Below are 57671 nucleotides of genomic sequence, written 5' to 3'. Positions count from 1 at the left end.
TGGCGCTACGTGGAAGCACATCTGGCAGGATGATATTAATAGGACTTACACTGCCGATTTTGATGTGTACAACCTAAATGATAAAGGTTTTGAGCATACCGAGTTTAAGGTTTATGTAGCGGTGAATTAACCTAACTTTTTGCCATGCTGATTGCATGTGAAGCATCTAATCGCCTATATGCATTTGCGTATTGCATAGTTTAATAATAGATTCTTCGCTATCGCTCAAAAAGACAGAGGGGTGTAAAATATTAGCGGGTAAAGGTCATTCTTTGCCCGCTTTTTTCGTTAACGAGGCTGCCTTTATCATACACCAAATTGCCTGATACAATGGTGCTTACCACCTTAGCCTTAAACGTGCTCCCCTCAAATGGCGACCAGCCACATTTGTACAGAATGTTGCCTTTATTTACCTGCCACGGGTTGTTCAGGTTTACCAGTGCCAGGTCGGCCCAGTATCCTTCGCGGATAAAGCCACGTTTCTCTATTTGGAAGATGGTTGCTACGTTGTGCGCCATTTTCTCCGCGATCTGCTCTAAAGTTATTTTACCGTGATGATAAAGTTCCAGCATGGCGGGCAGTGCATGTTGTACTAATGGCCCACCGCTTGGTGCTTGCAGGTAGGGTTGTGCTTTTTCTTCGATGGTGTGTGGGGCGTGGTCTGAAGCGATGATATCTATGCGGCCGTCTAAAACAGCTTTCAGGATCTCGTTGCGGTCGGCTTCGGTTTTAACGGCTGGGTTCCATTTAATGAGGTTGCCTTTTTCGGCATAATCCGCATCGGTAAACCATAGGTGGTGGATGCAGGCCTCAGCGGTTATGCGCTTTTCAGCCAGCGGGATGTTGTTACTAAACAGGTTGGTTTCTTTAGCTGTGGAAATATGCAGGATATGCAGGCGCGTATTGTGCTTTTTAGCCAGCTCTACCGCCATGGACGATGACAGGTAACAAGCCTCGGCACTGCGAATTTTGGGGTGCAGCCTAACCGGGATATTCTCGCCAAGCAGTTGCTTGTAATGTTCCAGGTTGTTTTTTATGGTGGCCTCATCCTCGCAATGTGTGGCTATCAGCATGGGCGATTGTGCGAAGAGCTGTTCGAGCGTATTTGGGTTATCTACCAGCATATTCCCGGTTGATGATCCCATAAAAATTTTTAAACCACACACTTTTTTAGCATCGGTACGCAAAACCTCGTCGAGGTTATCGTTTGATGCACCCATAAAGAATGAATAATTGGCCGGCGATGATTTAGCCGCTATATCGTATTTATCCTGCAGTAATTGTTGGGTTAATACATTAGGCACCGTGTTTGGCATCTCCATAAAAGAAGTGATACCGCCGGCAACTGCCGCGCGCGATTCTGAACCAATATCGCCTTTATGAGTTAAGCCCGGCTCGCGGAAATGCACCTGGTCGTCAATACAACCCGGGAAAAGATGCAGGCCTTCAGCATTGATCTCTTTATTGGCAGCAAAGTTTATCTGCCCGTCAATCTTTTCAATAAAACCGTCTTTAATGAGCAGGTCGGCCTGGGTTTGCTTGCCTTCGTTTACTATCGTCGCGTTTTTAATAAGGATCGTTGCCATAAGGGCAAATATAGGCGTTTGGTAGAGAATCAAGAAGTCAAGAGTCAGGAAACAAGAGGGGAAGGAGTTAGGAGGTCAAAAAACGGGAAAGAAGAGAATCCTGATTTCTTGCCTCTCTAAATTATTTCCCTCCGAAGTAGTAATTCACCCCAAAGTTGAAATTGTTGTTAAGGCTGGCGTTTAAGAAACTGCCGTGGCTTAAGTAGTTGTATTGGTAGCTGATGTTACCAAAACCCATGTTTAACCCAACCTTTGAAGATGGGAAGAAAACAACATTTGGGCCGGCGTATGCGGCAAAGTGTCCGTTACTAAAATCGTTTGCCAGGTGTGATGTACTTACGCCCATTTGCGGGTAAAAGCCCAGTTTTTCATTAATCATGCAGTAATAACGCAGGTTAACGGCAAGGCCTAATATGTCGGTATGGTATTTATTGGTATAACTGTAGTTGCTTGCAGGTGTAGTGGCCGAGTAAAAGTTAGAGGTTTCGGTACCTGATACCCTTGAGTAACCTGGTTGGATGCCAATAGCCCATTTATCGTTAATAAAAAAGCCAAACTCGGGGCTGATGTTAAAGTTGGTGATCTTATAGTTGTAGTACCGGGTAACACCGCTATCAAAATTATAGTTCTGCGAGGTGCCGTCTTCATCGTAGCTAAAGTTAAAGCTGCCACCAATAAATTTGTGGCCTTTACCAATTTGCGCTTGCGCCGCGCCGATAATAAAAATGGAAGTAATTGCGGAAAGTAAGAGTTTTTTCATGTAATAAGTTAAATAGTGGGCCAAGATATACCTTTGGCAACTTATACGCAGCAAAAGGTGTGGTTGATACAGGCAAATGTGTTGATTAATGGTTTTGTGGAGAAAAGGTTCGATAATGTACTCGCAGTGGCTCTTGCATAAGACATTGTCTTACCCTGTACGCGTACACAGGGTATCGTTCCGAAGATCCTGCGTGGACGGGATTTTGTCATGGTGAGCCTTTCGAACCATTTGCTGGTAGAAAAAGACTTCGACAGGCTCAGACTGACAATTCTTCCCGACTTTTGGTCTTCAGACATTCCACTAAATAGAAAACCTTATCTTTGCGGCTATGGCTGTAACTTTTGAAGATCTAAAATTTAACCGGCAGATACTGAACGCTGTTGCCGATGCCGGTTATACCGAAGCTACGCCTATTCAGCAAAAAGCTATCCCGCCTATTATGAACGGGCAGGATGTTATGGGCATTGCGCAAACCGGTACGGGTAAAACCGCCGCTTATGTGCTGCCTATTTTAATGAAGCTAAAGTATGCCCAGGGCGAAAGCCCGCGTGCATTAATTGTATCGCCAACGCGCGAGCTGGCCATGCAGATAGAAGAGAACATCAAAGCGTTCGCCGTTAATACAGACTTACGCGTAGTGGTGCTTTACGGAGGCATCGGCCCCAAAACACAGATTGAGAACCTTAAAAAAGGGGTTGATATTATAGTTGCTACGCCCGGCCGTTTCTTGGATACTTATATTGCGGGGCACATCGTTACCAAAACTATTAATACTTTGGTGTTGGATGAGGCTGATAAAATGATGGATATGGGCTTTATGCCGCAGATAAACCGCATTTTAGAGGTGGTGCCGGTAAAACGACAAAATCTGCTTTTTTCGGCTACCATGTCCGAGAAGATCCAGGAGCTATCGCATAACTTTTTGGAATTCCCTACGGTGATAGAGGTTACCCCGCAGGCTACCACAGCCGAAACGGTAGACCAGCAGTTGTACCATGTACCCAATGTTAAAACCAAAATAAACCTGCTTAAAACCCTGTTGGATAAAGAGGGCGATATTAAAAAGCTGATGATATTTTGCAAAACCCGTGTAGCTGCCGAGGATGTTTTCAAATTTCTGCTGCGCAAGTTTGGCGAAAAGGAAGTGAAAGTGCTGCATGCCAACAAGGGGCAAAATACAAGGATAAACTCTATCAATTCATTCAAGAATGATGAGGTTAAGATACTGGTAGCTACGGATGTGGCATCGCGCGGGATTGATGTGAGCGATGTAAGCCACGTTATAAACTTTGATGTACCCGTGGTGATTGAAGATTATGTACACCGTATTGGCCGTACCGGCAGGGCTTATAATTCTGGTGTGGCCATAACGTTTGCCGTACCATCAGAGGAATACTACCTGGATAAAATTCAAAAACTTATCCGCCAAACCATCCCGGTGCATGCTATTCCCGATGGAGTTTTTATTGAAGAAACGCCGTACGAAGAGAGGCAGGCCCAGGCACGAGAAATAGATATGCAAAAGCGTAAGGATGACCCTGACTTTAAAGGGGCTTTCCACGAGAAAAAAACGCTGAACCAGCATAAGAAATTTGATGCCGAAAAAGCAAAAAGACAACCCAATAGTGCTAACAAGAAACCAGCAAAAACATATGGCGGAGTTCAACGATCTGCAAAAAAGAAACGATACTAACCGGGCAAAATTCAGGATCAGTCCGCTAAATTTTGCTACGGCCGCGCTTTTCATCCTTGCGGGATATATTTTTATTTACGGCGCGAAAATTACCGGCAGCACTTATGAGCACTGGAGCGGAACCATTGGGTTGATATTTGTCCTGTTTGGCATAGTTGTGTCATTGCTGGATATAATTTTCCGAAATTTCTTCTTCGAGACCAAAAAACTATGGATTATAGAGCTAAGCTTTATAACTTTGGTACTCATTATATTTTTCCTTGTTAAATAATTATTACAGATGTGCGGATTTCAGATGTGCAAATAACCAGATGAAAATCCTTAAGAGGGAAATCACTAAACCATTAATTAAAGATGAAGACTGCTGAAATAAAGCTAACCATCCAGCTCGACGATAATAACATCCCCGAAAACATCCTTTGGGAATCTACCGATTCTAAAAACAAAGAGGCACTACCTGTGCAGGCCATGATGCTTTCTTTATGGGATAAAAACTACCAAAATACGCTGAAGATAGACCTTTGGACAAAAGATATGCCTGTAGATGAGATGAAACGCTATTTCTACGAAACCCTGCAAACCATGGGCGATACTTTTTTACGCGCCACCGGCGAAAAGAACATTGTAGAAGACCTGCGTGATTATTGCGCCCACTTTGCCGATAAAATGGAGATCAAAAAACAGTAACCTAAATATGCGCCCCGCGTCACTTATTACTTTACTAGGGTTTATTACACTTATTGCGGCAACCTTTTGCCCAATGCTACGCCCGTTTCACCTGTTTAACATGAACGTGTATATGCTAAACCAGCCATACGGTATGGTAATTATGCTGGTAGGCGTAATAGGCATATTGTGTACGGTACTAAACCAAACCAAAGTAACCCGGATAGCAGCTTTTGCATCATTAATTTTAGTGGTATTGTTATACATTGCCGCGTTGTTAAAAGTGAAGGCCAGTTTTGGCTTTATCCCTTTCAAAGGCGTCGAGGGTTTCTTTACCAGGCAAATCGCTTTTAAATGGGGTTGGTATATTTTATTTGCCGGCCCGGTGCTATCAGTATTAGGTGTTTTGGCTTCTAAAAAACGTGTTTATTCCGAGGGGCAATAAACGCGTTACCACCTGTATGTTTATTAGTTAATAGTATTTTACGTACAAATATTTTTAAACATATTTGTATAACAAAAAATCTTTTCTCACGCTATGTTTAAGCTTTCTTTTCGCAGCCAGGTATTAGCAGGTTTCGGTGTTTCCATTGTGCTTGTGCTTATTGTAGGTATACTTTCTTATACAAGTATTAGCCATTTAGAGGATGACACCATAATGGTTGACCATACCCAAAAGGTTATAAAAACAAGCAGTAATATCTTGCAACTACTTATTGATGGTGAAACCGGGATGCGTGGTTATGGCGCAACCAATAACAAAGTTTTTCTTGACCCTTATAATGAGGCGGTGCCCCGTTTAGGAGAAAGTTTAATACAGTTAACAAATCTTGTAAGTGATAATTCCTTGCAGGTTAAACGGATAGATTCTTTAAAAGAACTGGTTAACCGCCAACTCTTCATCCTGAAAAGAAATATAGATACCCGCGAAAAAATGGGGCTTGAGTACATGGTTGCCAACCACATGTTTTTAGGTGGAAAAGGCAATATGGATAGTATCAGGGACATTAATTCCCGTGTTATTGATACAGAAAATAATTTACTTGCCGAACGTAAGGCCAGTTCGGCGAAAGCATCAAATGATGCTATTGTAATTATTGTGATAGGTTCTGGTGTGTTTTTCCTGATTATTGTAATCATGTTCTTTTACATTCAGGCTACGTTTAACCACCAGAAAAAGATAGAAGAAGAAGTACGCATTGCCAACCTCGAATTAGAGAAGGTACTGGTTAAGAACGAGGCTAAAAATTGGTTACTTACCGGTAGCGGTACCCTTAATGAGAAAATGCAGGGCCAGCAGAGCGAAAAGGAATTGTCAGAAAATATATTAACAGAACTCAGCAAATTTTCGAACGCGCTTACCGGAACGCTTTACTTGTTTGATGATAACGAGGAGAAGCTTGACCTGTATGCCTCATATGCATTCAGCGACCCATCGGCGTTAAAACCAAGTATCCGTATCTCCGAAGGTTGGATAGGGCAGGCCGCTAAGGATGGTAAATCGGCATTGGTAAAAGGTAAGCTGAATGATAAACTACAATTAGGCTCGTCTATTTTAGAGAATGACCTGATCGAAACCTTTATCGTTCCGTTCTTTTTCGATAAAAAGTTAAAAGGCGTGCTCGAGCTTGGTTTTCATGACCAGGTGCCAGAGCAGGTTCAAGAATACATTTTGCTTGTAGCTAATGATATTGGCATCGCTGTAAATACTTCGCAGGCACGCACCATTATGCACGATTTGTTCGAAGAAACTCAGCAACAGGCCGAAGAACTGGAAGCACAGCAGGAAGAAATGCGCGTTACCAACGAAGAACTGATGAGCAAAACAGGAATGTTGCAGGCATCAGAAGAAGAACTTCGCGTACAGCAGGAGGAGTTGCGCACCATCAACGCAGAACTGGAAGAGAAAGCCAGTTTGCTGGAAGAGAAGAACGAGGCCATTGAAGAGGCCCGACAGTCTATCACTATTAAAGCAAGCGAGCTGGAGACTACCGGCAGATATAAGTCTGAGTTTTTGGCGAACATGAGCCACGAATTGCGTACACCGCTGAACAGTATTTTAGTATTGGCGAGGATCTTGAAAGATAACAAACCGTTAAACCTTTCTGAAGACCAGATCAAATACGCCAGCGTTATTTTCAACGCCGGTAATGATCTGCTTACTCTGATCAACGATATCCTCGACCTTTCAAAAATTGAATCGGGCAAGCTGGATATGCAGAACGAGGATGTTAAGGTAGCCGATATTTTGAGCGATGTGCAATCGTTATTCGCTGAGTTTGCAAGCAATAAAAAGATAGGCTTTACCACTAATTTAGCAGGTGTACCGCCAACAATTTATACTGATAAGTTAAGAACAGAGCAGGTGATCAAAAATCTGTTATCAAATGCGTTTAAGTTTACGCCGGAGCATGGTACAATCAGCATCAACGCTGTTGCTGGCCCGCGCGAAAATACCATCGCCTTTAAAATTAAGGATTCGGGTATTGGTATCCCGGCCGAGAAACAGAAGATCATCTTCGAGGCGTTCCAGCAGGCCGATGGCTCAACCAGTCGTAAATATGGTGGCACAGGTTTAGGTCTTTCTATCAGCCGCGAACTGGCAAGCTTGTTAGGTGGTAACATCACCCTTATCAGTACACCGGGAGAGGGTAGCGAGTTTACGCTGATCCTTCCGTTTTTGGCCAAACATGTAGAGGTGCAGGATAGCGTGTCAACAGTAGAAAGCTACAGCCCAACCAAAAACTTCTTCGATACGGTAGTCACCAAATCTGCCGAGCCAGGCCACGAACCGTTTGTGGTAATTGTGGAAGATGATAAAAACTTCGCCATTATATTACAAGATTACGCCCGCGACCATGGCTTTAAATCGGTAATGGTGAGCGAGGGTACAAATGCCGTCGAGATTATTAAAGAACAACTGCCGGATGCCGTTATATTAGATATTATGCTGCCGGGTAAAGATGGCTGGCAGATTCTGAAAGAACTGAAACAAGACGAGGCGACGCTCCATATCCCCGTACACCTGATGAGTGCCGGCGAAGCAGCTGCCAACCGTGTGCGTAAAGAAGGTGCCATCAGCTTCCTTAAAAAACCTGTAAATACCGAAACTTTGGATAAACTGTTTGGCGATATTATGGCTAAAAGCGGCACCAAGTTTACACAGATCTTACTGGTGGAAGACCATAAGGCCCAAAGCCAGGCGCTGAAAGATATGATGGAAGCGCAGGGCATCACGGTAGACCAGGCCTTTGACGGCGAATCGGCCTTTAGGATGTTGCACGAGAACGAGTACCAATGTGTGATACTTGATCTTAACCTACCGGATATCTCGGGCCTCGATCTGTTAGATAAGATCAAAGAGGTTAATAAGTTTATTTCATTGCCGGTTATTATCAACACCGCTATGGAACTTGATAAGAACTCGGTAAACAGGCTGATGCAGTATGCTAACGCGATGGTGGTTAAAACCAGCAAATCAGCAGACAGGTTGATAGACGAAGTGAACCTGTTCCTGAACAAGGTTAGCGAAAGCGGTGCCGCGGCACCAAACCTAAGCATGGGCAAGGCAAAAACCACCACCACTAACGGTAAGGACAGCATAAAAGGCAAAAAAGTACTGGTGGTTGATGACGATATGCGAAATATTTTCGCACTAAGCAGTGCCCTGGAAAGCTACGAGCTTAACGTGGTTATTGCTAACGATGGGGAAGAAGCCATAGCCAAACTGGAAGAAGATGCTGACATCGACATTGTTTTGATGGACATCATGATGCCAAAAATGGATGGTTACGAAGCTACAAGGCATATCCGCAAGCAAAACAAATGGGCAAAACTCCCTGTTATAGCGTTAACCGCAAAAGCGATGAAAGATGACCGAGAAAAATGTATAGCGGCCGGTGCTAATGATTATATTACCAAACCGGTTGATATTGACAGGCTGATCGCATTGATGCAGATGTGGCTTGATAACTAATATGAAGGGACTGGTGACTAAAGACACGATAACGAGTGTACAGCTAAACGAATTGATAGATATTGTAAAAAAGATCCACGGGTTTGATTTTAGCGATTATACCGAGGCGTCTTTTAAACGCCGCCTGGGCCGTATCATGATGCTTAAAAAGCTTGATTTTTACGACCTGAAGCATGTTCTGATCAACGACCACGGGTTTTTCCAGGAATTTTTGGAAGAAATTACGGTTAACGTTACCGAAATGTTTCGCGACCCTACATTTTATAAGGCGCTTAAAAATGAGGTTGTCCCCTATCTTTCTACCTACCAGCATGTAAAGGTTTGGTGTGCGGGCTGTTCATCCGGTGAGGAGGTTTATTCGTTAGCCATTTTGCTAAACGAAGAAAAACTCGGTAAAAAATCATATATTTACGGAACGGATATTAATACCGAGGTTTTGAATGAGGCGCGTAAGGGAATATACAGCCTGCGTAAAATAAAAAGCTATTCAGAAAATTACCTGTTTACAGGCTTGCCCGGTTCATTAACAAATCACTTTACCATTATGTACGATGCCGGCGCTATCCGCAGCGAATTGAAGCAGAATACATTGTTTTCGGTACATAATTTAATATCAGATACCGGCTTTAACGAGTTCCAGATGATAACGTGCCGTAACGTGTTCATTTACTTTGAAACCGAACTGCAATACAAAATATTAGACTTGTTCTACAAAAGTCTTTGCCCGTTGGGATACCTTTGTTTAGGCAATAAAGAAACCATCCGCTCTGATGTTTTCCGAAAGAAATTTAAGGTGATCAACCAAAAAGAAAATATATACCAAAAAATTGGCTCTTGATAATCGTATAAAGCAACGCTGGGCGCAATCCAAAATACTGCTTTTGGGCGGTTCGGCGGGGTCGTTTAAACTATTGTTCAAACTGGTAAAACTACTGCCCGAAAATTTTGATAAAACGGTGATTATCATTATCCACCGGAAAAAGAATTTTTTTAGTGAGATAGAAAAACTATTCGCAGAAAATAGCCGTATGTGTCTGAGGGAAATTAGTGACAAAGAGCCAATTCAGGGGAATACGATTTACATCGCCCCGGCAAATTATCACTCTCTGGTAGAAAATGAAGGTTTTTTTAGCCTTGATGTGTCTGAAGCCGTATGGTACTCAAAACCATCTATCGATGTAACTTTTGAGAGCGTTGCTGAGGTTTATAAAGAGCGTGTTACCGCTGTTTTATTTTCGGGCGCTAACCAAGATGGGGCAGAAGGCCTGTTGAAATTACGCCAAAACGGTGCTTTAACAATAGCTCAAGACCCGCAGGATGCAGAAATGGCGGAAATGCCGCAGTCTGCAATTAATATACACGCCGCAGAATATATTTTACGCACAATAGAAATTTTTGAACTACTCGGAAATAAGAATTAACCTGATACTTATTAATAATTAGATGACCCCCATTAATATCCTTATTGTTGACGATAGGGAGGAAAATATTATAGCGCTTGAAGCACTGCTTACCCGTACCGATATACGGTTATTTAGCACTACTTCGCCTAATGATGCCCTCAAAATTGCCTGGGATAACAATATATCAATAGCACTTGTTGATGTTCAGATGCCCGAAATGGATGGCTTTGAACTGGTAGAGATGCTAAAATCAAATCCCCGTACAAAGGATATTATGGTGATCTTCGTTACCGCCATATCTAAAGAAGCCAAGTATGCTGTTAGAGGCTTTAGCGCCGGCGCGGTAGATTACCTTTTTAAACCACTCGACCCTTATATAACATCAGCAAAAGTTGATGCCTTTGTAACCCTCGCCCGCCAGCAGGAAGAGATCAAACAAAAGAACGACGAGCTGCAGAACTTTGCCATGGTGGTAAAAAACAGCGCAGACATTATTTGTTCTGTTGATGCCGATACGCTACGCATAAAAACTATTAATCCTGCAGTTGAAGCCATTTTAGGTTTTAAACAAACCGAGGTTTTTGGGACAAATATAGTTGACCTTGCCATTGAAGCCAACCGTGCCGATCTGCGCAAGAAATTTGGTGAGATCATTAAAGATAACCGGAATTTTTCGGTATTCGAATTTCAGTTTAAAACTTTCGACAAACGCGTTATCTGGGTGGAATGTCGTGCGTCCTTACGTGGTAAAACTATTTTTATTAATATCAGCGACAGTTCGCCGCAAAAGAGCTATCAACAGCAGCTCATCAAATCAAAAGAGCTTGCCGAATACGGTAAAAAAGTAAAAGAAACCTTTTTGGCTAATATGAGCCACGAATTGCGCACACCCGTTAACGGCATTATTGGCCTGAGTAACCTGTTGCGTAAATCGCCTATAAACGAGCAGCAGGGCAACCTGTTGGATATGCTGGAAACATCATCGCGCTCGTTATTGGGTGTGATAAACGATGTGTTGGATATCTCTAAAATAGAGGCTGGTAAATTTAGTATTGTACGGTCGGCCAATAACCTGCGTAGTATAGTAAATTCTGTATTTGGGCTGTTGAAGTTTAATGCTGATGAAAAAGACATCGAGTTTTTACTGGAGATAGATAATGATGTGCCCGAAAGTTTACAAATAGATTCGTTGCGATTAAACCAGATCCTGATGAATTTACTGAGTAATGCCATTAAATTTACCCATCGTGGCCGCGTAAAGCTTACCGTATCTGTACTTCAAAAGCTAAATGATAAAGTTAAGTTGAAATTTAGCGTGGAGGATACCGGTATAGGCATCCCTACAGACAGGCTGTCGAAAATATTTGAATCGTTTGAGCAAGCCGAAGATGACACGGCCAACAAATACGGTGGTACAGGCCTTGGCCTAACCATTGTAAAAAAACTGATAGAACTTAAAGGGGGCGACCTTGCCGTGAGTAGCAAAGTTGGGCAGGGTAGCGTGTTTAACTTTACCAACTGGTTTGGCGTAGCTAAACCAAAGCCCGAAAAGAAATTGCCTAAGCCTAATAAAAAATTGGCCCCGTTTGTGAACGTACGCGTTTTGGTGGCAGAAGATAACTTGATCAACCAGTTTATGGTATCGAAGATGTTAAAGGACTGGAATGTTACCGTGGAAACAGCCGATAGCGGCAACAAAGCCATTGACTTGCTTAAAGTGAACGAATACGATTTGGTACTAATGGATACCCACATGCCGGGCTTAAATGGTTACCAGGCTGCCCGCATGATCCGCACCGAGTTTGAGGAGCCGATGCGCAGTGTGCCTATTATTTCCCTTTCTGCATCGGCCTTTGAGCACGAACAGTTAGAGGCATTATCTGCAGGGATGAATGATGTATTGGCAAAACCATTTGAGGCGCACGAGCTGCACGCCAAAATGCTGAAGCTTTTAAAAGCTAAGCCCGAGGTTAAAAAGCCAGCTTAGTTTGGCCGGTGCCCATTACCCGGGCCTCGTGTTCTAAAAGCCATTGCTTTCGCCAAAGGCCACCTGCATAACCGGTAAGGCTGCCGTTGCTACCAATAACGCGATGGCATGGAACTACCACCCATAAATTATTTTTTCCGTTGGCTGCCGCAATTGCTCGGATAGCCAGCGGATTTTTCATTTTATGCGATTGCTGATGGTAAGTAATAGTTGTTCCGTAGGGGATGTTCAACAGCTCCTGCCATACCGTTTGCTGAAAATCTGAGCCCGGCTGGTTTAGCGGCAGGTCAAAGTCTTTCCTGTCCCCGGCAAAATACTCGTCCAGTTGTTTGATGGTTTCCAGCAGGATGGGGGAGTTAGTTGTCGTTTCTTCCACGCCCTCATCGCGGATGGAAACCTTCATCAAATGCGTATCATCTGCAACCAACAGGGCCACGCCAAGGGGTGTGCGGTGATATACTTCGTACATTATGACCCTTGCTGCGCTTTGTTAAGCGATTTTAAATATACCTTGCTCATTTTACCGCCAATAAATTTGCTTGGCAAAAAGTTCATGAACACGTTACCAAGGCGATTAAGCAGGCCCGGTACATAATTGTACTTGCGGGTAACCAGTGCGTGGATAGCTTCTTCTGATGCCACACTTACAGGCATCAGCCAGCCTTTAAGCTCGTTAAATTTGCTGTTGTCGGTCATTTCGGTAGCGATGCCGCCGGGTGCAAATACAGTTATGGAAAAATTAGGGTTGGTTAGTTCGTTATGCAAGGCGTTACCAAAAGCGGTAATAAACGCCTTAGTTGCAGAATATGCCGCCTGGTAGGGCACCGGGAAGAACCCTGCCATGCTGGATACCAGCATCAGGCCGCCTTGCATACCTGGTTGTTCAAAATATTTTACAAGGCTGTTGGTCATGCGTACTACACCAATTACGTTGGTTTTAAGGATGCTTTCAAAGTTGTCCCAAGCCAGTTCGGTATGGCGGCCAAAGTAGGTTACTCCGGCATTTAAGATGGCGGCATATAGGTTATTATCTGCAATGCTCTCGGCAATTACACGGTCGGCCTCTTCGGGGATGGAAAGGTCTGCAACAATTACTTTTACTTTGATACCTGCGGCTTGCTCCAGTTCGGCCTTTAACTCGTTCAGCTTATCGGCACGGCGGGCGGCTATGATCAGGTTGGCTTTGTGCACATTTGCCAGTTGGCGGGCCATTTCCTGCCCAAGGCCGCTGGATGCGCCGGTTACCAATACCCATTTATTACTAAGCTGCAGGTTTTTCATGGTGCTAAGGTAAGTTTTTAGACGGAAAAGTCGGGAAGTCCGAAAGTGAGAAAAGTCCGGGAAGTCCGAAGTGAAATGTTAGTCTGAGCTTGTCGAAGACCTGAGCGCCCGGCTAAGGGTTCGACAGGCTCACCATAACATGTTTTATACCTCCAACTTTCGACTTTTCCGACTTCCCGACTTTTTAGCTTACTTTGCAGTATGAAACTTGTGGGGCAAACTATTGAACTTTTAAAGAAGGAAATTATCCTGGAATGGCGCTCCAAATACGCCTTCAATGGCATCCTGCTTTATATCGTTTCTACCGTGTTTGTCTGCTACATATCCTTTAACCTTAACCCGGGTTTTAAAGAGAGCCAGGGTTACCCCATAGTTTGGAACATCCTGTTCTGGATCATTATGCTGTTTGCATCGGTAAACGCCATAGCCAAAAGCTTTTTGCAGGAGAGCAAAGCGCGCTTGCTTTATTATTATTCAATCGCGCATCCGCAGGCAATCATCCTGTCAAAAACCATTTACAATACTTTGTTGATGTCGCTTTTAAGCGTTTTGGCTTTACTGGTTTATAAACTATTTTTCCCTAATCCGGTAGGCGATGAGGTGTTCTATTTTGTAGCTGTGCTATTTGGCGCCATGAGTTTTTCTACCGTGTTCACCATGATCTCGGCCATCGCATCAAAGGCAGGCAATAACGGCACGTTAATGGCTATTCTAAGCTTTCCGGTTATAATCCCGGTAATACTTTTGCTGGTTAGGGTAAGCAAAGCCGCTATGGATGGGATAGACCGTAGCCTTAGCTTTGGTAACATTGGTGTGTTATTAGCAATAAATATCATCGTTATTGCGTCATCATTAATTCTTTTCCCATACTTGTGGCGCGACTAATGTTTTCAATCACAATACACCATTTTACAATGCGAAGCTGGTGCTTTTTATTTGTTTGCATAACCCTCAGTTTTACCGCGGCCGCCCAAAGCGTTATCAGCGGTAAAGTGCTTACAGGCTCAAATAACCCGGTAGCAAAAGCCAGTGTGTTTTTAAACAACGCCACATTTGGTACGGCCACTAATGATGATGGCACATTTACCCTGCGGGGTGTTAAGCCCGGTCAGTACGATCTAATTGTATCTGCCATTGGTTTTGAAGAGTACACCCAAAAGGTAATGGTAGGGTCAGCAACTACTAACTTAGCTATAACGCTTACGACAAAGGTGCTGATGATGCGCGAAGTGATCATCACCAGCAATGCCGACTGGAAGAAGAACTTTGAACTGTTTAAGAAAGATTTTATAGGGGTTACCGAAAACGCTAAATATTGTAAGATAGAGAACCCGAGAATACTGAGCCTGGCTTATAGCCGTAAAAAAATGGAGCTGGAGGCATCAACCGATGAATTTTTGGTGATGAAAAATGAGGCCCTTGGATATAGAGTTAAGTTTTTGCTGAAGGAGTTTTTAAGCAGCAGCCTTAATAACACTATAAGCTACGCCGGCCGTGCGCTGTTTGAAGAACTACCCGGTACCGAAGTGCAAAAAGCTAAATGGAAGTTAAAACGTGATGAAGCTTACTATGGTTCGGCAAGGCATTTTTATAGGTCATTGTATAAGAACAAGCTTAAGCAGGAAGGGTTCGAGATCTACGATTTTAACCGAACCATTGACCCTAACCGCGCGCCAGATCTGCTAATACAACGCAAGCTAAAGCAGTTCCAGATGTTTAACCGCGATTCCACGAGGCATTGGTTAGCACAGCAGGATATGCCCCGTTGGCATAAAGAGAAACTTACCAAACCTGCCTTAACCGCTTACCAGATCATTCGTAAACCACTGCAAGAAGGCTTATTTGTGATGACGTTCCCCAATTACCTGTATGTAGTTTACACCAAAAAGCACGAAACGCAGGACTTTAAAGACCTGTACCGCCCGCTGGATATGGAGAATTTTGAAACCAGTGTGATAACCTTGCTTAGCCCCGCCGTGTATTTTGACCTGAATGGTACGGTAGTGGCTGATAGTCCGCTGTATGAGGGGACGTGGAGTAAAGCCAAACTGGCCAACCTGCTGCCGGTTGATTATGAACCGTTGGAGCAGATGGTGAATTGATAAACACTTTCCCTTGTCATTTTGAACGGGGTACGAGGAAAAATCTTGTTAGATAAGTATGTCTCTGCCAAAGACGTGATACTTCGCGTTTCCTTGCTGCGCTGCCTCAAAATTAGCTCATCACACAAATGTAAACCCCTATCAATCTTTCAATTCAACCAACATCTTAAAATAACAATCATAATTGATATGCATGCATAATGAAACATTGCTAATAATAACGTGGAGTGCATAAATCAAATCATCTAATTAGTACATTTGCAGCATAATTTATATATGAAATTCATTTATCAAACCTGGTGGAAAGTATTAGCAGTTGTAATGATATTTTACACGCTTGTTGCCGGTTTCCTGCTTGGCGTGCCAAGGTTAGAGATACTCCACGAAACCATCCGCAACACTTACTTCCACGTACCTATGTGGATAGCCATGTTTACGGTGTTCACCATATCGGTAATTTACAGTATAAAATATTTACAAACGGGTAAAGAGGAGTACGACCTTATTGCTGTTGAGGCGGCTAATACAGGCATTTTCTTTTTTGTTTTAGGGCTGATAACCGGCATGCTGTGGGCCCGCTACACCTGGGGCGAGTACTGGAGCAACGACCCTAAACAAAACAGCGCGGCAATAGCTTTCCTGCTTTATTGCGCCTACCTGGTACTGCGTAACTCGATAGATGAGGAACAGAAACGTGCCAAGATCTCGGCCATATATAACATTTTCGCTTTCCCGGTGATGATTGTGCTGATCATGGTGTTACCACGCATGACAGATTCGCTGCACCCCGGCAACGGCGGTAACCCTGCATTTGGCAAATTAGATATGGATAACCGCATGCGTGTTGTATTGTACCCTGCTTTTATCGCCTGGGCTTTAATGGCGGTTTGGATAGCCACTATCCGCTACCGCATCCGTTTAATTGAATATAAAAAGAACGCAATCAACTAAGATGAAAAGAATTGTATCCCTGATATTAATGCTGCTGTGTTTTGTAGCTGTAAAAGCACAAAATGTTGAAATGGCCGACAAAATGCGCAGCGAAGGCAAAATTTACGTGGTGATTGGAACCATTGTAATTGTATTTGCCGGCCTGGCTGTTTACCTGTTCACTATTGACAGGAGATTAAAAAAAATAGAGAAAGAAAATTAAATCAAAAAATAGCGCTATGCTGTTTAAACCCATAATAGGGTAGGGTTTTATATGATGTGTAAGCGATACACTAACTTTTTAAATTTGCATTATTGATAAAAAATATACCAAATTTGTGCACTTTTTTAAGGAATTAATTATTTATCCAATTCTAAATTATGAATATCAATAATCCGACCGCAGATCAGGATACTCACTTTTTTGGTGATGTATGTAAAAACTTCGATCATGCGGCGCAGTTCACCCAGCACGATGCCGGTTTGTTAGATCAGATCAAATCATGCAACAGTGTTTACCGTTTCCGTTTCCCGATACGCAAAGGCAATAGCTTTGAAGTTATAGATGCCTGGCGTGTAGAGCACTCGCACCACCAATCGCCAACAAAAGGTGGTATCCGCTACAGCGAAATGGTGAACGAGGATGAGGTTATGGCCCTTGCTGCCCTAATGACCTACAAATGTGCCATCGTAAACGTGCCCTTTGGTGGTGCAAAAGGTGGTATCAAGATCAACCCCAAAAACTACACCGTTAGCGAGCTGGAGAACATTACCCGCCGTTACACGGTAGAGCTTATTAAGAAAAACTTTATAGGCCCCAGCATTGACGTGCCTGCACCTGACTACGGTTCGGGCGAGCGCGAAATGGGCTGGATAGCCGATACATACGCTACCATGAACCCGGGCCAGCTTGATGCTTTAGGCGCGGTTACAGGTAAACCAATTTCATTACACGGTATTGCAGGCCGCCGTGAGGCTACCGGCCGTGGTGTGGCAATTGCCGTACGCGAGTGTGTTAGTGTTGGCGAGGATATGCAGAAAATTGGTTTAACCACCGGCTTATCCGGCAAGAAAATAATTGTACAGGGTTTGGGTAACGTGGGTTACTACTCTGCAAAATTCTTATCAGAGTTTGGTGCTGTCATCGTTGGCCTTTGCGAATTTGAAGGCGCTATTTACAACGAGGATGGCCTTGATGTGGAAGCTGTGTTTCAGCACCGCAAAGCAACCGGTTCTATCTTAGGATATGCCGGCGCAAAAAAAGAATTTAAAAACACCATGGACGGCCTGGAGCAGCCATGTGATATTTTGGTACCTGCCGCGTTAGAGAACCAGATCACTATTCAAAACATCGGCAGCATTAAGGCAAAAATTATTGCCGAAGGTGCAAACGGCCCAACTTCACCAGAAGCTGAAGAAGCTTTTTACAAAGCAGGTGGTATGATCATCCCGGATATGTATGCTAACGCCGGTGGTGTTACCGTATCATACTTTGAGTGGTTGAAAAACCTGAGCCACGTAGCATTTGGCCGTATTAACCGCAGGTTCGAAGAAAACTCAAACCTAAACCTGGTTAACATGGTAGAAGGCATTACAGGTGTACCACTAACGCCGATACAACGCTCGACCATCGTTAAAGGTGCAACCGAGTTAGAGTTGGTAAACTCCGGTTTGGAAGATACCATGATCCGTTCATACCACGAGATCCGCGAGATTTACAAAAGCAACCCTGCCATTGGTACCCTGCGTAACTCGGCCATGGTGGGCGCTATCAACAAAATAGCCGTGTCATACCAAAACCTTGGTGTTTGGCCATGATGCATTGGGGATAGTATCTCCATTATAATATTAAAAGAGCGCCCGAAAGGCGCTCTTTTTTTGTTTACTAAAGTCCATTATGTCGTTGAACGAGGTGAACAGACCGCAGGAAACTCATCGCAGATAAATATTGTTAGATAAGAAAAGTTGCCGATTGGTTCTTAGTTAGGTGCGGAAGTGATTAACGCCAAGCTTGTGGAAGTTCATTTTCTTTGTCTTAGCCACAAAGAAAACGAACCAAAAGAAAAGGCCAAGTCAAAGCGATGCTTCCGCCTTCCCTGCCGGTTCTTAACGTTTTTCGCCGCATGCGCGGACTTCGAAGCTAAACCGACATTCCCGCCATACTCCCGGCCCGCCCGCTTTGACGTTTAGGCCCGCGCTTTTGAAAAAAGAAATATTTTTAAAATTCATTAATTCGGTAAATTCAGGTTCAGACAAATAGCAAATACATGTCGGCGATTAGATGCTTCGCTATCGCTCAGCATGACAAATTGGAATTTTTGCGTTAGGGATAGCAGTGGAAACCCCGGAATGTAAGGCTGCTTCTATCAGCAGCCTGGAATGAGGAGTTGCAACGCATAGCCCGGGCAGCAGGCAACGCCCGTGTTTAAGATTAGTGATTGATTAGTTTAAAACAAATCTCTGCAAGGAAACAGTTCACTCTAAACTCTAAACCATTTGTAACACAATAACACTCAACTACGTCTTAGCAACAATAAAACCCAAACCCTATCAATAACGATTCTAAATAATATATATCCCTCGTAATAAACTTATTTAGCTTTGCGTTTTGTATTTTTGTAATCTGTAATACAGGAAAATATCAATTAATGAAGAAAAGCTCAATTATAGGTATCGTTGTTATTGCTATCGCCATCGCGGTTATTATCAGCACCTATTCAAATACAAGTACATACGGTTCTTTTAACGATGCAAAATCCACCAAAAGTGAATTGCACGTAGTTGGCCGTTTAAACAAAACCAAAGAATTGTTTTACGATGCCACCAAGGATGCCAACTATTTCTCTTTTTACATGAAAGATAATAAAGGCGAGGAGTGCAAGGTGGTTTATAGTGGTACCAAGCCTGAGGATTTTGAGCGTTCGGAGCAGATAGTGCTTACCGGTAAAATGACCGGTGGAGAGTTCCATGCTTCTAAGATACTGATGAAATGCCCGTCGAAATACCAGGACGGCAAACTGAATGTTAGCGAAGTGAGCGCCAAAAAGAGCGCCAGTATATAATCAAATTTAATGGATACAGTTTTTAAAGGCGAACACCTGTTACCCGGGCAGTTAGGCCAGTTTTTTGTCGTACTTGCATTTGGTGCAGCCCTTTTTTCTTTTATCTGTTATTTCTTCGCTACGCAGGAAACTGTTGCCAAAAGCGATAACTCGTGGCTGCGCCTTGGCCGCATAGGCTACTGGTTAAACACCGTGGCCATCATAGGCATGGGTGTTTGTTTGTTCTACATCCTTTACAATCATTATTTCGAATACCATTACGCATGGTCGTACACCTCTAAAGAACTGCCTGTTTACTACCTCATCTCGGGTTTTTGGAACGGGCAAGAGGGCGGGTTTTTACTGTGGATGTTTTGGGAAGCGGTATTGGGTAATATCCTGATCTGGAAAGCAAAATCATGGGAGAAACCGGTGATGACAACGCTTGCCTTATCGCAGGTGGTGTTGGGCACCATGATATTAGGCCTGCAAATTGGCAGTGCGCACATTGGCAGTTCGCCTTTTATGTTGCTGCGCAGTTCAGGCATCGAAGGTCCTATTTTCCAAAATCCAAACTATCTCGATTTTATAAAAGACGGCAAAGGCATGAACCCTTCGCTGCAAAACTACTGGATGATCATCCACCCGCCAACGCTGTTCTTAGGGTCGGCATCATTGGTTGTGCCATTTGCTTTCGCGGTGGCCGGCTTATGGAAAAGGCGCTACAAGGAATGGGTGCAGCCTGCTATCCCATACGCTTTGTTCTCTAGTATGGTATTGGGCACGGGCGTTATCATGGGTTCGTTCTGGGCCTACGAGTCGTTAAACTTTGGTGGCTTTTGGGCTTGGGACCCTGTAGAGAACGCTTCTATTTTCCCGTGGCTGATACTGGTTGCCGCTTTACACGTGATGATCGTTTATAAAAACACCGGTCACTCGTACTTTACGGCTACATTTTTAACGCTTGTTGCATTTGTGCTGGTTTGGTATTCATCGTTCCTGGCCAGGAGTGGGGTACTGGGCGAATCTTCCGTACACGCCTTTACCGATCTTGGCCTGTTCTGGCAACTGGTTATTGGCATATTGGTGTTTTTTGCTATTACGGTTTATTTACTAATTAGCCGCTTTAAAGAAATGCCTATAACCAAACAGGATGAAGAGACCTATTCTCGCGAGTTCTGGATGTTTGTTGGTGCTATATTTCTTTGCTTGTCGTGTTTCCACTTGGTTCTGGTAACCTCTATACCGGTTTGGAACCTGGCGTTTGGTACTAAAATGGCGCCACCGACTGATCCTGTTAAACACTATAATTTTATCCAGGCATTGTTCGCGGTCATCATCGCCTTACTAAGCGGCTTTGCCCAGTTCCTGAAATATAAAAAGACCGGCACTACCCGTTTCTTCATCACCACGCTGGTATACTTTGGCTTTGCCGCGCTTATAACCGCATTAGTTGTTTACGCTACGGGCTTTTACAAGCTGCATTTTTTGTTCATCATTGTGATGCTTTGCTCTATCTACACTATTGTAAGCAACGGTAAAATTTTAGCAGATGCTGTAAAAGGCAAGTTTAAGTTGGCTGGTTCGGCAGTGGCGCACATTGGTTTCGGCTTGTTACTGGTTGGTGCATTGATATCCGCAGGTACAAAAAAGGTGGTTTCAGAAAACCTGACTGGTGAACAGTACAGCGCAGACTTTGTGAAAGACGAAAACCCTAAAGAGAATATTCTGCTTTACAAGAACGAGCCGCTTAAAATGGGAGATTATATGGTAACTTTTACCAGCGATACCATTGAGGGCGCAAGCCATTTCTTTAACATCAATTACAAACGCGTTAAAGACGGCAAAACAACCGAAAGTTTTGTATTAAGGCCGAATGTTATACAGGCGCAGGGCGGTATGTCGTCAACTCCGGATACCAAACATTATCCGTTCCATGACTTGTACACCCACATCACCATGACTAACGTGATCACCACCGGGCCAAAAGAAGAAGAGGGTCAGCATGGCGATAATACCGACGATAAGAAATACGATGCCCCTGTAACCCACGAAATTGCCGTTGGCGATACCATGGCCTACCGCGACGGGATCATCGTTTTAAAAGGCTTAAACAATAACGTAAAACTGCAAAATATCCCCATTACCAATAAAGACATAGCCGTAGGCGCGCAACTGGAAATTACCACACACGGTAAAAAATACCAAAGTGAACCTGTTTACATGATAAAAGGCCGCGCCGTGTTTGATTTTGGCAAGAAGATAGAAGATGCAGGTTTAAAACTACGCTTTACCAAAATAATCCCGGGCAAAACCCTGGCAGATGGTAAGGTGGAGATCACCGTTTACCAGCAGCCGGAAAGCAAAAAGAAATTCATTGTAATGAAAGCTATCGAGTTCCCATACATCAACTTGCTGTGGGCAGGTACCATCATTATGGTCATCGGTTTCTTTATGTCGATATTGAGGAGGAATAAAGAGGTGAAGATTGTTTAGACCCCCGGCCTCAGTTAGCTAACGGAGGAATAGGATATTAATAAGCCACAGAGATATTCTGTGGCTTATTTGTTTTTGCCAACTGTATTCAAGGGGGCGCGAAGTATCGCGCCTCCACATTATATTTTTCGTAGAGACGCGATACTTCGCGTCTTTTTTTTCCGCGCGTCGTTTGTAAGAGGCAATCTCTTTGCTATACAGGGTCGCTCTGCCTCTGTAGTGATTGCTTCGTACTTTGCAATGACGGTTTGGGTTTGATATTATAACTAAAATTTATTAATTTACACCAATGTGGATACCGAAAATTAAAGGAATAATCGACCGGCGCATGCTGGTTAACTTTACGGTTGACCCGGAGGTTGCGGAGAAAGTTATTCCCTGCCCGTTCAAGCCAAAGTTAGTTGCAGGTAAGGCCATTGCAGGGATCTGCCTCATTAGGTTAAAGGACGTACGGATCAAAGGACTGCCGGTTATATTTGGTATGGGGTCGGAGAATGGCGCCCACCGTTTTGCTGTGGAATGGATGGAAGACGGTGTGCTAAAGGAAGGCGTTTATATTCCCCGCAGGGATACTTCATCGCTTTTTAATACGATAACAGGGGGCAGGGTTTTCCCGGGTAAACATTACCGTGCTAAGTTTAATGTGCAGGAAAAGGATGGTAATTACCAAGTAGCTTTCAATAGTTCTGACGGTACAACCATCAGCGTAGATGCAAAATTGACCGACCAGTTGAACAGTACTTCGGTATTTAATGACATGGACGAGGTATCAGCATTCTTCAAAGGCGGGGCATTGGGCTATTCGCCAAATGGCAATAAGTTAGAGGGCTTGCTGTTGAATACCTATAAATGGGAAATGAGCCCGCTTGAAGTAAGCAATGTAAAGTCCAGCTTTTTTGAAGATGAAACGATATTTCCCAAAGGTTCTGTAACGTTCGACAATGCTTTACTGATGACCGATATTGAGCATGAATGGTCGTCGGTAGCGAATAAAGTTTGCTGTTAATTTTAAACTATTGTCATGGTGAGCCTGTCGAACCATTAGCAAAGTGCACAAGTCTTCGACAGGCTCATACAGACAATTGAGATTTTTGTATGCAAGGGGGCGTGCAGTATCCCGCCTCTAAATTATATTTTTCGTAGAGACGCGATACTTCACGTCTTTTTGAATCCAACTCACCTTCTTCTCTCCACATCCCTTTAACTTTTCCACAATTCCCTTATTCCGCGGGCAATGGATTAAATTAGCAGATTATTAAAACAGGACATACCCTTGGCTAAGACCGAAACCAAAGAAACCCCCTTAATGCAGCAATACAACGCCATAAAGGCTAAGTACCCCGGTGCTTTGCTGCTGTTCCGCGTGGGCGATTTTTACGAAACCTTTGGGGCCGATGCCATCAAAGCCTCGGGCATTTTAGGCATCACGCTCACCCGCAGGGCCAATGGTGCCGCAACGTATATCGAGCTGGCGGGGTTCCCGCATCATTCGCTGGATACCTACTTGTCAAAACTGGTGCGTGCAGGCCAGCGGGTTGCCATTTGCGATCAGCTGGAAGACCCTAAAACCACCAAGACCATCGTTAAACGCGGCGTTACCGAACTGGTTACCCCCGGCGTTGCCACCAGCGATAATATCCTGCATCAAAAAAGCAACAATTACCTTGCTTCGCTGTATTTTGAGAAGAACAGCATTGGTATAGCACTGATAGATATATCAACAGGCGAGTTCCTGACCGCGCAGGGCAGCACAAGTTACATTGATAAGCTGCTGCAAAGCTATGCACCCAGCGAGATCATTTTCCCAAAAAGCCGTCAGCAGGATTTTAAAGACGCCTATGGCGACCGCTTTTACACTTACACCCTCGACGATTGGCCCTACAGCGGCGATTACGCGCAGGAAACTTTGCTAAAGCATTTCGGTGTAAAGTCACTAAAAGGTTTTGGTATTGAAAAACTGAGCCTGGGCATTGTAGCTGCGGGTGTAGCGCTGCATTATTTGAATGAGACCGAACACCGCAACCTACAGCATATTTCGGCCATTGGCCGGATAGAAGAAGACCGGTACCTATGGTTGGACAGGTTCAGTATCCGCAACCTGGAGTTGGTGGGCTCGAGCAACGAGAACGCGCTAACTTTGGTTGATGTATTAGACCATACCTGCTCGCCCATGGGCGCAAGGATGCTGCGCCGCTGGATTGTGATGCCGCTTAAAGAAATTAAGCCTATACAAGACCGCCTTGGCGTTGTGGAATACCTGATAGCCCAGGAAGAACTGCGCGAAACCCTGCAAAATCAGATTCGCCAGATAGGCGACCTGGAAAGGTTGATTTCTAAGATAGGCCTGCAAAAAGCTAATCCGCGCGAGGTTTGCCAATTGAAGAAGGCTTTGGTAGCTATCGAGAGTATTAAGAAACTTACTATGGAATCGGCAAGTGAGCCCATGAAGGCCATTGGCGAGCAGCTAAACCCGTGTACCTCTATATCAGAAAAAATAGCCCGCGAATTACACCCCGAGCCACCCGTTATGATGGTAAAAGGTTCGGTAATGAATGAGGGCATCAACGAGGAGCTTGACCGCCTTCGTAAGATCGCTTTTGGTGGTAAAGGTTATTTGTTAGAGATCCAAAAACGTGAGGCTGAGGCTACCGGCATCCCATCGCTGAAAGTTTCGTTCAATAATGTGTTTGGCTATTATTTAGAAGTGACGCATAGTCACCGCGAGAAGGTGCCAACGGAGTGGATCCGCAAGCAAACGCTGGTGAACGCCGAGCGCTACATTACCCCCGAACTGAAAGAATACGAGGAGCAGATATTAGGCGCCGAAGAAAAGATATTGGTGCTGGAAACCAAACTTTACAACGACCTGCTGTACGCCCTTGCAGAATATATTAAGCCCATCCAATTGAACGCTATCCTGATAGCCCGCCTGGATGTGCTGCTGAATTTTGCTACCATATCCATCAAAAACTACTACGTTAAACCGGATGTGAACGAAAGCCGTGTGCTGGATATAAAAGGCGGCCGCCACCCGGTGATAGAAAAGAATTTACCATTGGGCGAGGAATACATTACCAATGATGTTTTCCTGGATTCGGATTTCCAGCAGATCATCATCATTACCGGCCCCAATATGGCGGGTAAGTCGGCATTGCTAAGGCAAACCGGCCTTATCGTATTAATGGCGCAGATGGGTTGTTTTGTGCCTGCCAAAGCGGCGTCGGTTGGTTTGGTAGATAAGATATTTACCCGTGTAGGCGCATCAGATAACGTGTCCTCGGGCGAGTCTACCTTTATGGTGGAGATGAACGAAACCGCCAGTATCCTCAATAACCTCAGCGACCGCAGTTTGATACTGCTGGATGAGATAGGCCGTGGTACTTCCACTTATGACGGGATCTCTATCGCCTGGTCCATAGGCGAGTACCTGCACAATCACCCAACTGCAAAGGCGAAAACACTGTTTGCAACCCACTACCACGAGTTAAATGAGTTGAGTAACAGCTTTAATCGCATCAAAAACTTCAATGTTTCGGTTAAGGAAGTTGGGCAGCAGATCATCTTCCTGCGTAAACTGGTACCTGGTGGCAGTGAGCATAGTTTCGGGATCCATGTAGCTAAACTGGCCGGGATGCCGCAAAAGGTTTTGAGTCGAGCCAATGAGATCCTCAAAAAACTGGAAAACGAACGCACCGGTGGCGAACATATCAAAGAAAGCATCCGCAAGGTGCAGAAGCAAGCCGTACAGATGCAGATGTTCTCAATAGATGATCCGGTATTAGTAAAAATCCGCGATACGCTGAACAACCTCGATGTTAATACCCTAACCCCGGTAGAGGCTTTGATGAAGCTGGATGAGATCCAAAGGGTAATAAAGGGGTAGAGCCCCTCTAATCCCCCGTAAGGGGAAACTTTAATAGTAAGCCCTCCCTTCCGGGTAGGGTTTAAATGGGGCTTGTTAATATGTTTATAAATCCCCATGCAACATTTTATTGTTAACAGATATCTTTAGATCATGCTAATACCTCGCCATTTACGCCTGTTATTATTTTTTGCTGCAGCGATCCTGCTATCCGCTTGTCACTCAAAAAAACTGACGGTTAGGAATAACGTCGATTTTTCCCCAAACGGCATCCCGGTTAGGCGTGGCCCTTACGTAATGGTAAAGCCGGATAAAGAAATAGCTAAAAAGTATTCGGCATTAATGGGGATAAAGCGTAACGAGATCCAAAACGGCCGTTTGTATAGCTTTATAGATGAATGGTATGGCACACCGTACCGTTTTGGCGGGATGGATAAAGATGGTGTGGATTGCTCTGGATTAGTTTTTCTACTTCAACTACAGGTATATGACCAACCACTGCCACGCACCTGCGCCCAGCAAGTAAACGTTGTAAAACGCAAATACGAAGAGGAATTAAAAGAGGGCGACCTGGTTTTCTTCGACTTTGACGGCAAGCAATATAGCCATGTAGGCGTGTACCTGCAAAACGGTTATTTTGTACATGCCAGCACCCGCAAAGGTGTAATGGTAGCCAGGCTGCATGATAATGGCATCTATAAATTCTTTTCGCGCGGCGGTTCAATCAGCGATGCTACTTCGGCGCAGGCAAATTAATAACCATTGCTTAACTATTATTGGTATTTTTGTGCCGATGGATGATCCTAAAAACGACTATTCTTTCTGGACTAAATATAAGCGTTACGCCGGTACCGAGATCCTGTTGTATGTGATCATGATCGTTGGTATCATACTCGGTATTATCATATTTAGTTAATTAGTTTTAACCAATACCATATTATAATTGTCGGCTTCGGTAATTTGCTGGTAAAAGGCCACCAGGCCGGGGTAGGTATCTTTACTGTAGGTGCCGTCTATCAGTTCAACACGGCGTTTAAATGTTAATTTACCATCGGCAAAAACACTGCTCATCTTAAACTTACCAAAGGGTTTGCTCATGCTTACATCAATCGGCTCCATATCCGGTTTGTAACCTGCAGGCAGGGTGTAAACAATTTCATCCTCATCCACATAACCACGATTGATGTAAACCGGGTTTGTACGGTTCCGCACATCGCGGATGCTGCTGCTGCGGTTTAGCGGGTTAAGCGAAAAGTAAAGCTTGCCATTATCGCGCGAGGCAAACTCGTAGGCGTTAAATACCAGGCTTTCGGTTGCTATCGGCAGTTCCTTTTTATCCTGTTTAATTTCCAACTTTTCTACATTAAGATTGTTAATGTGCGCATACATTTTTTGGATAATTTTCACCTGCTCTTTCAAAGGCTCGTCAACCAGGCTTTCGGGGTTATCATACTGGGTGCCTTTATAAACCGTGTTTATGCTGCCGCTCAGTTCACCATCGGCTGCTATTACCAGGTTGGCCTTACGGGTTTGCAGGTTGTCCGCAGCGGTGTATTTTGGGGTATGCAAAAGCTTGCCACCTTCGGGTGTGCAGGCCAGTACGGTACGGTCGTCGGTAAAATCACTTAAGAAACCAAAGGGGATCTTTTGACTGGTGCACTCTAAAAAGGTAGTATCGTTTTTTATAGGCAGGCAAAGTATCACATGGTTGCCCTGGCCCATGCTGGCAAAATCATCAAGCATGCTTGTTTTGGCGTTACCGCCCTCTACCACGCAATACCACGATGGGATATCCGCGGCCTTTAATAATGCCTGGGTATAATTAACCAATGCTTTACAATCGCCATAGCTCAACCTATCTACATCGCTTGCCAAAAACGGCTGGTAGCCGCCAATACCTACCTGTACGCTAATATAACGGGTTTTGCCCTGCATGTACTCGTAGATCTTTTTGGCCTTCTGTTTTATATCGATAATGCCATTCGTTAATTCTTTTATTTGTGCAATGGTAGCGGGGGGAAGGGCCTGCCTGTTAGCTAATAACTTATCATAATTCCATCTGCCCAACTCATTCCAATTATTGAAACTGCCGCTGATGCCCGCGTAAACAAAATGTTTAGGTGCTATTTTAACCGTGCTTAAGTAAGTATCTTTAATAGGGCTGTAAGGTTCGCTTCGTGCCGCTTTTAGGTTACTTAATTGCCAGGTACGGGTTTTAAGGCCCTCTTTAGTGTAGCCGGCAACCATCTTAGCCGGCATGTTTATTTCTTTATATCTGATGTCGAAATCGGGCTTGCAGGCAAACGTGTAAGAGCTTTTCTCTACGGCTAAGCCCGGGTATAGGTTGGGTTTCCAATCCCTTATATTTAACGTTTGCCTCGATCTAAGGTCATACTCATATTCTATGGTGTACGGGTACGATCCTATCGACGGGATGTAATGTTTCACCCGCGAATCTTCAAATAAAGAGAAATCATTAGAAGCATCCTGGTCCTCAAAGTTCTTTTCAGAAAACTTGCTGCTCAGCTTTCCAAATTCATCATAAACCGCCCCCTTAATGCCCTTTATAACGTTGCTTTTATCATGCCAAACCACAATATGGGCAAGGTCGTCGCCATTTTTGTTCAGTACAGTAATGGCTTTTTTGATATGGTATAGCGTATTACCGCCATCTACCTGGGTGTAAACGCTTTCATCGCGCACAACGGCGCTTGAATAAGGCAGCAGCTCTTTAGGGATCCTGCTTACCTCATAATTTGCCTGGGCATTCGCGCACGCGGCTGTACCCAAAATTAAAAACAGGGTTAAAAACTTTTTCATCACTTTTTCCTGATTACTATCTCGGTTTTCTCCGATGCTATTATTTTATTGTAAAATTCTTTCAGGTAAGGGTACTCCTCTGGCGCGTAAACAGATTTTGTGAACTGGATCACGTTTGAGTAAGTGAACGTATCGCCGGCGCCACTAAATTCTGTTAAAAACTTGCCGCCTTTGTTTGGTAAGGCCACACCGGCTGGTTGCGGCGAACTTTCAATGGCGTACCCGGCAGGCAGGTGCATAGTTAAGGTGTACCTGTCGTTTGATGATACGCCCCAGTCTACAGGGTAGGTGCGCTCCTGCAGTTTAAAGGGGTTAGTGGTATGCCTTTCAAACAAAACAGGGTTAAACGCCATGCGGTTGTGGTTAAGGTTGTCAAATACATCAATCTCAACCTCGTAAACTTCGCACAACGGTACATCCAGGCTATCTACATTGCTAATGGTCGATTTCAAGATCTTCGTCTTAACCAGCTTCTCGTCAAGGTTTTCTACATACTCATCAACGGTATTGAATTTTTTGATCTCCTTGCGTTTATTAAAGGCCGCATAACCCATGGAGTAGGTGGTGATGGTGCCCTTAAGCTTGCCATTGGGCTGTAGGGTAAATTCTAAATTACTGGCAGTGTTTTGTGTTTGTTTAGCAACAAGGTCTATCCAGTACGATGGCTTATCGAGGCTCATTACCCGCCCCTGGTCGTTAAGGCATTTTATAGGCAGCATACCAAAAGGCAGTGTAGGGTCGGTAGCATCAAGCAGAAAGGTATCCGTGCCTATCGTGGTTTTGGCAATAACGTAATTAAATTCACTCTCTACAGGGTAAAGCCTGTTTACCAAGCCGTTAACACGGGTTGATAGTAGTACCGCATCTGTTTTGATCCCTGCCGAATTTAAGGCGGCTACCAATGCTAAATTTATATCGGCCACATCGCCGGTGTGTTTATCAAGCGCCTTTTTAACACCGTCGCTGCCGCGCGAATTGATCTCGTTCCATTTAATGTTTTTTTGTATGTAGCGATAGACGGCCACGGCTTTATCTATTTCGGTAGTTTTACCTGCTATTACCGGGGCTATATACGGGTTTAGCAGGTTCTTTTTTATTTGCGAACCAAAGTAATCGGCATGTTTAAAGTTGTAGTCTATATCCTTCCATTCTTTGGTTTCTTTATTTTTAACATTGGTATAAGGGTTTGTCCATTCCTCCAGGTTAAAATATATGGCCGAAAGGAAATTTTTTGACGACGTCATATAATCCTCTTTAATAAACGCCGGTATATCGGCCATGCCGTATGTTAAGTACGAGCAATCGCACTTTGAACCATGGCTGCTAAAGCACTCTTTTTCAACATCGGCCTTGCTTTTAGTAAGTTTTAACGGCCCGCGAATCATGGCGTTAAATGTCCAAAAAGCTGGGATATGCACTTCATATTGCGAATTTACTTTCGGGATATCATCCTGAAACTCCCAGGCCGGCATCCTGCCAAAACCTTGCAGTAATTTAGTGTATTTGTATTCAACTATACAGCCTGCGCTCAGGTTAGGCATGGCAAATTTGATCGTTTTCCAATACTTGTTTTCGGTTGTGGTGTATATTTTTGATGGTTCAAGTTCGGTAATTTTTATCCCGCCACTTTCATCAATATAAGTGGTTGTACCTTTAACGTCTATAACTTCGTCATGTGTATCCTGGCTATCATAGAACGAGATAGCTACGGTGCCTTTGCCGAAACCTTTAGTATCCAGTATTTTTATTTTGGTGTGATATTTAAAAAAGGTTTTAATGTGGTCGTCGCCGGCGATATCTATCCGGGATGAGCCGAATTCGTTTAGCACTACGGCGTGGGCGGATGTATCGTTCTTGTAGTTTTTAAGGTGCATTTCATCCACGGTGAATTTACCGAAGGGGAAATCCTGTGCAGATGCCAGCGTGGTAAAAGAAATGAATACCAGCAGGTTAAGTAAAAATTTATTCATGTAGTTTAGGTTGAGATTTATTGATTTGAAAATATGAAAATATCCTGACATTTTACACCAAAAATAGTGTGCCGATAATTTTGATAGTTTTACCACCTTTGTAGTACTGATAAGCAAAAATGAAATTACAATTAATACGGCCTCTGGCCTTTTTCGACCTGGAAACTACCGGTACCAATATTGGCGCCGACCGCATCGTAGAGATCTCTGTTATTAAACTTAACCCCGATGGCAGCGAGGATGTACTAACCCTGCGCGTACATCCGGGCATCCCAATTCCTTTAGAATCATCGTTGGTGCACGGCATTTATGATGAGCATATTAAAGACGAGAAACAGTTTCATGAAATTGGACAGCAAATAGCCGAATTTATCCACGATAGCGACCTTGCGGGATACAACTCCAACAAGTTTGACATACCCATGCTGATGGAAGAGTTTTTACGCGCGGGCATCCAGTTTGACCTGGATAACCGCCATTTTGTGGATGTACAGAACATTTTCCACCAGATGGAGCAACGTACTTTAAGGGCTGCTTACCAGTTTTATTGCGATAAACAGATTATTAACGCGCACTCGGCCGAGGCTGATACCCGCGCCACCATGGAGGTTTTGCTGGCGCAGATAGAGCGTTACGAGAACCAGGAATGGGAAGATAAAAAAGGTGTTAAAAGCACGCCCGTTGTGGGTGATGTAGAGGCCTTACACAAGTTTACCAACCTGAGCCGCCCGGTTGATTTTGCCGGCCGCATGGTATATAATGAGCAGGGTGAAGAAACCATAAACTTTGGCAAGCACAAAGGTAAAAGGGTAGAGGATGTACTTAATGCTGAGCCAAGCTACTACTCGTGGATGATGCAGGGCGATTTCCCGCTGTATACCAAACGTAAGCTGGAAGAAATTTATAAACGCTGGAACGCCAAACGAGTAGCAGAACGCCAGCAAAATAGGCCGGCACAACCTGCCGCTGCACAAACACCTGCCCAGCCACAAGCACCAAAACCGGCATTCCAAAACAATAGCCCCAAAAGCAGCCCGCAGCTAAACAGCCAGCCTGTTAAAAAGAAGGAAGAGCCTGCCAAACCTGTAGATGAAGATATGCTGGCACAGCTGGCGATGAAGTTTAAGAAAAATTAATTGGAAGTTTGAGATTAGTTTTTTTGCGTGCCTCAACTTTGCGCGTAATTGCGAGCGATAGCGTGGCAATCTTCGATAGAAAGCAGCAGACCAAAATGTCGAAGATTGCCACGTCGCTATCGCTCCTCAAAATAACATAGTTATATTTCTTTCAGAAACTGAATATTCCTTGTCAGCCCCTCAAACTTCGTTCGTTTCACAGCCGAGTTCTTGAAAACCTTTTGAAATACATCGGTCGTAATATCCTCCCAGTCTTCTTTTTTTAAACCATGAAGTTCCGGGTGGGGAGCAAATGATGGTTCGTTGTGGAGTGCCGAGAAGCGGTTCCAGGGGCAAACGTCCTGGCAGATGTCGCAGCCAAACATCCAGTTATCCATTTTGCCTTTAAATTCCTGTGGAATCTCGTTCTTGAGTTCGATGGTAAGGTAGGAGATACACCTGCTGCCGTCAACCACGTAAGGGCCAACTATGGCATCGGTAGGGCAAGCGTCTATACAGCGGGTGCAGGTGCCGCAATGGTCGGCAGTGGGGTCAATATCATACTCCAGTTCAATATCTACGATCAGCTCTGCTAAAAAGAAGAATGAACCAGCCTGCTTGCTAATGAGGTTGCTGTTTTTACCAACCCAGCCCATGCCCGCTTTTTTTGCCCAGGCCTTATCCAATACCGGTGCCGAATCTACAAACGCACGGCCGCCAACCTCGCCAATTTTTTGGTTGATAAGCTCTAATAACTGCTTTAGCTTGTCTTTAATAACAGTATGGTAATCAGCACCGTAAGCGTATTTGGAAATTTTGGGTGCCGATGGATCCAGCTGCGTGGTATCGGTATAATAGTTTAGCCCGAGGGAGATAACCGACTTAGCCCCATCTACCAGTAAACGCGGGTCGAGCCGTTTATCGAAGTAGTTTTCCATGTAGCGCATTTCGCCGTGCATGCCTTTGTTCAGCCATGCCTCCAGCCGGGGTGCTTCCTGCTCTAAAAATTCTGCCTTGGCTATGCCACAAAACAAAAAGCCCAGGTTTTTGGCCTCGGTTTTTATGAGTTGCGAATATGCCGACAGGTTTTGCTGCATGGCGTAAAGATACTATAATGCAATGTTTTTGAATGCGCCAGGCTTTGCCAATAATTTTATATGTGTTAAATAATTTTCTTTTTAAATAATGGTATGGCTTTTGGTAGGTTATATGCAAATAATACAACTATGGAAAATAAACCAGCAGGATTTGACAGGGCCAATGGCCAGGGCCAAAACCACGATATAACCGGAAACGTGGCCAATGTTGACAACGAAACTTTAAAACATGATGTAAACGATAAGGACCTTGCTAAAAAGATCCCGACCGTTACACCGGAAACTGTAGCAGCAGATATCCCCAACGATACCCCCGAGTTGGAAAACCCAACAGAGCAAACCTCTTCTAATAAAGGGCAGGGCCCGGCAGGCGAAAATTTGTAAACAATAAAGCCTTTTCAAAATGGAAAGGCTTTATTGTTTGTACCCGTTATTGCGAGCGTAGTGTGGCGGTCTTCGATAGAAGAGTAGGCGGCAAGCATGTCAAAAATTGCCACGTTGCTATCGCTCCTCGCAATTACGCGCGGAGGATACTACTACCTGTTATGATATAACTTTGAATTTGAGTAAGTAGCCTCAGCAACTATCTTACCACTCTTTATCTTAAAAATGCTGGCGTTGCGCAGATCGTAACGTATTGGGCTGCCGGCTTTTTCTTTCAGGCCAATAACGTCATACTCCACTACCACGGTCGAATCGGTATTGATGATATTATCAACCAAATATTTGGCATCCGGCGATACATAAAATACCTGATGGAAAATTTCATCAGCACCTTTTGGGCCAACGCTTTCGCCATCCCAATCGGTAGTGGTTATTTTTGCCTTGTCGGCGTATTGTGCAACTAAGCCTTTAAGGTCTTTATCGTTCAGGTAGCGGAAATGCTCGTCTATGATCTGTTTTGATGCTTCGGTTTGGTTAACCACGGGCGTTTCTGGCTTGTTATTACATGCCGCCAAGGCCGTAGCCAATAGTACGAACAGGATAGGGCGTAGGGTGATTGTCATGGTTTAAAAGTAAGGATTGTCATTTAAAAACAAAACCCTCTTTTGCAATGCAAAAGAGGGTTTTAAATTTCGTATCTTTGTATTAGAAGCTATTCCTTACGCTATTACCAAACGTTTTAGTGCTCCAGTAACCGCTATCTAATATGCGGCGTACAGTCAACAACGGGTAATCCGGGTCGCGTTTATCAGCTAACTGGAAAGCCATCTTAAATCCTTTTTTATCAAGTTCAGGCAATACAGGTTTTTTCCAGATGCCAAATGGGTAAGCAAAGTAATAGATTTTTTTACCGGTAATTTCTTCCAGCTTTTTAGTTGGTTTATCAATTTGGGTAACCCAGTCGTCAACAGGTCGGTTAGTGATTTTACCGTTAAGTCCTTTAATAACCAGGTTTGAATTGTGCGAGTATTTGTCTACACGGTGATGGTCCCAAGTGTGGCTGGAAATTACATTGCCATCGTCAGACAGTTTTTTGATCATCTCCGTGGTCATATAGTGCGGGCGGCCTATTGATACCGTCATCACAAAGAAAACGCCTTTAAAACCGTATTTCTTCATTTCGGGAGCGGCGATGGTAAACTGGTCAAGATCGGTATCATCAAATGTTAACATGATGGGTTTTTTAGGCAACGGCGCGCCTGCAACCAGGTAGTTGTACAACTGATCGGGCAGTATGGTGTGGTAACCGCTGTCGGCCAGCATTTTCATGTGCTCTTTAAAAGCGGCAATTTGTACAATGTAGTCTTTAGCGTTTTTAGAGTCGGTAGCCTTCCAGTCGCGAATTTGGTGGTAGCAAACAATTGGTACCTGCTTGCGGGCCAAAACAGCGGCTTTATCAATAGGGCCGGTAGCCAGTTTTGCTACGGGCGATGAAGTTTCTTGGGTTGCCGTTTTAGCGCTGTCTGCAGAGGCCTTGTCTGTCGATGTTGGTTTAGACTGGCATGCTACCATGCCAAAAAGTACAAGTGGCAATACTGCCGAAAGTTGCTTTAACATATTACGGAGGATGATTTTTGAACCGCTAAATTAGTATAAATCTAAAAGGGATGTATTAACTGTTAATAAATTTTATTTCGATATCAATTTTGGAAAACCAAGGTCGTTTTTTGGTGAAAAAAGGGCGAAAAAAAGTCGTCATTTCTACCGCTAAAATCAAAAAAGCCCGCTATTTGCGGGCTTTAATTTTTTGCGGATAGTACTAAAGTACTATCCGTTTATTTTCTGCTATAGACCGCTTGGCGGCATCCAGTATCTGCATCACTATCATGTTATATTTAAGTGACGATCTATCGGCAATACCCCTTTGCCTGTCGTTTACAACCTGTTGCAGGTACGAGATAGGGTGGTCATTTGGTGCCAACAATGGCGGGGCAATAATGGTGGTCATCGGTTTTTTGTCGATGCGGGTGGTTACGTTATCCTTGTCTAACGCGTGCATATATCCCTCATCCCCAAACACTTCCAAATCTTTAATTGAGAAGGGCCAGTTCCAGGATGCTTCGATAATACCTGTTGCGGTAGGGTATTCTACAATGATTGTAGCGTCATCCTCCACTTTTGGGTAAGTCTGTAACTTAAAATGGCGGGCAACAGCCGTAATCGCTATAGGTTTCTGGCCATTCATCAACCAGGTCATCAGGTTGGCGCCGTAGCAGCCAAAATCGTTAAGGGCACCCGCACCGTTCAGTTCAGGGTCGGTAAGCCAGTTGGTGAAGTCCTTGCTGCAACCGATCTCTTTTGGCCCCTGGTGGCCATCATGCACTACCATCTTGCGGATCTGCCCGAGGCTATCCTTGGCGGCCAAATTGTACACATGCTGGTAAGATGGATACCAGGTAGTTTCGTAATTGGTCATAAGCTTAATGTAGTATTTTAAAGCTAAAAACTCCATACGGATGGCTTGTGCAAGGGTAGCTGCCAATGGTTTTTCTACCATTACAGATATGCCCAACGGGGCGCAAACCTCCACAATATCAATGTGTTTTGCAACCGGGTTGTACCCTAAAACCACGTCAGGCTTTTTGGCGGTAACCATTTTCTTAAGGTCATCAAAAAAGATAGAATCGGGTAGGTTATATTGCTTCTGGTAACGGGCACGCAACTGTTTATCGGCCTCGGCTATACCTACAATAAGCACTTTGCCGTCGCGGTAATCGCCAAGGATGTTGTGCACATGGTCGTGCGCCAGTCCTGCTATCCCAATTTTTTGTGTGCTTAGTAATACAGGTACAACTGGTATGGTAGGCGGCACGGGTTTAACGACCGGGGTAACCTGCCCAAACGACATCAATGTGCCCGATACAAGTATCAGGCACATTATAAGTTTAATGAATTTTATGTTTGAATTACTTCTCATTTGACAGTGAATAAGGTACATCTGCCGCTTTTGTACCTCTTGCCTTGTTTGGTACAGCCGACATATTAAAGTTTAAAACTTGCCCCTGTTGCAGCGCTTTGTGGCTTAACCAGTTGTTTGTATATGGTTTGCCATTTACACTTAAGCTAGTTACAAACCTGTTTGCTGTGCTGTTTTTAGCAGCATTAATGGTAACGGTTTTGCCGTTCTCTAAGGTAAGGATCACTTTTTTGAACAGCGGTGCACCTAAAACGTACTGATCTGTAGAAGGCGTTACCGGGTAAAAACCCATTGCCGAAAATACATACCAGGCAGATGTTTGGCCGTTATCTTCATCGCCACAGTAACCGTCAGGGGCAGAGTGGTACATTTTATTGATCACATCGCGTACGTGCAATTGGGTTTTCCATGGCTCGCCCGAGTAGTTGTACAGGTAGGTCATATGCTGAATGGGTTGGTTACCATGCGCATACTGGCCCATTCCGGCAATCTGCATCTCGCGGATCTCGTGAATCACTTCGCCATAATAGCTGTCATCAAAAATAGGAGGAAGGCTGAAAACTGAATCCAGTTTGGCGCTGAATTTTTGTTTACCACCCATCAGGTCAACCAAGCCCTGGATGTCGTGGAACACGCTCCAGGTGTAGTGCCAGCTGTTACCTTCGGTAAAGGCATCGCCCCATTTGAAAGGATTGAACGGAGACTGGAATTTACCATCCTTGTTTTTACCACGCATTAAACCTGTTTCTTTATCAAACAGGTTTTTATAGTTCATGCTGCGTTTGCGGTAGATTTCTGTTTCAGATGCAGGGCGATTTAATGCCTTGCCCAGTTTGTAAATAGTAAAATCGTCGAAAGCGTACTCTAAAGTACGGGCTGCATTCTCGGTTATTTTAACATCGTATGGTACATAGCCTAATGTGTTGTAGTAATCTACACCATCGCGGCCGGTAGCATTAGGGCCATCATTATTGGCACCATGTAAAAGCGCCTGATACAGCGTTTGGATATCATATCCGCGACCACCTTTCAGGTAGGCGTCAGATACTACAGCAGCAGAGTTGTTACCCACCATTACGTCAGAATAACCGGGGCTGCTCCACTCGGGCAACCATCCGCCTTCTTTGTAATCGTTAACCAAACCGGCCTGCATCTCTTTATTGATAGATGGGTATACCAGGTTCAGGAACGGGTATAAAGCCCTAAAGGTATCCCAAAAGCCTGTTCCAGCGAATTTGTAACCCGGTAGGATCTGTCCGTTTTGAGCGCTCCAGTGTACCGGTTGGTTCTTGGCATCCAGTTCGTACATTTTATTGGGGAAGAACAGCATGCGGTAAAGGCAAGAGTAAAATGTTTTTACCTGCTCTACCGAACCACCTTCTACAGCCAGTTTGCTTAAGGTTTTGTTCCAAACGGCTTTTGCTTTTAGTTTGGTTTGGTCGAAGTTATCTTTGCCAATCTCCCTGTTCAAGCTTATTTCAGCTTGCTCAATGCTGATGAATGATGAGGCTACCCTCATGTTCACTTTTTCGCCTTTTGTAGTTTTGAAACCGATAACCGCCATAGCGTGCTTAGCATCAAGTTCTAAACCGTCTTTTAAAGTGGTATCACTGTAAACCTGGGCGGTTGTAATTGGCTTATCTACATAAATTACAAAGTAGTTCTTAAAGTTCTTAAGCGGGCCGCGGGCATATTTGGTAGAGTAACCAACTATTTTTTTCTCGCCTGGGATAACTTTTACGTATGATCCTTTATCAAACGCGTCAACTATAATATAAGAATTGTTCGATTGCGGGTAAGTGAACCTGAACTGCGCGCTACGCTCAGTAGGTGTTATCTCTGTAGTAACATCATGGGCGGCAAGGTAAACGCTGTAGTAGTATGGCTTTGCAATCTCAGCTTTGTGCGAGAACCAGCTTTCGCGGCCTTTTTGCGAAACTTTTAGCTCACCGGTTACCGGCATTATGGCAAATTGCCCGTAATCATTCATCCATGGCGATGGCTGGTGGGTTTGTTTAAAGCCATTTATTTTGTAGGCATCGTAAGTGTACTGCCACCCGTCGCCCATTTTACCTGTTGTAGGCGTCCAAAAGTTCATGCCCCAGGGCACGGCAATGGCGGGGTAGGTGTTGCCGTTACTCAGGTCGTATTTTGATTGCGTACCCATCAGCGGATTGATCCATTCAACAGGGTCAGTTACTTTAGCAACCTGTTGTGCAAATGAAGAAGCTGCAAACAGGAGGGCACTTAAAAGAAGGAATCTTTTTTTCATTTGTGATTTAAAGTATAATAGATGTAAACCGGCAGTAAATATAAAAGACTGGCGAGTATTGCCAGTCTTTTATATTGTAAAATTATTGCCACCCTGGATTTTGTTTCAACTTAGGGTTTGTGTTTATCTCGCGCTGTGGTATCGGCCACAGGTAGTATTGAGTTTTCATGGTAATACCCTGCTCGTTTGCAGTTGATGTTGCATCGGCAAATGTACCACCTGGCACAACGTAGATCTTATGCGTACGCTGGATATCAAAATAAGCTTTATCCTCGTAGCAAAGTTCCAGGTAACGCTCTTTCCAAACGGCTTCGCGGAACGCTGTTTGAGATAAAGCGCCGTACGGGGTAAGTTGCGCGCGGCCGCGAATAGCTTCAAGAGCGCCTATTGCTGTTGCATTAGGTGCGCCATCTGCTTCGTTTTGTGCCTCGGCGTAAATTAGCTGAGCTTCGGGTAAACGGAACAGCGTCCAGTTTTCGTCGCTTTTACCATTACCTAATGCACTTTCTACATGAAAAAATTTATAAAGGGCCGGTTTTTCAAAAGTAATTATCGTTGAAGGATCTTTATCTTTTGGATAACTGCTGTAGAAAAATTCCCTTTCTTTAGCACGTTTATCACCGGCAGGGTAGCTGGCAATAAATTGGGTAGTAGGTAACATAGCGCCTAAGTGGTCGCCATAAGCACCAACCTGCAGGTTAAACGGTATAGTTAATTGTGGAATAGCATTTTCCATTATACCCACTTTGTAGTTTATCTGGAAAATCAATTCTCCCTGGTTTTTATGGGCATTGTCATGCAGGTAAGCATAATCATTAAACAAGCTGTATTGTGTTAAAACAGGCAATACCTCGGCTGCAGCTAATGCGTAATTCTCTGTTTTTTGCAAAGGATACCCCGCCATAGTTAAATAAACGCTGCCTAATAATGTACGCACGGCTCCTAACGACACACGGCCGAATTGATCCGTAGCCGGTAAGCCTGAATCTTTTGCGGCTTTAAGGTCTGCTACTATCAAGTCATAAACAGATGCTACAGGCGAACGATCAGGATAAAGGGTTTCGCTGGTGATGGTAACCGGTTCTGTTATTAATGGCACATTGCCATATAACCTTACCAAATGAAAGTAAAAGAAAGCCCTCTGGAAGTACGCTTCGCCAAGTAGTTTTTTCTTATCAGCATCTGGCATGGCAATAGCCGGGATACGCTTAAGTGCTACGTTAGCATTTGCTATAGCCGCGTAACTATTTGACCACACTGTTTCAAAACCCGGATTTGTTGGGCTTGTGGTTTGGTTTATTACCTGCTTATTATTCACACTTTGCCCAAGCGTTGTTGCATGGCCTGCAAAAAGTTCTAAAGTGATGAACGGGCTTTCGCCGTAGGCATCCCCATTTTGGAACATGTATAAAGATGAGTAAATACCGTTTACAAATGTTTGCGCTTGGGAAGCGGTTGTAAAGTAGTTAGCGGTATTAAAATTATCTCTCCTTTCTTCGTCGAGGTATTTTTTGCAACTGCTTGCAGATGCTGTAAGGATTAGTAATAATATACCGGCCCTGTATTTTTTTAAGTTAAACTTCATAATACTATATATAAAATGGTTTAATTAGAAACTAACGTTCACACCAAGCAAAAAGGTCCTTGGTTTTGGATAATCGTAAAATTGGATGCCCTGGGTAAAGTTGCTGTTATTGTTGTAAGTAGAAACTTCAGGATCGTAACCGGTGTATTTGGTTATAATGAAAAGGTTTTGGGCTTGCGCGTAAACTCTTAATCTGCTTACTTTTAGTTTCTTTAAAATATTGTCAGAAAAGTTGTAACCCAAAGTAACCGACCTGCCACGGATGAAGTTGCCGTTCTCTACCTTGGTAGAGTAGATCTCAGTTTGGTAACCTACATAAGCTGGGCGGGTTTCAGCTATATTGGTATTTTGGTGCTCAGGGGTCCATGCATCTAATACCGTTGCATAGCTGTTAGCCTGGCCTGTACGGTCCTGGCCCGAGTGCTTGGTAAGGTTCATGATCTGGTTACCGTAGTTAAACTGTAACTCTATACCAAGTTCGATGCCTTTATAACGGAAGTTATTGGTTAATGTACCAAAGCCATCCGGGGTAGATTTACCCAGCACCTCGCGGTCATCAGCGGTGATCTTACCGTCGCCGTTCGTATCTTTAATTTTCAGGTCACCCGGTTTAAGGTCGTTGTAAGAAGCTGCCTGCGCGGCTTCTGATGTACTCCATGTACCTAACACGGTGTAACCATAAAAGCTACCCGGTGATAAACCAACCCTCATCAGGTTAAAATTTGATAAGAAGCCGGGAGAAAGGAAAATATCATCATTATTTTGACCAAGCGCTAAGATCTTGGTGTTTAGGAATGTGATGTTGAAGTTAGATGTCCAACTAAAGTTTTCAGATTTAATATTTGTGGTATTAATGGCAAGCTCTATACCCTTATTTTGCAATTTACCAATATTTTTAAACACACTTCCAAACCCGCTTGATTGTGGAATTGGTGCATCGAGCAGTAGCGCTTGTGTTTTCTTAATGAACGCATCAGCCTCGATGTTAATACGGTTGTTAAATAAACCCAATGATACACCAAAGTCAATCTCGGAATTTTTCTCCCATCCAAGTTCTTCGTTGCCAATAGTTGTTTGATGTGTGCCAATAGCTTGGCCACCAAATACATAAGGGGTAGTTTCGATGTTAGCAGTTGAACGGTATTCACCAATCTCAGTATTGCCGGTTAAACCATAGCTTAATCTGAATTTTAGGTCGGATATGGTTTTGTTTTCCTTAAGGAATGCCTCTTGTGATGCTCTCCAGGCTAATGCTGCCGAAGGAAAGAATCCGTTTTTATTGTTTTTTCCCAAGCGCGACGAACCATCCTGGCGGCCTGTTATAGTAAGTAAGTATTTCTCTTTTAAATTATAGTTTAAACGTGCAAAGAACGATTGCATTTGCCAGGCATCATAGTTTGAACTTGGGATGCCTGGGATTGCACCTGCGGCAAGATTGTAAAAACTATAAAAATTATCAGATAAGGTGCTTGTTGATGCACCAAAACCTATTTGTTTAAAGTTTTGACGCTCAAAACCTGCTACCAGGTTTATTTTATGAATATCTGCAAAGGTTTTATCGTAAGTAAAGTAGTTTGACCATTGCCAGAAAACATTATTAGCCTCGCTTATCGATGCCGAACTATAATCCTGGCTTGCGGTTGCACCACCTACCAAGCCTGTTTGCGAGTTTGGATAATAGTTTGCAGATGTAGTAACACCCAATACGCTGCGGAATTGTAAACTTGGTAAAATATTGATGTTTGCATAAGTATTACCACTAAACACACGAATTTTAGTTAGGTTAACTATCTCTTTTGCCTGCGCAACCGGGTTATCGCCACCTTCAAGATTAGGGTAGTCGGTACGTTTACCGTAGCTACCATCGGGGTAACGGATAGGTATAATAGAAGGCATCTCCACTAACATACGTGGTATGTTGTTGCCACCTGTTCCATTATCCTGCAAACGGCCTTCCTGTGCGTTGTAATTTAAAGTAGCGCCAACTTTTAACCATGGTTTTATTTGGTTATCGAAAGTTAAACGCGCGTTGTAACGTTTTAAATAACTGTTTAGGATGATACCCTGATCATCAGCGTAGTTTAAAAAGAAACCGTAGTTCATCTTGTCGCTACTGCCGGTAAAACCGAGGTTATGGTTTTGGCTCACTGCGGTACGGGTAGTAGCATCCTGCCAGTCTACATCATAAAGCGGGTTCAAGTTAGCATCAAACAGCTTGCCTATAAGCGCCGTGCGAATAAGTTTTGGATTTTTACTGGCATAGTTGCCTTCAGCCCAACCCGTAGGGTCATATTTTTGGATGTTGGCGTACCCCAGATCTTCGACAGCTAAAAATTCTTTGGCGTTAAGCACGCCAAGCTTTTTAGCCATTTTGCTTATGCTTACATAGCTGTCGTAACTTACTGTACCCGCACCACCTCTGGTGCCACGCTTGGTGGTAACCAAAATAACGCCGTTTGCACCACGTGTACCGTAAATAGCGGTAGATGATGCATCTTTCAACACGTCTATAGATTCAACGTCGTTAGGGTTGATGGAGTTACCACCCTCTGTCCAAACAACACCATCTACAACGTAAAGCGGGTTTGTGCTGGCGTTAAGTGATGTATAACCACGGATGCGCACTTTTGTAGCACCACCCGGTGCACCCGAGTTGGATGATACGTTTACACCCGCAATTTTACCGGCAAGTTGCTGCTCCAGGTTGGTTTGCGGCCTTTCTTGCAAAGCCTTGCTACCAACGCTGCCTACCGATCCGGTAAGGTCAACACGTTTAGAGGTACCGTAACCTACAACCACTACTTCACTTAGTGCTTTAGGCGATTCTACCAATAAAACATCAATAGTTGAACGGTTATTAATTGGCTGCTCTTGCGAGGTATAGCCTATAAAGCTGAATACCAGTGTGCCGCTGCCTTCGGGTAAATTTAGTTTATATTTACCGGTAACATCGGTAGTAGTACCTGTTGTAGTACCTTTAAGCTTTACATTAACACCCGGCAGCGCGCCTTTGGCATCGCTTACAGTACCGGTAATATCAACAGCTTTAATTTCTACAGCGTTGTTATCAGCATCCTTCTTTTTCACTACAATGGTTTCCTGGAAAATTTTGTAGGTAAGGGGCTGATCTTTAAACGCGATGACCAATGCCTGGTCTACGCTTACCTTATCAACATCAATAGTAATGCCGCCCGCTTTAGAAACATCGTTTTTATCATACATAAAATGATAGCCCGTTTGTTTCTCAATAAGGCGTAAAACTTTTTCTACAGAAGCGTTCTTTTGGCGCAAGGAAACAGTTTGGCTGAATGTTTTTGCGCTCACATTGGTAAGGGCTGCAATTATTAAAATAGCAGTGAGTTTCATAACCAATATTAGTTTGGATAGTTTAGACCATGCCAAAGGCACAGCCTTAGAATTAAAATTCATAAGTTTGTTGTGTTTGGGTTAAACGTTAACTTTCAATTCGTCGATTGCATGATTATGGGGCCCAGACATTTTAGCCGGGAAAGTGAGTCGAAACACTTCCCGGTTTTTTTATGCTTAATTTATCCAAATATGGGTAAACGAGGCCGCCAAATGCTTTTAGCTTGCGTGGTGTATTTCTTTCATCATAAGTGGTTTTTGTGAGGTGAATAATTGATGTATGTATTGGTATTATTTTTGGGCAAATTCAATTTGTGCTACAGCACAATTATCTTGTTTCCTTCTATCTTCAGGTTTACACCCGTGTATTTCAAAATATCTAACAAAACTGATGCTTTTACATTGCGAGATATGCGGCCGGTAAATACCTTATCAGGCACTTTACCACTATAGGTAACCTGCACATCGTACCAGCGCGCCGCCTGGCGCAGTATGGCATCTATACCAACTTCCCTAAACTGGAAAATACCGTTCTTCCAGGCAGTTTCGTCGTTCACATCTACATCGTTAATAATCTTGTTTTGGCCCGATGATTTGATCTGCGCCTGCTGTCCGGGTTTTAAACGTGCGCTGAAAGAGCCACTGGTAATACTCACCGCACCTTCTAGCAGGGTGGTTTTCATGGTAGCCTCATCATTATAGGCCATTACATTAAAGTGTGTACCTAAAACTTCTATATCTGCACGGTTGGTTTTTACTTTAAAGGGCATCAACGTGTTTTTTGTAACCTCAAAATAAGCCTCGCCGGTAATTTCTACCTGCCTCGATTTGCCTGTAAAGCGGGTTGGGAAGGTTAATGACGATGCCGAGTTTAGCCAAACCTGGGTGCCATCGGGCAAAACAACCTGGTACTGGCCACCGCGTGGGGTGCTAATAGTGTTGATGGTAGGAGCAGCTTCAGCACCGGCTAACGCATTGGTATTATAAATCACCTGCCCGTCTGTAGTTTTTTTAACCAAGGTTGTTCCTTCTTTGGCAAGGGTGCCGTTCTCCGCATTATCCAACACAATGGTTTTACCATTGGCAAGGGTTAACACCGCTTTATTGCCGCCGGGTAAAGCATCGTTATGCGGGCGTTTTACTTTAACAATTTGTGGTTGTTGTGCGGCTTTTTTAGGGTGCAGGTAATTGTAAACGCCAAAGGTTAATACTACCAGCATTATGGCGGCAGCGGCAATTTTGCCCCAAAGAAATATATTGTTACGGTTTTTTGCTTGTTTGCCTAATCCCTCAGCGCCTAAAATATTGCTGAGCATTTGGTTGGGTTTATCGTTATTGAACAGGGCGGCGTCAGGCTTAAGATCATCCCAGGCCTGGCGAATGAGCAGCGAAAGCTCTTCATCGCTGGCGCCGGCATTAATTACAGCAAATAGTTCGTCACGCTCCTGCGGAGTGGCCGTTTTGCTATAATAGCGATCAAAAAGGTATCTTAACCTTAACCTGGATGTTTTCATTAAATGTTGTTCAATAATTGCTAGTGTGAAAAAGCCGGGGAGCTTTTGCTATATGACACCAAAGGAGATAAAAAAGGGGGTATTGCTTTGCGGTTTTTTTTAAAAAAATATCGCTGCCAATATAATTATAGCCGAAATATCAATGTTCGACTGCACAAAATTGGTGATAGAGTGTGTGGCGCCTTGCAAATATTTCTTCACCGTTTCGCGCGAGAGACCCATTTGGTTTGCAATCTCGTCATATTTTAAACGATCGTGGCGGCTTAGCAGGTAAACTTTTTGTTGCTGCGGGGGTAGGTGGTCGATGGCCTGGTCTAATAAAGTATAGTATCCGTCTAATCCCGTATTTTCTTCGGGGATGAGTGCAAAAGCGTTTTCTTCGATAGTTTTTTGATGGACGCGTTCTTTTGCCAGTTTACGCAGGCAGTTTAACGCATGGTTTTTTGAGATAACAAACAAATACGCCCTAAAGTTTTGAACATCAACCAGTGTTTCGCGGCTCATCCAGATCTTTAAAAATACATCTTGTACTACCTCCTCGGCCAATTCAAGAGAATCGGTAATGCGGTAAATGTGTGTACCTAAAAGCTGGTGATGGTTATTGAACAGTTCGCTAAAGGCATGTTCATCGCCACCGGCCACTTTCAAAAGCAACTCTTTTTCACAAGGTAAAATCAAGTCAGACATAAGCAGTAATTGGTTTCGGCAAATAATGCTAAATATACTACAACTGCAATCCAATAATGCTTAAATGTTAAAAAAATATCACATCGTGTAAAAATGACACATTTGTAATTAATTGATTTTTAATTAATTAATCACAGAAAAAAAGAGTGGGTAAATTTGAATTGTTAAAATAATGATGGGTTTCCGCCCAGCTTTATTCTGCCAAGGTGCTTGTACGCGCTTTCTGTAGCCTCGCGGCCACGTGCGGTGCGCATTAAAAAGCCTTCCTGAATCAAAAACGGTTCGTAAACTTCTTCAATAGTGCCTTCTTCTTCGCCCACCGCGGTGGCAATGGTTTTCAACCCAACAGGGCCGCCTTTAAATTTATCAATAATGGTAGATAGAATCCTGTTATCCATCTCGTCCAAGCCATGCTCATCAACGTTAAGGGCGTTGAGGGCGTACTTGGCAATGGTTGTGTCGATATTACCATCACCTTTTATTTGGGCAAAATCGCGTGTACGGCGTAAAAGGGCATTTGCAATACGTGGCGTACCACGGCTGCGGCGGGCAATCTCGTAAGCGCCCTCATCACTGATAGGGGTGCGTAGAATAGTAGCCGAACGAAGCACAATAGTGGTTAGTAATTTTGCATCATAGTATTCCAGCCTGCTGTTAATGCCAAACCTCGCGCGAAGCGGAGCAGTTAACAAACCAGAACGTGTAGTTGCGCCAACAAGCGTAAAAGGATTAAGCGAAATTTGTACCGAGCGGGCGTTAGGGCCGCTCTCCAGCATAATATCTATCTTAAAATCTTCCATAGCCGAGTACAGGTACTCTTCCACCAGCGGACTTAAGCGGTGGATCTCGTCAATAAAAAGAATGTCGCCGGTTTCCAACCCTGTCAACAAACCAGCAAGGTCCCCCGGCTTGTCTAAAACGGGGCCTGATGTTATTTTAATACCAACACCCATTTCGTTTGCGATAATGTGCGATAGTGTAGTTTTGCCTAATCCCGGAGGACCGTGCAGCAATACATGGTCCAGCGCTTCGCCGCGCTGGCGGGCAGCCTGTACAAAAATACGCAGGTTTGCCATTATTTTATGCTGACCGGTAAAATCTTCAAATACCTGCGGCCGTAATACTTTTTCTATATCACGTTCCACAGGAGATAGGCTTTCGCCATCCGGATCGAGGTTCTCGTTCATACTTTTAATTTCGGATTTCGAATTTTCAATTTTGGAAGATTAAAGTTAAGTTAAAAATGGGATTTGGGTAGAAATAATTCGAAATCGAACATCCGAAATTTATCACCCTTCGGGATACTTCCTGAAAATGCTGTTGATCTTCATCTGGATAACTCCAAAAAAGGCTTCTTTAAATATACCTGACGACATTTTAGAAGTGCCGGCGGTGCGGTCGGTAAATATGATGGGTACTTCGGTTACTTTAAAGCCGTGCTTTATCGAAGTGTATTTCATTTCTATCTGGAAGGCGTAGCCCACAAATTTTATTTTATCAAGGTTCAGCGTTTCCAGCACCTTGCGTTTGTAGCACATAAAACCGGCTGTGGCATCCTGTACATCAATCCCGGTAATAAAACGCACATAAACCGAGGCGAAAAAGCTCATCAAAACACGGCTCATTGGCCAATTAACTACGTTTACACCTTTAATGTAGCGCGAACCTATGGTGGCATCGGCGCCATCAATGCAAGCCTGGCGCAGGCGTAGCAGATCATCAGGATTATGGGAGAAATCGGCATCCATTTCAAAAATAAAATCGTAATGGTTGCGTATCGCCCATTTAAAACCGTGGATGTAGGCGGTACCTAATCCTTGTTTGCCCCCCCGTTCTTCAATAAACAATTTGCCGCTGTATTCCTGCTGTAATTGCTTTACAATATTCGCTGTACCATCCGGCGAGCCATCATCAATAATAAGCACATGAAAATCATGAGGAAGCGTAAACACCTTGCGGATCATCCGCTCGATATTTTCTTTCTCGTTATAAGTAGGGATGATGACAATACTATCGGGCACAGTAGCTGCAGATTTTGTTTTTGTAATGAATGCCGCTAAAATAATTCAATTTTACACGGCATTAAAATAAAAAACAGGAAAGTGGTGTGCTTTCCTGTTTTTTAAAAGTAATATTTTAATTACAGGTTGCCTGTTTCTGCAATTACCTCATTTTCTACATCGGGGTTATCTATATAGTTGCGCTCTTTTAAGCGTGGCGATACAAACATAAATACTATAATGAATGCCGCACAAATACCTGCGAATAACCAGTAAAAATCTGCACCGATAAACTTGGAGAAGTAACCGCCGTTGACGATGCTGCCATTTACGTATACATCAAAATAGTTACCTACAGCTACGGTTAATAACCATATAGCGCCCATGGTGCTTTTCATTGATTTTGGTGCCTGGGTATAAGCATACTCCAAACCGGTAATAGATACCATAACCTCGCCTGCTGATAGGACAACGTAGGCTGCAATTTGCCACCATACCGATGGATGCTGGCCGGCATCAACTTTCTCTTGTAAAAATGCTATCATTACAAATGAAATGCAGGTTAATGTTAAACCCGCGCCAAGGCGGCGTAAAGGGGTAGGTTTGATACCCAACTTAGCTACCAGCGGATAAACGCCATAGTTAAACACAGGGATAAACGTAAGCAGGAAAACCGGATTTACCGTTTGTACCTGGCCGGCTAAAATGGTGAAATCAAACATCCCCAAGACGTTAATGTGCCTGTCGAGTTTTTTTGCCTGAAGTACCCATTCCGATAAGTTTTGATCCCACATGGCCCAAAAAATAGGTACAAATGCAAATACAGCCAATACACGATAAACGGCCTTGGTACCCTCTACCTTTTCAGAATCGAACTTGCCTTTTGCAACATCTAAAAGTGATTGCCCTTTTTGTTTTTTACCAATATTGAACAGCGCGTAAATCGAGATAAATACGAAATTGTTTTTGTTGATGCCCGACGGCGGTACCCTTACATACATTTTACGGCCCGAGAAGAAAATAATAGTTGCCAACGCCATTAATATACCGGGAATACCAAATGCCCATTTAGCGCCATAATTAGCATAAACCCAAGGGATCATCACCGTAGCAAACATGGAGCCTGAGTTGATACTAAAGTAGAACCAGCCGTAAACTTTAGATATAAGCGCCTGGTTGGTTTTATCAAACTGGTCGCCTACGTTAGCCGCCACACATGATTTTATACCACCTGCACCAACGGCTACGATCACCAAACCAAAAATAAAACCGTTAAGGTTTGTATCAAACATCGAAAGGCAAAGATGACCGAAACAGTAAATGATAGATACCCATAAAATTATTTTGTATTTACCCGTAAACCAATCGGCTACTATAGCTCCAACAAAGGGTAACGTGTAAGCAAGTGTTACAAAAAAGTGTGTGCTTTCATTAGCCTTTGCTTCAGCTACAGCCTGCAAGCCGGGGATATTGGTGGGGTTAAAAAACTGTGCTACTAAAAAGGTAGCTAATATTGAGCGTAAGCCATAAAAGCTGAAACGTTCTGCGGCTTCGTTCCCTATGATAAATGGAATACTTCGGGGGTATTTAGGTTCAATTTTCGCGTCTTTTAATTGTACATCTTTCACCATATATAATTTGTTTTTTGTCTAAAAGTACTATAATTAACTCAATACGAAATTTTATACTGAGATTATTACAGAGCGATCTGTAATATATTGATTTGTGTGCCAAAATAAATTTTTAATTCTTTTTACGGGCAGGTAAACTGCTCCTGTCTTTAATTGCTTGTGCCTTAGGGTCAACATAAGTTACATCCTTATCTTCGGAAATGTTACGCATATCCAAATTGTCTACATACACCCAACGGCCGTTTTTTAGTTTGTAGCCGTCGTAACTAAGGTCGGGCCCAAAGGTTTCGGGGTGATTTTTCATCTTTTGGTCGGGCGGCGAAAGATGGTCAAACACAATCAGGTTTTGATCGGGAACGTAACGCAACAACATAGATGCCTGCCTGGTGTATTCAAAAACCACACGTTTACGGTTTTTGCTATTGCCATCAAAAACGGCGGCCCCCAGATTGGGTTTATCGTGTTTATCAAACGATAAAACTTCTATAACTTTTTTGGTCGATTTTACGGTATTTCCTTTCCATCCCAGCAAAACGTAATAAGGCTTTGCCGCCGCTACGCGGATAATTTTATAATACTGCACGCCATACCATTTGTGATTATCGGTTATCGAATCTTCGGGGTTTTTAAGGAACGGTGAATAATCTTCAAGCGGGTACATCAACAGTTTATCGCCAGTATTCATTTGCACGGTTCCATAAAAACGATAGCTGCCGTCCTGGTTCATTACGTGCCAGCTTAGTATACGGAAACGGTTATCGGGCGAGTTTATAATGCTCACAGCCTTAACCGAATCAAAGGGATAATTAAAGGAGTGCGGAACTTTTAGCGCTGCAACCAGCATGCGGATAAACCGGTAGTTGGCATTTTTACGTTCCAGATCATCGGGGTCGTTGATAAACTTTTTACCGAGCGATTTCAGGCTATCCTGGTAAATCTTCAATTCTTTAAGGTTCTTAACTTCATCAGAATGTTGCGCGAAGCTTGCGTTGAACATTAGTAGCAGGAAAAGAGCAATGAAGAAACCTTTCATCAAATATTTTTATGATAAATATTAACGTAAAACAAGCCGCTAAATTATTAAAAAAGGAGTAGAGATGTTACGACAAGTTTTCGATAACCATTGCACTGGCGCCACCACCACCGTTGCATATACCCGCAGCGCCCAGTTTGCCGCCGTTTTGCTGTAATACGTGTATCAATGTTACAATGATACGCGCGCCTGATGCACCCAGGGGATGACCAATAGCGACAGCGCCACCATTAACGTTAACCTTAGCAGGATTGAGCTTTAGGATCTTGTTATTTGCAACTGAAACTACCGAAAAAGCTTCGTTGATCTCAAAGAAATCAACCTGTTCTGCTGATATGCCTGCTTTATGCAATGCTAACGGAATTGCCTTTGCAGGGGCGGTAGTGAAATATTCAGGAGCTTGTTGAGCATCGGCAAAAGAAACTATTTTGGCTAATGGCTTAATACCCATTGCTTCGGCTTTTTCTTTACTCATTAATACTAATGCAGCCGCGCCGTCATTCAGGGTTGATGCATTTGCGGCCGTAACCGTACCATCCTTTTTAAATACCGGTTTAAGGGTAGGGATCTTATCAAATTTTACCATGGCCGGTTCTTCGTCGTTACTAAACAAGGTAACCTCTCCTTTTTTATCTTTTAGCTCAACAGAAGTAATTTCTGCTTTAAATTTGCCTGTTGCTTGTGACGCTTGCGCGCGTTTATAAGATTCTATGGCAAAGGCATCTTGCTCCACGCGGGTAACATTGCAATCTACAGCGCAAAGTTCCGCTGCCGATCCCATGTGGTAATCGTTATAAACATCCCAAAGGCCATCTTTTACCAATCCGTCTATGATTTGCCCGTTACCCAGGCGGTAGCCGTTACGGGCTTTATCAAGATAGTAAGGCACATTGCTCATACTTTCCATACCACCTGCCAGTACAATATCATTATCGCCGTTGGCGATACTTTGGGCGGCCAGCATAATAGCTTTCATACCCGATGCACACACCTTATTTACCGTAGTTGCAGGCAAATACGGTAAGCCCGCAAATATGGCGGCCTGTGTTGCAGGAGCCTGGCCTAAGTTGGCCGATAATACGTTTCCCATATATACTTCCTGCACATCTTCCGGTTGTAAACCGGCTTTTTCAATTGCCGATTTAATAACAACAGCGCCTAATTGGGTTGCCGATAAAGATGCCAGGCTGCCGCCAAAACTACCTATAGGGGTACGGGTGGCAGATACGATATATACTTCTTTCATAAGAAAAATGATTTTTGTTATAATGGTGCAGCAAATTTATATTTTGACTTTGAATTTAACGATAAAAATAGAAAATATTATGCATGCATAGCATTTTCTATTCCGTGTCTTTGTTTTTACGGCTGGCTTTTTTGCGTGCTTTTAAGGCTTCCTGCAGCAAATACTCTATCTGTCCGTTGGTGCTGCGAAACTCATCTGCCCCCCAGGTTTCTATTTCCTTGAGCACATCGGGGTTTATCCTTAATATAAAAGCTTTTTTCTCTGCCATGTTATATTATTGGGTTGCAGCCTGCTGCTGCCTAAGCATAATTATCACCAAGCCCATAAATGCCAGCAAAGGCAGGAGTGGGGTGTTGGGTTGTTGCGTAACCTGGTCTATAGTAACGGTGTAAGGCTGCTTAAAATTGAATGCTTTTTGAGTGATAGTTAAAATATCGCCCTGCGTACCATTAGTTAAACTAAGCGATTTGGAAAACATCTTTTTGTACAGATACGTAGCCTCAAAGCCATTATCCATCTTCAGGTTAAAATCGCGTTTCCAGGTTTCGGGCACTAGTACACCTATGATTTCGTCCTCACCTTTGTTAACCAACACGGTGCGGTTAAACCAGCCTTTACGTTTAATGGTGAAGGTTTCCTGCGGGGTTTCTATAATAGCATCACGTTTAAAGTTTGAGCGGAACCTTAGTTTTGCGTAAACAAACTGGCCGTCAGTCAGCTCAAACTCCGGCTTCCAGAAGCCTTTTTTGATAATAGCCAGTTCGTTGGTTCGCAGTTGATCGATGTTTCTGTAGTCGTCCATAGCTATTAATTATATCCTAACGGAAGGTTTGCGTATTCGAAACGGTTATCTATGCTAAAAGCTACTCCATATAAAAGCATTATTTCTAATTCTGGTGTTTGATTAAGTGAGGAAAGTAAAATAACTTTTAAAGGTTTTTCGCCACTCCAAGTGCTTTCTTTCAAAGTCATTATATCTTTCTTATCATGTTGCCAGGTAAAGTCCGATTTGAATAACAGTGGATAACGCTTTCGGATCAATTCCGCCTTGAAGCCATTATTCATCACTAATAATAAATTTTTTGAACCGATACTAAAAGTAAAAAAGCCTACCACATTACTCTTATTGTTTTTAATTAAAATCTTACTAAACTTTCCTTGCCAACTAAGATCTTTTTCAAAAGTCCACTGGTTTTTTAATGTCCTAATCGCTTTGTCGGACGCACTTATTAGTGCATATGAGTGTTGCTCGTCCTTTATTTCATAAATAAACTTTGAAAAAGATATTTTAATTACTAATAATTCATTGGAAATTAGATAGCTCAAATCTGCAAGCGTACTCATGTATTAATGGTATAAAGTACCTGTATTAACTACCGGCGATACACTACGATCACCACAAAGTACAACAAGCAGGTTGCTCACCATTGCTGCTTTGCGCTCTTCGTCCAACTCAATAATATTCTTTTCTTCCATTTTTTTAAGGGCCATTTCCACCATACCAACGGCACCCTCAACAATTAGGCGACGGGCAGATATAATGGCCGAAGCCTGCTGGCGCTGTAACATGGCGTGGGCGATCTCGGGCGCGTAAGCCAGGTGAGAGATGCGTGCTTCCAACACTTCTATACCGGCACGTTCAAGGCGCTCGTTTAATTCTTGTACCAATAAAATACCAACCTGTTCTGATCCACCACGTAAAGTGATGCTGGCATTCTCATCCTCGATATGGTCATAAGGGAACGAATTTGCCAAATGGCGAACTGCGGCTTCGCTTTGGATGTTTACATATTGCAGGTAATTCTCTACAGCGAAAACCGCTTTAGCAGTGTCTTTTATCTGCCATACAATAACGGCGGCAATTTCTATAGGGTTACCTACGCTATCGTTCACCTTTAGTTGTTGTCCGTTTAAGTTATATGCTTTTAAAGAGATCTTCTTTTTAACGGTGAAAGGGTTTACCCAAAAAAAGCCGTCCTGCTTAACTGTGCCCTGGTATTTACCAAACAGGGTAAGCACTTTAGATTCGTTAGGGTTTACTATCGCCAGCCCCGGTAATATAAAAACAAAGTTTATTACGCATATAATAGCGCCTACAACGGGCTGCTCCCAATAAAAGGAAACGGCGGCTGCGGCAATAAGTACAAGTACTAAAATAAAGGCTAAATAACCTGATGGTGCTGTAGTAACTTTTTCGGTTTGCATGATATGTTAGATTTTAAAATGATATCATAAAGATATCAACTTTGGTTTGATAAAAGCAAGAAAAATAACAGATAACCGAAACTTATATTATTTTTGATTGGATTAACACGCGCTATGGCAAAACTTTCATCGTCCCGGCAAAAGGCATTACTGCGTAAATACGCTTTAAATGTTAAGTTTTTTATGATGCTGGTTTGTGTGACTATCATCGTATATGCTTTGCCCAAGCAAGCCAAATTTGGCTATGAATTTGAGAAGAGCAGGATCTGGAACCAAAAGGACCTGATCTCTCCCTACAACTTCGCCATCCTTAAAACCAATGCCGAGATAGAGGCGGATCAAAAAGCAGCGCTGGCAACTGTAACGCCCATTTATCAAAAAGACGACGAGATGAGCCTGCAGCAGCAGGAAGGTTTTAAAAGCGACCTGGAAGTGAAATGGCATAGCGCCGGCTTAAACGAAAAACTGAAGAATACTTATTTGCAAACAGGTTATAATATCCTTAAAGCAGCATACGATAAGGGTATCCTTAAACTAAACCCCAGGTACCAAATAGCAGGCAAAAATTATCCTGTTACCATATTAAGTGCTAATGTTGCTTTAGATAAAAATACATCAGACCTGTTTACCCGCGAACGCGCCATTGCTTATTCCGATTTTGAGATAGGTAAGATGCCGGCCCTCGACAAACCCTTCCTGTTGAATTTAGTGCAAGACAGGCTACAGATAAACTTAACGTTTGATGCCAAGCTTACCGCAAGGCTGGAGAAAGAAGTTACCGAGAACCTATCTATCACCCGCGGTATGGTGCAAAAGGGCGATGTTATCATCGGCAAAGGATCTGTAATTAATGATGAGGCCTATCAAAAACTGGCTTCATACAAAAAAGCGTTTGAAGATAACGCCCGTACAAACGGCAACCGAAGCCTGGTACTATTAGGGCAATTCCTGCTGGTTGGTATTACCATTACCCTATTAATGGTGTTCCTATACCTATTTAGACGGGATATATATGATGATAACCGATTAGTAAGCTTGATATTGCTGGTTATTACCACCATGCTGGCAATGTTATCACTTGCTATAAAGCTTGAGCTACCCAACTTTTACTACATACCATATTGTATTGTACCCATCATCATCCGAATACTGTTTGATACCCGTTTGGCCTTGAATATACACCTGCTGGTAGTAATGATAGCCGGTTTTTTTGTACCCAATAGCTTCGAATTTGCTTTTTATGAGATAACGGCGGGCATGGTATCCATCTATAGCATCAAAAATCTCATCCGTCGCGAACAATTCCTGATATCGGCTCTGATTATCACCTTTACGTACTTTGTGTCATTCTTAGGGATTTCGTTAATAAGAGAAGGAACGTTCACCACTATTGACTGGGTAGATTTTATACCATTCGCGGTAAGCGTATTGCTTACATTGCTGGCTTACCCGTTGATCTACCTGTTTGAGAAGGTATTTGCCATTACGTCTGACATTACGCTGATAGAACTAACTAATACTAATGCCCAGCTATTGCGCGATATGGCCTTTAGCGCGCCGGGGACTTTCCAGCACTCTTTGCAGGTAGCCAACCTAGCAGAGAACGCCATCTTCGCTATTGGTGGCAACGCTTTACTGGTTAGGGCAGGGGCACTATATCATGATATTGGTAAAATGGAGAACCCGCTGTTTTTTATCGAAAACCAAAGCTCGGGTTTTAACCCGCATGATAAATTACCTTATGAAGAAAGTGCGCAGATCATTATCCGCCACGTAAGTAAAGGTATTGAGATGGCGCGTAAAGCTAACCTGCCAGAGATCGTTATCGACTTTATTCGCACCCACCACGGCAATACCCGGGTAGATTATTTTTACCAGTCGTTTTTGAAAAATTTCCCTGAAAAATTCATTAATGAGAACATTTTTCGATATCCGGGGCCTATCCCTTTCTCAAAAGAGGCAGGTGTTTTGATGCTTGCCGATTCAGTTGAGGCCGCTTCGCGCTCTTTAAAGGAGCCTGATGAAGAATCTATCAGCATACTGGTTGACCGCATTGTTAAATACAAACTCGATCAAAACCAGTTGAATGACAGTAATATAACTTTGAAAGATCTGGAAACAATTAAGCAGATTTTTAAGCGGATGCTGATGAGTATTTACCACGTAAGAATAGATTATTAAAAATCTGATTTATTTTTTTGTCAGCTTAAGCTAATTACTATATTTGCAATCCCTGAAAAAAGGGAAAGCAATTCGGAAAAATCAACGGTGAGGTGCCTGAGAGGCCGAAAGGATCAGTTTGCTAAACTGACGTACGGGAAACTGTACCGAGGGTTCGAATCCCTCCCTCACCGCTAAAACCAACATTAAAGGGTTTCAAAAGCCTCTAAATCAACGATTTAGAGGCTTTTTTATTTCTGCTACGATCACAAATCATTCATATAAGCCCAAAATAAAAAAGAGTACTTTAAGGAGTACCTGCTTATATTTTTACTAATCCCTAAAAGTGCCATATTTAATTGGAATACAGTATGTTCTATAAACGAACATCTTGTTATGTAAATGCTGCGGGTCGAATTTTGTTCACTTTTAATTCAGCATTTTATGTTAGAGAAAACCTTTAGTTTACTTGTCTGCCTAAAAAAACAAAAGTTTTACAAAGACAATGATCCATTTCAAATCAATTTAAGGACCACCGTTGAAGGCGTTCTAATCGCACTTTCAGCAAAACGTACCTAGGGCCCTGACCGCTGGAATAGCAGGAGCGGCAGAGCTGCCCGGTTCTAAAGAAGATGTCAAATCGTTTTATAATAAAGAAAAAGCAAGGCTAATTAATTATATCAAAACCGTTTTTATTTTTAGAACATGACACGTAGATGAATAAACGTTGACGAATTGATAGTTATTTTTACGTTACAGCCAATTAGCGAAAAAATAGCCCGTTATACCACATCAATTAAATTTAAAAAAGTGATGCACATTAAATCGGGGGTCAGACATTTTTTTATGTACATAAATCATTTTTTGAATTACAAAGTACCAAGCTTAATTTTGTAATTACAACAGTTTCGTTGAACAACAATTTATTTTGTTAAAGCGCAAAATTTGAATGAATTGGGAGGTGAATTTTGAATTATTTAGGTTATTTAATCTTACTTAAAGTGATATAAAAATGCATATAAAGTTTACTTATCTTTTCATCGATTTTTTTACGATACTTTTTCCATTATGCTTTTCTTTCCACTCCAGATTTGGTTTTGTTAAAATCTGGCCCGTATTTCTCCCTTCTTTAGTAATTACATCAATTTTTTTTATATCCAACGATATTTTATTTACAAGTTTAAAAATATGGGGATTTAACTTCAAATACGTAATGGGACCTACCTTTGTTAACTTACCGATTGAAGAGGTATTATTCTTTTTTTGTATCCCTTACGCTTGCGTATTTACTTTCCACTGTCTGGACATCCTATACTTTAATGCTCGAACGCCATATAATGATCGTCTTTTAACTCCAATATTTATCGTTTTTTTAATTGCATTGGCAATTATATACTATAATAAAACCTATCCCTTATTTGCATTTACCTTATTAATTGTTTTATTATCGATAGCAAAATATGTGCTGAAAGTAAGGTGGTTAGTCCGTTTTTACATTACTTATGCATTACTTCTTTTTCCATTTTTCGTTGTTAATGGTTTGTTGACAGGGACTGGGCTGAATGAGCCTGTAGTTTGGTATAATAAATCCACTTACACTGGTTTGCGTATTTCTACAATTCCAGTTGAAGATATGTTCTATGGCATGGCGCTTATCCTTATGAACATTATAATTTATACGGTGATGAGCCAAAATAAAAAAAACCTAAACTCTAAGTCCCTTAGCACTTAAAAAACAGCTTGATTATAGGTTAAAGGTACAATCTAATTGGAGTTTGCTTTGTGCAAAATCGATAACCTCGTTCGACTTAAATGCAATATTG

At 43.1% G+C, this 57671-nt stretch carries 48 protein-coding genes and 1 tRNA gene (1 of these 49 only partly in view); 25 read left to right on the top strand and 24 right to left on the bottom strand.

From position 1 onward, the window contains the following. On the top strand, positions 1 to 130 hold the final stretch of the coding sequence (locus NAF17_RS07320; protein ID WP_252757328.1) for a GyrI-like domain-containing protein. The gene continues 332 nt to the left of window position 1, outside the view; the window shows 130 of its 462 coding nt (coding positions 333-462); its start codon lies off the left edge, out of view; its stop codon occupies positions 128 to 130. 121 nt (positions 131 to 251) lie between these two features. Here the strand turns inward: NAF17_RS07320 and NAF17_RS07315 are convergent, their stop codons facing one another. Both NAF17_RS07315 and NAF17_RS07310 read right to left on the bottom strand, forming a co-directional pair. Continuing rightward, complete coding sequence (locus tag NAF17_RS07315; RefSeq protein ID WP_252757327.1) at positions 252 to 1586, bottom strand: dihydroorotase; 1335 nt, start codon at positions 1584 to 1586, stop codon at positions 252 to 254. Positions 1587 to 1707: 121 nt separating this feature from the next. After that, entirely contained in the window at positions 1708 to 2346 is a 639-nt protein-coding gene (locus NAF17_RS07310) for a hypothetical protein (protein WP_252757326.1), read from the bottom strand. A 331-nt stretch (positions 2347 to 2677) separates the two neighbouring features. On the opposite strand from NAF17_RS07310, the gene NAF17_RS07305 reads away from it, so the two are divergent. The 8 genes from NAF17_RS07305 (at position 2678) to NAF17_RS07270 (ending at position 12074) form a co-directional block, all read left to right on the top strand. Further along, positions 2678 to 4042, top strand: coding sequence for a DEAD/DEAH box helicase (locus NAF17_RS07305; protein ID WP_252757325.1), 1365 nt, complete (start codon positions 2678 to 2680; stop codon positions 4040 to 4042). Beyond that, on the top strand, positions 4002 to 4313 hold the full coding sequence (locus tag NAF17_RS07300) for a hypothetical protein (RefSeq protein ID WP_252757324.1): 312 nt from the start codon (positions 4002 to 4004) through the stop codon (positions 4311 to 4313). The genes NAF17_RS07305 and NAF17_RS07300 overlap by 41 nt, the downstream gene beginning before the upstream one ends. 83 nt (positions 4314 to 4396) lie before the next feature. Beyond that, complete coding sequence (gene gldC / locus NAF17_RS07295; protein ID WP_252757323.1) at positions 4397 to 4729, top strand: gliding motility protein GldC; 333 nt, start codon at positions 4397 to 4399, stop codon at positions 4727 to 4729. A 73-nt stretch (positions 4730 to 4802) separates the two neighbouring features. Then, a complete protein-coding gene (locus NAF17_RS07290) occupies positions 4803 to 5153 on the top strand; it encodes a hypothetical protein (protein WP_252757322.1) in 351 nt (116 codons plus the stop codon). 93 nt (positions 5154 to 5246) lie between these two features. Beyond that, on the top strand, positions 5247 to 8684 hold the full coding sequence (locus NAF17_RS07285) for a response regulator (protein WP_252757321.1): 3438 nt from the start codon (positions 5247 to 5249) through the stop codon (positions 8682 to 8684). 1 nt (position 8685) lies between these two features. Next, a complete protein-coding gene (locus NAF17_RS07280; protein WP_252757320.1) occupies positions 8686 to 9522 on the top strand; it encodes a CheR family methyltransferase in 837 nt (278 codons plus the stop codon). Next, complete coding sequence (locus tag NAF17_RS07275) at positions 9512 to 10105, top strand: chemotaxis protein CheB (RefSeq protein ID WP_252757319.1); 594 nt, start codon at positions 9512 to 9514, stop codon at positions 10103 to 10105. The genes NAF17_RS07280 and NAF17_RS07275 overlap by 11 nt, the downstream gene beginning before the upstream one ends. Positions 10106 to 10127: 22 nt before the next feature. Beyond that, positions 10128 to 12074 (top strand): hybrid sensor histidine kinase/response regulator, encoded by a 1947-nt coding sequence (locus tag NAF17_RS07270; protein ID WP_252757318.1) that lies wholly within the window; start codon positions 10128 to 10130, stop codon positions 12072 to 12074. Here NAF17_RS07270 and NAF17_RS07265 read toward each other — a convergent pair. Further along, positions 12058 to 12543: a methylated-DNA--[protein]-cysteine S-methyltransferase gene (locus tag NAF17_RS07265; protein WP_252757317.1), complete on the bottom strand. Its 486-nt coding sequence runs from the start codon at positions 12541 to 12543 to the stop codon at positions 12058 to 12060. The two genes, NAF17_RS07270 and NAF17_RS07265, sit on opposite strands and share 17 nt — an antisense overlap. Then, positions 12543 to 13355: an SDR family NAD(P)-dependent oxidoreductase gene (locus NAF17_RS07260; protein WP_252757316.1), complete on the bottom strand. Its 813-nt coding sequence runs from the start codon at positions 13353 to 13355 to the stop codon at positions 12543 to 12545. The genes NAF17_RS07265 and NAF17_RS07260 overlap by 1 nt, the downstream gene beginning before the upstream one ends. A gap of 201 nt (positions 13356 to 13556) precedes the next feature. Here NAF17_RS07260 and NAF17_RS07255 point away from each other — a divergent pair, with 201 nt between their 5' ends. From NAF17_RS07255 to NAF17_RS18080, 11 genes are all read left to right on the top strand, one after another. Then, positions 13557 to 14240: a heme exporter protein CcmB gene (locus NAF17_RS07255; RefSeq protein WP_252757315.1), complete on the top strand. Its 684-nt coding sequence runs from the start codon at positions 13557 to 13559 to the stop codon at positions 14238 to 14240. A gap of 29 nt (positions 14241 to 14269) precedes the next feature. Beyond that, entirely contained in the window at positions 14270 to 15457 is a 1188-nt protein-coding gene (locus tag NAF17_RS07250) for a carboxypeptidase-like regulatory domain-containing protein (protein WP_252757314.1), read from the top strand. A gap of 285 nt (positions 15458 to 15742) precedes the next feature. After that, positions 15743 to 16408, top strand: a complete 666-nt coding sequence (gene ccsA, locus NAF17_RS07245; protein ID WP_252757482.1) for a cytochrome c biogenesis protein CcsA — start codon at positions 15743 to 15745, stop codon at positions 16406 to 16408. A gap of 1 nt (position 16409) precedes the next feature. Next, entirely contained in the window at positions 16410 to 16610 is a 201-nt protein-coding gene (locus NAF17_RS07240) for a CcmD family protein (RefSeq protein ID WP_252757313.1), read from the top strand. Between the two features lie 158 nt (positions 16611 to 16768). Next, positions 16769 to 18205, top strand: coding sequence for a Glu/Leu/Phe/Val family dehydrogenase (locus NAF17_RS07235; RefSeq protein WP_252757312.1), 1437 nt, complete (start codon positions 16769 to 16771; stop codon positions 18203 to 18205). A gap of 830 nt (positions 18206 to 19035) precedes the next feature. Further along, complete coding sequence (locus NAF17_RS07230; RefSeq protein ID WP_252757311.1) at positions 19036 to 19449, top strand: cytochrome c maturation protein CcmE domain-containing protein; 414 nt, start codon at positions 19036 to 19038, stop codon at positions 19447 to 19449. A gap of 9 nt (positions 19450 to 19458) precedes the next feature. Continuing rightward, positions 19459 to 21924, top strand: a complete 2466-nt coding sequence (gene ccsA / locus NAF17_RS07225) for a cytochrome c biogenesis protein CcsA (RefSeq protein ID WP_252757310.1) — start codon at positions 19459 to 19461, stop codon at positions 21922 to 21924. A 289-nt stretch (positions 21925 to 22213) separates the two neighbouring features. Further along, entirely contained in the window at positions 22214 to 22930 is a 717-nt protein-coding gene (locus NAF17_RS07220) for a DUF2071 domain-containing protein (protein WP_252757309.1), read from the top strand. A 267-nt stretch (positions 22931 to 23197) separates the two neighbouring features. Next, positions 23198 to 25807 (top strand): DNA mismatch repair protein MutS, encoded by a 2610-nt coding sequence (gene mutS / locus NAF17_RS07215; protein WP_252757308.1) that lies wholly within the window; start codon positions 23198 to 23200, stop codon positions 25805 to 25807. A 132-nt stretch (positions 25808 to 25939) separates the two neighbouring features. Then, positions 25940 to 26542, top strand: a complete 603-nt coding sequence (locus tag NAF17_RS07210) for a C40 family peptidase (RefSeq protein ID WP_252757307.1) — start codon at positions 25940 to 25942, stop codon at positions 26540 to 26542. Positions 26543 to 26579: 37 nt separating this feature from the next. Then, a complete protein-coding gene (locus NAF17_RS18080) occupies positions 26580 to 26702 on the top strand; it encodes a hypothetical protein (protein ID WP_256474436.1) in 123 nt (40 codons plus the stop codon). On the opposite strand, the gene NAF17_RS07205 is transcribed toward NAF17_RS18080, so the two are convergent. Both NAF17_RS07205 and NAF17_RS07200 read right to left on the bottom strand, forming a co-directional pair. After that, positions 26699 to 28606, bottom strand: a complete 1908-nt coding sequence (locus NAF17_RS07205; RefSeq protein WP_252757306.1) for a DUF3858 domain-containing protein — start codon at positions 28604 to 28606, stop codon at positions 26699 to 26701. The genes NAF17_RS18080 and NAF17_RS07205 overlap by 4 nt on opposite strands. Continuing rightward, on the bottom strand, positions 28606 to 30576 hold the full coding sequence (locus NAF17_RS07200) for a transglutaminase family protein (RefSeq protein ID WP_252757305.1): 1971 nt from the start codon (positions 30574 to 30576) through the stop codon (positions 28606 to 28608). Before NAF17_RS07200 ends, NAF17_RS07205 begins: the two co-directional genes overlap by 1 nt. A 119-nt stretch (positions 30577 to 30695) precedes the next feature. Between NAF17_RS07200 and NAF17_RS07195 the strand changes: the two genes are divergently transcribed. After that, the gene (locus NAF17_RS07195) at positions 30696 to 31712 is read left to right on the top strand and encodes a 3'-5' exonuclease (protein ID WP_252757304.1); all 1017 of its coding nucleotides are present in this window, start codon (positions 30696 to 30698) and stop codon (positions 31710 to 31712) included. Between the two features lie 140 nt (positions 31713 to 31852). Here the strand turns inward: NAF17_RS07195 and queG are convergent, their stop codons facing one another. Further along, complete coding sequence (gene queG, locus NAF17_RS07190) at positions 31853 to 32788, bottom strand: tRNA epoxyqueuosine(34) reductase QueG (RefSeq protein WP_252757303.1); 936 nt, start codon at positions 32786 to 32788, stop codon at positions 31853 to 31855. A 129-nt stretch (positions 32789 to 32917) separates the two neighbouring features. Between queG and NAF17_RS07185 the strand changes: the two genes are divergently transcribed. Next, the gene (locus NAF17_RS07185; protein ID WP_252757302.1) at positions 32918 to 33172 is read left to right on the top strand and encodes a hypothetical protein; all 255 of its coding nucleotides are present in this window, start codon (positions 32918 to 32920) and stop codon (positions 33170 to 33172) included. Positions 33173 to 33324: 152 nt separating this feature from the next. Here NAF17_RS07185 and NAF17_RS07180 read toward each other — a convergent pair whose 3' ends face one another. The 17 genes from NAF17_RS07180 to NAF17_RS07100 form a co-directional block, all read right to left on the bottom strand. After that, complete coding sequence (locus tag NAF17_RS07180; protein WP_252757301.1) at positions 33325 to 33795, bottom strand: nuclear transport factor 2 family protein; 471 nt, start codon at positions 33793 to 33795, stop codon at positions 33325 to 33327. A gap of 82 nt (positions 33796 to 33877) precedes the next feature. Further along, positions 33878 to 34789, bottom strand: a complete 912-nt coding sequence (locus NAF17_RS07175; RefSeq protein ID WP_252757300.1) for a polysaccharide deacetylase family protein — start codon at positions 34787 to 34789, stop codon at positions 33878 to 33880. Positions 34790 to 34991: 202 nt separating this feature from the next. Continuing rightward, on the bottom strand, positions 34992 to 36110 hold the full coding sequence (locus NAF17_RS07170) for a Gfo/Idh/MocA family protein (RefSeq protein WP_252757299.1): 1119 nt from the start codon (positions 36108 to 36110) through the stop codon (positions 34992 to 34994). A 28-nt stretch (positions 36111 to 36138) separates the two neighbouring features. Continuing rightward, positions 36139 to 38421, bottom strand: coding sequence for a GH92 family glycosyl hydrolase (locus tag NAF17_RS07165; RefSeq protein ID WP_252757298.1), 2283 nt, complete (start codon positions 38419 to 38421; stop codon positions 36139 to 36141). An 82-nt stretch (positions 38422 to 38503) separates the two neighbouring features. Then, positions 38504 to 40006 (bottom strand): RagB/SusD family nutrient uptake outer membrane protein, encoded by a 1503-nt coding sequence (locus NAF17_RS07160; protein ID WP_252757297.1) that lies wholly within the window; start codon positions 40004 to 40006, stop codon positions 38504 to 38506. Positions 40007 to 40030: 24 nt separating this feature from the next. Then, the gene (locus tag NAF17_RS07155) at positions 40031 to 43435 is read right to left on the bottom strand and encodes a SusC/RagA family TonB-linked outer membrane protein (protein ID WP_252757296.1); all 3405 of its coding nucleotides are present in this window, start codon (positions 43433 to 43435) and stop codon (positions 40031 to 40033) included. 254 nt (positions 43436 to 43689) lie between these two features. Next, positions 43690 to 44886: a FecR family protein gene (locus NAF17_RS07150; RefSeq protein WP_252757295.1), complete on the bottom strand. Its 1197-nt coding sequence runs from the start codon at positions 44884 to 44886 to the stop codon at positions 43690 to 43692. 99 nt (positions 44887 to 44985) lie between these two features. Then, entirely contained in the window at positions 44986 to 45573 is a 588-nt protein-coding gene (locus tag NAF17_RS07145; protein WP_252757294.1) for an RNA polymerase sigma factor, read from the bottom strand. A 164-nt stretch (positions 45574 to 45737) separates the two neighbouring features. After that, on the bottom strand, positions 45738 to 46760 hold the full coding sequence (gene ruvB, locus NAF17_RS07140) for a Holliday junction branch migration DNA helicase RuvB (protein WP_252757293.1): 1023 nt from the start codon (positions 46758 to 46760) through the stop codon (positions 45738 to 45740). Positions 46761 to 46862: 102 nt separating this feature from the next. Continuing rightward, positions 46863 to 47594 (bottom strand): polyprenol monophosphomannose synthase, encoded by a 732-nt coding sequence (locus tag NAF17_RS07135; RefSeq protein WP_252757292.1) that lies wholly within the window; start codon positions 47592 to 47594, stop codon positions 46863 to 46865. Between the two features lie 119 nt (positions 47595 to 47713). Continuing rightward, complete coding sequence (locus NAF17_RS07130) at positions 47714 to 49204, bottom strand: POT family MFS transporter (protein ID WP_252757291.1); 1491 nt, start codon at positions 49202 to 49204, stop codon at positions 47714 to 47716. Positions 49205 to 49316: 112 nt separating this feature from the next. Then, on the bottom strand, positions 49317 to 50237 hold the full coding sequence (locus NAF17_RS07125; protein ID WP_252757290.1) for a hypothetical protein: 921 nt from the start codon (positions 50235 to 50237) through the stop codon (positions 49317 to 49319). Positions 50238 to 50304: 67 nt separating this feature from the next. Further along, positions 50305 to 51483 (bottom strand): acetyl-CoA C-acyltransferase, encoded by a 1179-nt coding sequence (locus tag NAF17_RS07120; RefSeq protein ID WP_252757289.1) that lies wholly within the window; start codon positions 51481 to 51483, stop codon positions 50305 to 50307. Positions 51484 to 51580: 97 nt separating this feature from the next. Next, positions 51581 to 51751, bottom strand: a complete 171-nt coding sequence (locus tag NAF17_RS07115) for a type II toxin-antitoxin system antitoxin (protein ID WP_252757288.1) — start codon at positions 51749 to 51751, stop codon at positions 51581 to 51583. A 6-nt stretch (positions 51752 to 51757) separates the two neighbouring features. Then, positions 51758 to 52285, bottom strand: a complete 528-nt coding sequence (locus NAF17_RS07110; protein ID WP_252757287.1) for a hypothetical protein — start codon at positions 52283 to 52285, stop codon at positions 51758 to 51760. Between the two features lie 5 nt (positions 52286 to 52290). Beyond that, positions 52291 to 52827 carry a hypothetical protein gene (locus tag NAF17_RS07105; RefSeq protein WP_252757286.1) on the bottom strand — a complete coding sequence of 179 codons (537 nt, stop codon included), beginning with the start codon at positions 52825 to 52827 and terminating at the stop codon, positions 52291 to 52293. 3 nt (positions 52828 to 52830) lie between these two features. Continuing rightward, positions 52831 to 53688 (bottom strand): SPFH domain-containing protein, encoded by an 858-nt coding sequence (locus tag NAF17_RS07100; RefSeq protein ID WP_252757285.1) that lies wholly within the window; start codon positions 53686 to 53688, stop codon positions 52831 to 52833. 114 nt (positions 53689 to 53802) lie between these two features. Between NAF17_RS07100 and NAF17_RS07095 the strand changes: the two genes are divergently transcribed. The 3 genes from NAF17_RS07095 (at position 53803) to NAF17_RS07085 (ending at position 57580) form a co-directional block, all read left to right on the top strand. Continuing rightward, positions 53803 to 55869, top strand: coding sequence for an HD family phosphohydrolase (locus tag NAF17_RS07095; RefSeq protein ID WP_252757284.1), 2067 nt, complete (start codon positions 53803 to 53805; stop codon positions 55867 to 55869). An 86-nt stretch (positions 55870 to 55955) separates the two neighbouring features. Beyond that, positions 55956 to 56042 (top strand) — tRNA-Ser (locus tag NAF17_RS07090). An 818-nt stretch (positions 56043 to 56860) separates the two neighbouring features. Beyond that, positions 56861 to 57580, top strand: a complete 720-nt coding sequence (locus NAF17_RS07085; RefSeq protein WP_252757283.1) for a lycopene cyclase domain-containing protein — start codon at positions 56861 to 56863, stop codon at positions 57578 to 57580. Positions 57581 to 57671: the final 91 nt, after the last annotated feature.

The organism is Mucilaginibacter aurantiaciroseus (assembly GCF_024055595.1).
GTDB lineage: Bacteria > Bacteroidota > Bacteroidia > Sphingobacteriales > Sphingobacteriaceae > Mucilaginibacter > Mucilaginibacter aurantiaciroseus.
This window is presented reverse-complemented; position numbering and strand designations above follow the sequence as displayed.

What these genes read in the sequence shown, in the direction of transcription:
- NAF17_RS07315 (WP_252757327.1), bottom strand. Translation starts at nt 1,586, where the DNA reads ATGGCAACGATCCTTATTAAAAACGCGACGATAGTAAACGAAGGCAAG.
- NAF17_RS07310 (WP_252757326.1), bottom strand. Translation starts at nt 2,346, where the DNA reads ATGAAAAAACTCTTACTTTCCGCAATTACTTCCATTTTTATTATCGGC.
- NAF17_RS07305 (WP_252757325.1), top strand. Translation starts at nt 2,678, where the DNA reads ATGGCTGTAACTTTTGAAGATCTAAAATTTAACCGGCAGATACTGAAC.
- NAF17_RS07300 (WP_252757324.1), top strand. Translation starts at nt 4,002, where the DNA reads ATGGCGGAGTTCAACGATCTGCAAAAAAGAAACGATACTAACCGGGCA.
- gldC (WP_252757323.1), top strand. Translation starts at nt 4,397, where the DNA reads ATGAAGACTGCTGAAATAAAGCTAACCATCCAGCTCGACGATAATAAC.
- NAF17_RS07290 (WP_252757322.1), top strand. Translation starts at nt 4,803, where the DNA reads ATGCTACGCCCGTTTCACCTGTTTAACATGAACGTGTATATGCTAAAC.
- NAF17_RS07285 (WP_252757321.1), top strand. Translation starts at nt 5,247, where the DNA reads ATGTTTAAGCTTTCTTTTCGCAGCCAGGTATTAGCAGGTTTCGGTGTT.
- NAF17_RS07280 (WP_252757320.1), top strand. Translation starts at nt 8,686, where the DNA reads ATGAAGGGACTGGTGACTAAAGACACGATAACGAGTGTACAGCTAAAC.
- NAF17_RS07270 (WP_252757318.1), top strand. Translation starts at nt 10,128, where the DNA reads ATGACCCCCATTAATATCCTTATTGTTGACGATAGGGAGGAAAATATT.
- NAF17_RS07265 (WP_252757317.1), bottom strand. Translation starts at nt 12,543, where the DNA reads ATGTACGAAGTATATCACCGCACACCCCTTGGCGTGGCCCTGTTGGTT.
- NAF17_RS07260 (WP_252757316.1), bottom strand. Translation starts at nt 13,355, where the DNA reads ATGAAAAACCTGCAGCTTAGTAATAAATGGGTATTGGTAACCGGCGCA.
- NAF17_RS07255 (WP_252757315.1), top strand. Translation starts at nt 13,557, where the DNA reads ATGAAACTTGTGGGGCAAACTATTGAACTTTTAAAGAAGGAAATTATC.
- NAF17_RS07250 (WP_252757314.1), top strand. Translation starts at nt 14,270, where the DNA reads ATGCGAAGCTGGTGCTTTTTATTTGTTTGCATAACCCTCAGTTTTACC.
- NAF17_RS07240 (WP_252757313.1), top strand. Translation starts at nt 16,410, where the DNA reads ATGAAAAGAATTGTATCCCTGATATTAATGCTGCTGTGTTTTGTAGCT.
- NAF17_RS07235 (WP_252757312.1), top strand. Translation starts at nt 16,769, where the DNA reads ATGAATATCAATAATCCGACCGCAGATCAGGATACTCACTTTTTTGGT.
- NAF17_RS07230 (WP_252757311.1), top strand. Translation starts at nt 19,036, where the DNA reads ATGAAGAAAAGCTCAATTATAGGTATCGTTGTTATTGCTATCGCCATC.
- ccsA (WP_252757310.1), top strand. Translation starts at nt 19,459, where the DNA reads ATGGATACAGTTTTTAAAGGCGAACACCTGTTACCCGGGCAGTTAGGC.
- NAF17_RS07220 (WP_252757309.1), top strand. Translation starts at nt 22,214, where the DNA reads ATGTGGATACCGAAAATTAAAGGAATAATCGACCGGCGCATGCTGGTT.
- NAF17_RS07210 (WP_252757307.1), top strand. Translation starts at nt 25,940, where the DNA reads ATGCTAATACCTCGCCATTTACGCCTGTTATTATTTTTTGCTGCAGCG.
- NAF17_RS18080 (WP_256474436.1), top strand. Translation starts at nt 26,580, where the DNA reads ATGGATGATCCTAAAAACGACTATTCTTTCTGGACTAAATATAAGCGT.
- NAF17_RS07205 (WP_252757306.1), bottom strand. Translation starts at nt 28,606, where the DNA reads ATGAAAAAGTTTTTAACCCTGTTTTTAATTTTGGGTACAGCCGCGTGC.
- NAF17_RS07200 (WP_252757305.1), bottom strand. Translation starts at nt 30,576, where the DNA reads ATGAATAAATTTTTACTTAACCTGCTGGTATTCATTTCTTTTACCACG.
- NAF17_RS07195 (WP_252757304.1), top strand. Translation starts at nt 30,696, where the DNA reads ATGAAATTACAATTAATACGGCCTCTGGCCTTTTTCGACCTGGAAACT.
- queG (WP_252757303.1), bottom strand. Translation starts at nt 32,788, where the DNA reads ATGCAGCAAAACCTGTCGGCATATTCGCAACTCATAAAAACCGAGGCC.
- NAF17_RS07185 (WP_252757302.1), top strand. Translation starts at nt 32,918, where the DNA reads ATGGAAAATAAACCAGCAGGATTTGACAGGGCCAATGGCCAGGGCCAA.
- NAF17_RS07180 (WP_252757301.1), bottom strand. Translation starts at nt 33,795, where the DNA reads ATGACAATCACCCTACGCCCTATCCTGTTCGTACTATTGGCTACGGCC.
- NAF17_RS07175 (WP_252757300.1), bottom strand. Translation starts at nt 34,789, where the DNA reads ATGTTAAAGCAACTTTCGGCAGTATTGCCACTTGTACTTTTTGGCATG.
- NAF17_RS07170 (WP_252757299.1), bottom strand. Translation starts at nt 36,110, where the DNA reads ATGTGCCTGATACTTGTATCGGGCACATTGATGTCGTTTGGGCAGGTT.
- NAF17_RS07165 (WP_252757298.1), bottom strand. Translation starts at nt 38,421, where the DNA reads ATGAAAAAAAGATTCCTTCTTTTAAGTGCCCTCCTGTTTGCAGCTTCT.
- NAF17_RS07160 (WP_252757297.1), bottom strand. Translation starts at nt 40,006, where the DNA reads ATGAAGTTTAACTTAAAAAAATACAGGGCCGGTATATTATTACTAATC.
- NAF17_RS07155 (WP_252757296.1), bottom strand. Translation starts at nt 43,435, where the DNA reads ATGAATTTTAATTCTAAGGCTGTGCCTTTGGCATGGTCTAAACTATCC.
- NAF17_RS07150 (WP_252757295.1), bottom strand. Translation starts at nt 44,886, where the DNA reads ATGAAAACATCCAGGTTAAGGTTAAGATACCTTTTTGATCGCTATTAT.
- NAF17_RS07145 (WP_252757294.1), bottom strand. Translation starts at nt 45,573, where the DNA reads ATGTCTGACTTGATTTTACCTTGTGAAAAAGAGTTGCTTTTGAAAGTG.
- ruvB (WP_252757293.1), bottom strand. Translation starts at nt 46,760, where the DNA reads ATGAACGAGAACCTCGATCCGGATGGCGAAAGCCTATCTCCTGTGGAA.
- NAF17_RS07130 (WP_252757291.1), bottom strand. Translation starts at nt 49,204, where the DNA reads ATGGTGAAAGATGTACAATTAAAAGACGCGAAAATTGAACCTAAATAC.
- NAF17_RS07125 (WP_252757290.1), bottom strand. Translation starts at nt 50,237, where the DNA reads ATGAAAGGTTTCTTCATTGCTCTTTTCCTGCTACTAATGTTCAACGCA.
- NAF17_RS07120 (WP_252757289.1), bottom strand. Translation starts at nt 51,483, where the DNA reads ATGAAAGAAGTATATATCGTATCTGCCACCCGTACCCCTATAGGTAGT.
- NAF17_RS07115 (WP_252757288.1), bottom strand. Translation starts at nt 51,751, where the DNA reads ATGGCAGAGAAAAAAGCTTTTATATTAAGGATAAACCCCGATGTGCTC.
- NAF17_RS07110 (WP_252757287.1), bottom strand. Translation starts at nt 52,285, where the DNA reads ATGGACGACTACAGAAACATCGATCAACTGCGAACCAACGAACTGGCT.
- NAF17_RS07105 (WP_252757286.1), bottom strand. Translation starts at nt 52,827, where the DNA reads ATGAGTACGCTTGCAGATTTGAGCTATCTAATTTCCAATGAATTATTA.
- NAF17_RS07100 (WP_252757285.1), bottom strand. Translation starts at nt 53,688, where the DNA reads ATGCAAACCGAAAAAGTTACTACAGCACCATCAGGTTATTTAGCCTTT.
- NAF17_RS07095 (WP_252757284.1), top strand. Translation starts at nt 53,803, where the DNA reads ATGGCAAAACTTTCATCGTCCCGGCAAAAGGCATTACTGCGTAAATAC.
- NAF17_RS07085 (WP_252757283.1), top strand. Translation starts at nt 56,861, where the DNA reads ATGCATATAAAGTTTACTTATCTTTTCATCGATTTTTTTACGATACTT.